This window comes from Paraburkholderia rhizosphaerae, assembly GCF_004366595.1.
In the GTDB taxonomy this organism is placed as follows: Bacteria; Pseudomonadota; Gammaproteobacteria; order Burkholderiales; family Burkholderiaceae; genus Paraburkholderia; species Paraburkholderia rhizosphaerae.
Genome location: NZ_SORE01000014.1, coordinates 115344 through 173014 on the forward strand (window position 1 = coordinate 115344; position 57671 = coordinate 173014).

Annotated in this window: 52 protein-coding genes and 2 pseudogenes (2 of these 54 cut by a window edge); 34 read left to right on the top strand and 20 right to left on the bottom strand. The window is 63.4% G+C overall.

Annotation, left to right across the window (positions count from 1 at the left end):
- Positions 1–751, bottom strand: the 5' portion of a protein-coding gene (gene lhpI / locus BX592_RS19355) for a bifunctional Delta(1)-pyrroline-2-carboxylate/Delta(1)-piperideine-2-carboxylate reductase (protein WP_134193455.1). The gene continues 188 nt to the left of window position 1, outside the view; only the first 751 of its 939 coding nucleotides appear in the window; its start codon is at positions 749–751; its stop codon lies beyond the left edge, outside the window.
- Positions 751–1758, bottom strand: a complete 1008-nt coding sequence (gene lhpH, locus BX592_RS19360; RefSeq protein WP_134193457.1) for a trans-3-hydroxy-L-proline dehydratase — start codon at positions 1756–1758, stop codon at positions 751–753. The genes lhpI and lhpH overlap by 1 nt, the downstream gene beginning before the upstream one ends.
- A gap of 201 nt (positions 1759–1959) precedes the next feature.
- Between lhpH and BX592_RS19365 the strand changes: the two genes are divergently transcribed.
- Entirely contained in the window at positions 1960–2691 is a 732-nt protein-coding gene (locus tag BX592_RS19365) for a FadR/GntR family transcriptional regulator (protein ID WP_134193459.1), read from the top strand.
- Positions 2692–2967: 276 nt separating this feature from the next.
- Complete coding sequence (locus BX592_RS19370) at positions 2968–3822, top strand: helix-turn-helix domain-containing protein (protein WP_134193461.1); 855 nt, start codon at positions 2968–2970, stop codon at positions 3820–3822.
- A gap of 7 nt (positions 3823–3829) precedes the next feature.
- On the opposite strand, the gene BX592_RS19375 is transcribed toward BX592_RS19370, so the two are convergent.
- Entirely contained in the window at positions 3830–5668 is a 1839-nt protein-coding gene (locus BX592_RS19375) for an ATP-binding response regulator (protein ID WP_243849625.1), read from the bottom strand.
- Positions 5669–5832: 164 nt separating this feature from the next.
- Complete coding sequence (locus BX592_RS19380) at positions 5833–6300, bottom strand: putative pterin-binding protein (RefSeq protein ID WP_243849626.1); 468 nt, start codon at positions 6298–6300, stop codon at positions 5833–5835.
- Positions 6301–6584: 284 nt separating this feature from the next.
- Here BX592_RS19380 and BX592_RS19385 point away from each other — a divergent pair, with 284 nt between their 5' ends.
- Positions 6585–7532, top strand: a complete 948-nt coding sequence (locus BX592_RS19385; RefSeq protein ID WP_134193465.1) for a phosphoribosyltransferase — start codon at positions 6585–6587, stop codon at positions 7530–7532.
- An 83-nt stretch (positions 7533–7615) separates the two neighbouring features.
- On the opposite strand, the gene BX592_RS19390 is transcribed toward BX592_RS19385, so the two are convergent.
- Entirely contained in the window at positions 7616–9298 is a 1683-nt protein-coding gene (locus BX592_RS19390) for an ATP-binding domain-containing protein (protein WP_134193467.1), read from the bottom strand.
- A gap of 226 nt (positions 9299–9524) precedes the next feature.
- Between BX592_RS19390 and BX592_RS19395 the strand changes: the two genes are divergently transcribed.
- From BX592_RS19395 to BX592_RS19405, 3 genes are all read left to right on the top strand, one after another.
- Positions 9525–10151 (top strand): glutathione S-transferase family protein, encoded by a 627-nt coding sequence (locus tag BX592_RS19395; protein ID WP_134193469.1) that lies wholly within the window; start codon positions 9525–9527, stop codon positions 10149–10151.
- A gap of 74 nt (positions 10152–10225) precedes the next feature.
- Positions 10226–10852 carry a glutathione S-transferase family protein gene (locus BX592_RS19400; RefSeq protein WP_134193471.1) on the top strand — a complete coding sequence of 209 codons (627 nt, stop codon included), beginning with the start codon at positions 10226–10228 and terminating at the stop codon, positions 10850–10852.
- Positions 10853–10887: 35 nt separating this feature from the next.
- Positions 10888–11427: a Fur family transcriptional regulator gene (locus tag BX592_RS19405; protein WP_134193473.1), complete on the top strand. Its 540-nt coding sequence runs from the start codon at positions 10888–10890 to the stop codon at positions 11425–11427.
- A 124-nt stretch (positions 11428–11551) separates the two neighbouring features.
- On the opposite strand, the gene BX592_RS19410 is transcribed toward BX592_RS19405, so the two are convergent.
- The gene (locus BX592_RS19410; protein WP_134193475.1) at positions 11552–11962 is read right to left on the bottom strand and encodes a response regulator; all 411 of its coding nucleotides are present in this window, start codon (positions 11960–11962) and stop codon (positions 11552–11554) included.
- 284 nt (positions 11963–12246) lie between these two features.
- A pseudogene (locus tag BX592_RS19415) lies at positions 12247–12657 on the bottom strand (IclR family transcriptional regulator domain-containing protein); the annotation flags it as partial.
- A gap of 299 nt (positions 12658–12956) precedes the next feature.
- Between BX592_RS19415 and kdgT the strand changes: the two are divergent.
- Positions 12957–14042, top strand: a complete 1086-nt coding sequence (gene kdgT / locus BX592_RS19420) for a 2-keto-3-deoxygluconate transporter (RefSeq protein WP_134193477.1) — start codon at positions 12957–12959, stop codon at positions 14040–14042.
- A gap of 1 nt (position 14043) precedes the next feature.
- On the opposite strand, the gene BX592_RS19425 is transcribed toward kdgT, so the two are convergent.
- Complete coding sequence (locus BX592_RS19425) at positions 14044–14856, bottom strand: TetR/AcrR family transcriptional regulator (protein WP_243849627.1); 813 nt, start codon at positions 14854–14856, stop codon at positions 14044–14046.
- A 126-nt stretch (positions 14857–14982) separates the two neighbouring features.
- Here BX592_RS19425 and BX592_RS19430 point away from each other — a divergent pair, with 126 nt between their 5' ends.
- Entirely contained in the window at positions 14983–16485 is a 1503-nt protein-coding gene (locus BX592_RS19430; RefSeq protein ID WP_134193481.1) for an MDR family MFS transporter, read from the top strand.
- Positions 16486–16546: 61 nt separating this feature from the next.
- On the opposite strand, the gene BX592_RS19435 is transcribed toward BX592_RS19430, so the two are convergent.
- The gene (locus tag BX592_RS19435; RefSeq protein ID WP_134193483.1) at positions 16547–16837 is read right to left on the bottom strand and encodes a hypothetical protein; all 291 of its coding nucleotides are present in this window, start codon (positions 16835–16837) and stop codon (positions 16547–16549) included.
- On the opposite strand from BX592_RS19435, the gene BX592_RS19440 reads away from it, so the two are divergent.
- From BX592_RS19440 to BX592_RS19480, 9 genes and pseudogenes are all read left to right on the top strand, one after another.
- Positions 16836–18092 carry a zinc ribbon domain-containing protein gene (locus BX592_RS19440; protein WP_134193485.1) on the top strand — a complete coding sequence of 419 codons (1257 nt, stop codon included), beginning with the start codon at positions 16836–16838 and terminating at the stop codon, positions 18090–18092. The genes BX592_RS19435 and BX592_RS19440 overlap by 2 nt on opposite strands.
- A 63-nt stretch (positions 18093–18155) precedes the next feature.
- Positions 18156–19277 carry a TAXI family TRAP transporter solute-binding subunit gene (locus BX592_RS19445; protein WP_134193487.1) on the top strand — a complete coding sequence of 374 codons (1122 nt, stop codon included), beginning with the start codon at positions 18156–18158 and terminating at the stop codon, positions 19275–19277.
- A 599-nt stretch (positions 19278–19876) separates the two neighbouring features.
- Positions 19877–21496, top strand: coding sequence for an efflux transporter outer membrane subunit (locus BX592_RS19450; RefSeq protein WP_243849628.1), 1620 nt, complete (start codon positions 19877–19879; stop codon positions 21494–21496).
- Positions 21497–21624: 128 nt separating this feature from the next.
- A complete protein-coding gene (locus BX592_RS19455) occupies positions 21625–22902 on the top strand; it encodes an efflux RND transporter periplasmic adaptor subunit (RefSeq protein ID WP_134193489.1) in 1278 nt (425 codons plus the stop codon).
- A gap of 11 nt (positions 22903–22913) precedes the next feature.
- A complete protein-coding gene (locus BX592_RS19460; protein WP_134193491.1) occupies positions 22914–26234 on the top strand; it encodes an efflux RND transporter permease subunit in 3321 nt (1106 codons plus the stop codon).
- A 13-nt stretch (positions 26235–26247) separates the two neighbouring features.
- Positions 26248–26895 carry a TetR family transcriptional regulator gene (locus BX592_RS19465; protein ID WP_134193493.1) on the top strand — a complete coding sequence of 216 codons (648 nt, stop codon included), beginning with the start codon at positions 26248–26250 and terminating at the stop codon, positions 26893–26895.
- A gap of 118 nt (positions 26896–27013) precedes the next feature.
- Positions 27014–27350 (top strand): annotated as a pseudogene (locus BX592_RS19470) (MetQ/NlpA family ABC transporter substrate-binding protein); the annotation flags it as partial.
- Positions 27351–27492: 142 nt separating this feature from the next.
- Positions 27493–28053: a GNAT family N-acetyltransferase gene (locus BX592_RS19475; protein ID WP_134193495.1), complete on the top strand. Its 561-nt coding sequence runs from the start codon at positions 27493–27495 to the stop codon at positions 28051–28053.
- A gap of 78 nt (positions 28054–28131) precedes the next feature.
- Entirely contained in the window at positions 28132–29133 is a 1002-nt protein-coding gene (locus BX592_RS19480; protein ID WP_134193497.1) for a sulfonate ABC transporter substrate-binding protein, read from the top strand.
- Between the two features lie 65 nt (positions 29134–29198).
- Here the strand turns inward: BX592_RS19480 and BX592_RS19485 are convergent, their stop codons facing one another.
- Entirely contained in the window at positions 29199–29753 is a 555-nt protein-coding gene (locus BX592_RS19485; RefSeq protein ID WP_134193499.1) for a putative glycolipid-binding domain-containing protein, read from the bottom strand.
- Between the two features lie 148 nt (positions 29754–29901).
- On the opposite strand from BX592_RS19485, the gene BX592_RS19490 reads away from it, so the two are divergent.
- The 6 genes from BX592_RS19490 (at position 29902) to BX592_RS19510 (ending at position 35359) form a co-directional block, all read left to right on the top strand.
- Positions 29902–30678, top strand: coding sequence for a class II aldolase/adducin family protein (locus tag BX592_RS19490; RefSeq protein WP_134193501.1), 777 nt, complete (start codon positions 29902–29904; stop codon positions 30676–30678).
- A 99-nt stretch (positions 30679–30777) separates the two neighbouring features.
- Positions 30778–30969 (top strand): 4-oxalocrotonate tautomerase, encoded by a 192-nt coding sequence (locus BX592_RS19495; protein ID WP_134193503.1) that lies wholly within the window; start codon positions 30778–30780, stop codon positions 30967–30969.
- Positions 30970–31261: 292 nt separating this feature from the next.
- Positions 31262–32656 (top strand): cytochrome ubiquinol oxidase subunit I, encoded by a 1395-nt coding sequence (locus tag BX592_RS19500; RefSeq protein WP_134193505.1) that lies wholly within the window; start codon positions 31262–31264, stop codon positions 32654–32656.
- A 45-nt stretch (positions 32657–32701) separates the two neighbouring features.
- Positions 32702–33706 (top strand): cytochrome d ubiquinol oxidase subunit II, encoded by a 1005-nt coding sequence (cydB, locus tag BX592_RS19505; protein ID WP_134193507.1) that lies wholly within the window; start codon positions 32702–32704, stop codon positions 33704–33706.
- Entirely contained in the window at positions 33684–33839 is a 156-nt protein-coding gene (locus tag BX592_RS33920; protein ID WP_166676405.1) for a hypothetical protein, read from the top strand. The genes cydB and BX592_RS33920 overlap by 23 nt, the downstream gene beginning before the upstream one ends.
- 803 nt (positions 33840–34642) lie before the next feature.
- Complete coding sequence (locus tag BX592_RS19510) at positions 34643–35359, top strand: response regulator transcription factor (protein ID WP_134193509.1); 717 nt, start codon at positions 34643–34645, stop codon at positions 35357–35359.
- A 64-nt stretch (positions 35360–35423) separates the two neighbouring features.
- Here the strand turns inward: BX592_RS19510 and BX592_RS19515 are convergent, their stop codons facing one another.
- Positions 35424–37289, bottom strand: coding sequence for an ATP-binding response regulator (locus BX592_RS19515; RefSeq protein WP_134193511.1), 1866 nt, complete (start codon positions 37287–37289; stop codon positions 35424–35426).
- 371 nt (positions 37290–37660) lie between these two features.
- On the opposite strand from BX592_RS19515, the gene BX592_RS19520 reads away from it, so the two are divergent.
- Entirely contained in the window at positions 37661–38455 is a 795-nt protein-coding gene (locus tag BX592_RS19520) for a hypothetical protein (protein WP_134193513.1), read from the top strand.
- 227 nt (positions 38456–38682) lie between these two features.
- Entirely contained in the window at positions 38683–42093 is a 3411-nt protein-coding gene (locus tag BX592_RS19525; RefSeq protein ID WP_134193515.1) for an alpha/beta fold hydrolase, read from the top strand.
- Between the two features lie 18 nt (positions 42094–42111).
- On the opposite strand, the gene hutC is transcribed toward BX592_RS19525, so the two are convergent.
- The 5 genes from hutC to BX592_RS19550 all read right to left on the bottom strand — a co-directional run bounded on the left by hutC (position 42112) and on the right by BX592_RS19550 (position 47108).
- Positions 42112–42795 carry a histidine utilization repressor gene (gene hutC, locus BX592_RS19530; protein ID WP_243849631.1) on the bottom strand — a complete coding sequence of 228 codons (684 nt, stop codon included), beginning with the start codon at positions 42793–42795 and terminating at the stop codon, positions 42112–42114.
- Between the two features lie 315 nt (positions 42796–43110).
- Complete coding sequence (locus BX592_RS19535) at positions 43111–43788, bottom strand: methyltransferase family protein (RefSeq protein WP_134193517.1); 678 nt, start codon at positions 43786–43788, stop codon at positions 43111–43113.
- Positions 43785–44624, bottom strand: a complete 840-nt coding sequence (locus BX592_RS19540) for an arylamine N-acetyltransferase family protein (protein ID WP_134193520.1) — start codon at positions 44622–44624, stop codon at positions 43785–43787. Before BX592_RS19540 ends, BX592_RS19535 begins: the two co-directional genes overlap by 4 nt.
- A 126-nt stretch (positions 44625–44750) precedes the next feature.
- Positions 44751–45434 (bottom strand): hypothetical protein, encoded by a 684-nt coding sequence (locus tag BX592_RS19545; RefSeq protein WP_134193522.1) that lies wholly within the window; start codon positions 45432–45434, stop codon positions 44751–44753.
- A gap of 366 nt (positions 45435–45800) precedes the next feature.
- Positions 45801–47108, bottom strand: a complete 1308-nt coding sequence (locus BX592_RS19550) for an MFS transporter (protein WP_134193571.1) — start codon at positions 47106–47108, stop codon at positions 45801–45803.
- A 181-nt stretch (positions 47109–47289) separates the two neighbouring features.
- Here BX592_RS19550 and BX592_RS19555 point away from each other — a divergent pair, with 181 nt between their 5' ends.
- From BX592_RS19555 to mdcH, 8 genes are all read left to right on the top strand, one after another.
- Positions 47290–48126 (top strand): GntR family transcriptional regulator, encoded by an 837-nt coding sequence (locus tag BX592_RS19555; RefSeq protein ID WP_134193524.1) that lies wholly within the window; start codon positions 47290–47292, stop codon positions 48124–48126.
- Positions 48083–49774, top strand: a complete 1692-nt coding sequence (gene mdcA, locus BX592_RS19560; protein WP_134193525.1) for a malonate decarboxylase subunit alpha — start codon at positions 48083–48085, stop codon at positions 49772–49774. Before BX592_RS19555 ends, mdcA begins: the two co-directional genes overlap by 44 nt.
- A gap of 106 nt (positions 49775–49880) precedes the next feature.
- Complete coding sequence (locus tag BX592_RS19565) at positions 49881–51032, top strand: triphosphoribosyl-dephospho-CoA synthase (protein WP_377681462.1); 1152 nt, start codon at positions 49881–49883, stop codon at positions 51030–51032.
- Positions 51020–51334: a malonate decarboxylase subunit delta gene (locus tag BX592_RS19570; RefSeq protein ID WP_134193527.1), complete on the top strand. Its 315-nt coding sequence runs from the start codon at positions 51020–51022 to the stop codon at positions 51332–51334. Before BX592_RS19565 ends, BX592_RS19570 begins: the two co-directional genes overlap by 13 nt.
- Complete coding sequence (locus BX592_RS19575; protein WP_134193529.1) at positions 51331–52218, top strand: biotin-independent malonate decarboxylase subunit beta; 888 nt, start codon at positions 51331–51333, stop codon at positions 52216–52218. The genes BX592_RS19570 and BX592_RS19575 overlap by 4 nt, the downstream gene beginning before the upstream one ends.
- 2 nt (positions 52219–52220) lie before the next feature.
- Complete coding sequence (gene mdcE / locus BX592_RS19580; protein ID WP_134193531.1) at positions 52221–53039, top strand: biotin-independent malonate decarboxylase subunit gamma; 819 nt, start codon at positions 52221–52223, stop codon at positions 53037–53039.
- Positions 53039–53806, top strand: coding sequence for a malonate decarboxylase holo-ACP synthase (locus tag BX592_RS19585; RefSeq protein ID WP_134193533.1), 768 nt, complete (start codon positions 53039–53041; stop codon positions 53804–53806). Before mdcE ends, BX592_RS19585 begins: the two co-directional genes overlap by 1 nt.
- Positions 53803–54741: a malonate decarboxylase subunit epsilon gene (gene mdcH / locus BX592_RS19590; protein WP_134193535.1), complete on the top strand. Its 939-nt coding sequence runs from the start codon at positions 53803–53805 to the stop codon at positions 54739–54741. Before BX592_RS19585 ends, mdcH begins: the two co-directional genes overlap by 4 nt.
- Positions 54742–54911: 170 nt before the next feature.
- On the opposite strand, the gene BX592_RS19595 is transcribed toward mdcH, so the two are convergent.
- The 4 genes from BX592_RS19595 to BX592_RS19610 form a co-directional block, all read right to left on the bottom strand.
- On the bottom strand, positions 54912–55232 hold the full coding sequence (locus tag BX592_RS19595; protein WP_134193537.1) for a type II toxin-antitoxin system PemK/MazF family toxin: 321 nt from the start codon (positions 55230–55232) through the stop codon (positions 54912–54914).
- Positions 55226–55474 (bottom strand): AbrB/MazE/SpoVT family DNA-binding domain-containing protein, encoded by a 249-nt coding sequence (locus tag BX592_RS19600; RefSeq protein ID WP_134193539.1) that lies wholly within the window; start codon positions 55472–55474, stop codon positions 55226–55228. Before BX592_RS19600 ends, BX592_RS19595 begins: the two co-directional genes overlap by 7 nt.
- 209 nt (positions 55475–55683) lie before the next feature.
- Positions 55684–56289: an alpha-ketoglutarate-dependent dioxygenase AlkB family protein gene (locus BX592_RS19605; RefSeq protein ID WP_134193541.1), complete on the bottom strand. Its 606-nt coding sequence runs from the start codon at positions 56287–56289 to the stop codon at positions 55684–55686.
- Between the two features lie 235 nt (positions 56290–56524).
- Positions 56525–56839 carry a hypothetical protein gene (locus BX592_RS19610; protein ID WP_134193543.1) on the bottom strand — a complete coding sequence of 105 codons (315 nt, stop codon included), beginning with the start codon at positions 56837–56839 and terminating at the stop codon, positions 56525–56527.
- 344 nt (positions 56840–57183) lie between these two features.
- Between BX592_RS19610 and BX592_RS19615 the strand changes: the two genes are divergently transcribed.
- On the top strand, positions 57184–57671 hold the beginning of the coding sequence (locus tag BX592_RS19615) for a metallophosphoesterase (protein WP_134193545.1). The gene runs 673 nt beyond the window's last position; 488 of the gene's 1161 nt are visible here — the first part of the coding sequence; it begins with the start codon at positions 57184–57186; the stop codon falls past the right edge of the window.

The window sequence follows — 57671 nt, forward strand, 5'->3', positions numbered from 1 at the left end:
TCAAATCCCCCGCCTCATGCTTCGCGCCTGCCGGATCATCGACGAAAACCGTACTGCCGCGCAGCGTCCGCGGCCCAAGCTCCGCCATATCCGGCCTGAACGCGCCGACACCGACGACGAGCCGCCCTTCTCGCGGCGCTTCGTCATACACCGGAGTACGGCTCGTGGTGAGCGTAATCACGAGATCGACCGAATCAGGCACAGGCTCATTGACCATCGGCTGTAATCGCCGCGCCTTTCCCACATGCGCTTCGCAAAACGCCTGCGCGCGCTCCGGCACACTCCCCCGCACGCGCACCAGCGCATCCGGATACAACTCGCCGATCGCCTCCAGGTGATTCACCGCCTGCATCCCGGTACCGATCAGCAGCACATCGCGCGGCTCAACACGGCTCAACGTGCGCACACCCAACATCGACATCGCCGCGGTACGACGTCCAGTCACCGTCGGCCCATCCAGAATAAACAGCATCTCCCCGGTATCGGGCTCAATCGCCATCACCTGCCCATGAATCGTCGGCAGGCCGCGCTCCCGATTACGCGGGCACACATTGACCAGCTTGTGAATCGCCAGATCACGCGCAGTCGCCGGCATCGACAGCAGCACGCCATCGTCGTTCAGCGGCACGACCAGCCGCTCAGGACTCGTGATGCGCCCCTCCGCATAGTCGGCAACCGCAGTCGCCAGCGCATCGACCAGCGCCGGATAAGGCGTAAGCCGCGCAGTCGCGGCAGCGTCAAAAATGTCCATCACCGCACCAGGAATCCATACGCCAACGGGTCCCGCTCATCGACAATCCAGTTTGCAAACCCGCAAATAAACGCATCGCCTTCGATCTCCGGAATCACCGCATCGAACCGATCGAGCTTCGTCTCGCGCAACACGCGCCCGCGGAAGATCGTGCCGATTACCGATTCATTGACAAGCGTCTGCCCTTCCTTCAACTGCCCGCGCAAATAGAGTTGCGCGACACGCCCCGCGGTACCCGACCCGGTCGGTGACCGATCGACCTCGCGATCCGCAAACACGCAGCAATTCGCCTGCGTCGACCCGGCGTGCCTCGGCGCGTTATCGACAATCGTCCCATAAACATGATTGATCTCGGGAATGAGCGGATGCTGCACTTTGACCGCCTCATTCACCGCACGCTTTACTTCCGCGCCGAAGCGAATCAGCCTTTCGATCTCCGATTCCCGCACCGCAAGTTCGAACGGCACCCCGGACGTATAGAAGTAAAACGCGCCGCCAAACGCGATATCGCCACGCACCTCACCGAAGCTCGGCGTGCGTACGGTCACATCCCGCTCCCAGATAAACGACGGAACGTTGACAAACCGCACGCTGCCCGCGTGCGTGCCGTCCCATTTGACAAACGCTTCGATAAACCCGCACGGCGCGTCGATGCCGACGCGCGTTTCCGGCTCGGTCCGCTCGACCCAGCCGAGTGACACCGCTGCCGTCGCAAGCGCAATCACGCCGTGACCGCAATGATCGCTATATCCCTCGTTATGAACAAAGATGATGCCGAAATCCGCGCCTTCACTGACTGCGTCGGTCAGATACCCGCCATACATGTCGGCATGCCCGCGCGGCTCGAGAATCAGTGCGCGGCGCAGATGGTCCGCATGTTCCTTGAGCCAGGCGCGCCGCTCCACGATCGTCTTCCCCGGAATTTTCGGCAACCCACTGGTGACGATCCGAAATGGCTCGCCCGCCGTGTGCACTTCAACCGTGCTGATGACGCGGTTCAGTTTCATGATCGTGCGCCGCCCTGCATCGCGCGCGGCAACTCGAACGATTGATCCTTTATGCAGACCATTGTTGTCTCCGACTCGACCTGTTCTATACTGGTGCTGAATGTAGACCAGCCTTGGTTCCATATCAACCAATTTCAAAATTTGCGTGCTCAAACTGGTCAGATTTCTGATCAGTCGTGTGTGCGTGTTGCGAATCCGGTCATGACATTGCTGCCACCAGACAACCCTTTTCGACCCAAGCAGATCTACGAGCAGGTCGCCGAGCGAATGCGTATAGACATCCGCACTGGTCAGTTCGCGCCCGAATCGCGCCTGCCGTCCGAGCGCGAACTGGCTGCGCGCTTCGGCGTCGGCCGGCCCGCGGTGCGCGAGGCGATTGGTGCGCTGCAGAACGAAGGGCTGGTGTTGACGCGGCGCAACTCCGGCACCTACGTGTGCAGCGACGCGCCGCAGCGGCTCGCGACCGCTCCCGCGACCGGCGGCGCGCCGTCTGGTGCCGACTTCAGCCCCACCTCCGCGCTCGACGTGCGCTCGGTGCTCGAACCGGCGATCGCGCGGCGTGCCGCGATGCACGCGCAGCGCGATGCGATCGCCGAGCATTACCTCGCACAGATGGACTCGATCACCGATGTCAACGATGCCGCGCAACGCGCGCTGTGGAACGACAGCGACCGGCTGTTCCACCGCCAGCTCGCAGTGATGACCGGCGACGCACTGTTCGTGAAAATCGCCGACGAAGTCGCGAAGGCAATGAACCAGCCGCTGTGGAAGCGGCTGAAGGACGACGCGATCTACGACATCGGCCGCATTCGCCTCTATGTGTCCGAGCACCGGCTGATCTACGAGGCGATCGTCAACGGAGATGGCGACGCGGCGGCGTTCTATGTCGAGCAGCACATCATGCGCGTGCGCCGGGATATTGCACCCAAATGAGTGCACCCAAATGAGCGCACCCCAATGAGCGCCAGCGAATGAGCGCCTCCCCGCGGCCGCACCGAAGTCATCGCATCAAGATGAGCACACTCGAGCCGGGCAAGCCGAGCTAAATCATGCGTATCGAAGTGAAGCGGACGCTGCGTTGCGACCGCGCAATGTGTTACGCGTCAATCCAGTAGTCATCCTGATGCATTGTGCATCCCATTCCTCGCTAGAATACGCATCAGGCGCCAATGCCAAATGAATAACTCAACGACTGAACAATCATCCAGCATGTCCACCGACGCCCAATCCCCGGATTCCCTCGCAGTCGCGGAACGCGTGCGCGAACTGATGAGCCGGCATGGCATCGCGAAGCGCCAGCAGACCAGTGAGTTGTGCCGCATTCTGGACCTGAGCTTTTCGCAAGGCCATCGCAAATTGCGCGGCAATAGCCCGTGGACGTTGTCGCAAATCCGCAAAGTCGCCGAGGTGTTCGACGAACCGGCCGCGCAGCTGTTCGGCGCGCAGACGCTCGATCCCGGCATGGTCGGCGCAACCGCCCAGGAAGCGACGTTCTCGATCGGTTCGGTCGAGCTCGCCTGCATCGCGTGGGTCGGTGCGCCGATCGAACCCGGCAGCCGCCCGGAATTCATCGCGTGGGTCAAGCACGACCAGTGGCGCGTCGTGCGCTGCGACGGCGCGCTTTACCAGAACGCGTTCGAAGTGCACAAGATCGAGATTTACCCGCGCCGCGCGGAAAGCGACAAGCCGCTGATCGCCGTCGTCGACGACGACCGTGCATCCGCCGACAACCTGCGCGATTACCTGGAGCGCAGCGGCTACGCGGCCGTCGCAATCTACGGTCTCGCGGCGTTCAACGAATCGCTGCAGGCGCAGGTGTTCGACGGTGTCGTGATCGACTGGCTGTTCGGCAATCAGACGTCCGCGCAGGCGATTCGCGCGGTGCGCGCGTCTGAAAACCCGGATGCGCCGGTTTTCGTGCTGACCGGCGAACTGCTGACCGGCAAGGCCAGCGAATCGGATATCAGCGAGATCGTGCGCACATTCGATGTCGCCTGCTATGAAAAGCCCGCGCGGATGGCCATCCTCGTTGCCGATCTGTCCAAACGGCTGCGGCGCTTATAAGCGCTCATCACGCGACTGCGGCCGCACCGCCGCTCCGCCCGGTCAGCGCACGCTGGATCGCGGCCTGCAGCACGTCGTAGCGCACCGGCTTGGTCAGATAGTCGAAGAAAAGATCGGCGGCCGCGTGCATCTGCAATCCGGGCGTGTAAGCGGTCACCGCGATCACGGGCACATGCTGCGCACGCGCATCGTGCGCGGCAAACTCATGGATGAACGCATAGCCGTCCTTGTCCGGCATCTGCAGGTCGAGCAGGATCAACTCGCACTGCCGCGTCGCAAGCCATTCGTGCGCGGCGTCCGCGCTGCCCACCACCGCGCCGCCGTAACCCATATGCTCGACCATCTCGCATAGCGACTCGCGCACCAGCTGATTGTCGTCGACGATCAGCACGCGCGGCCGCGCGCCGCGCTGCTGCGCATGCGCTGCCACGCGCGGCGCCACCGGTGGCGCGACCGGCTTCACCGGAATCGTCACCGTGAACGTCGTGCCTTCGCCGATGCGGCTGTCCACCGCAATCCGGCCGCCGAACAGATCGACGAGACCCTGGACAATCGCCAGTCCCATCCCCGCGCCATCGAAACGCCGCGTACGCCGCTCGTCGAGACGAGTGAACTCCTTGAAAATCAAAGGAATCTGCTCGGTCGGTACGCCTGGTCCGGTATCGCGGACGACGACCGCCAGCGCATCCGCATGCTGCTCGAAACGCAGCGTGACGGCGCCTCGCTCGGTATAACGGATCGCATTCGTCACCAGGTTGGTGACGATCTGCCGGATTCGATGCGGGTCCGACTCGACCAGGCCGGCGACGCCGCTCGCGCCGCTCTCGAACGCCAGACCGCGCGCATGCGCCGCCGGTTCGCTCTCATCGACCACCGACGCAAGCAACTCGCGTGGGTCGAACTGCTCATGCCGCAGTTCGAGCTTGCCCGCGCCGAGGCGTGCGTAATCGGTCAGATCCTTCATCTGGGTCTCGAGCTGCCGCGCGGCGGTCTCGAGGCGCCGGATCACCTTGCGATCCGCGTCGGAATGGACCGTGAAGCCAAGCAACTCGATCGACGACACGATTGCGTGCAGCGGTGTGCGCAACTCATGACTGATCATGCCGAGGAACGCGTCCTTCGCAAGACTTGCTTCGCGCGCCGCCTGGGTCGCCTCATGCTCGGCATCGAGCGCCGCGCGTTGCTGCTGGATCAGCTTCGTGCGGCGCCGCGCGTTCACGACCAGTTGCACGCTCGCGGCCGCGGACAGCATCAGCAGCACGACGCCGGCAACGAACAGCAAGCGCCGCTTCGCGATGAAATCCGTGCTCAGCGCCGCGCGGTCCGCCACTTCGGAAAAGCGGCGGCTCAAGGCGAGATCGTTGAGTTTTTCCCAGTGACGGCGCAATTCCAGCACGATCTTGTCCGCCAGCATCGGGTCGCGCGGCAGCGCATCGAGCGTCGGCTCGAGTGCGTCGAGCATCGCGGTCAGCTTCTGGATTTCCAGTTGCTGCTGCTCCGCAAGCGCCGCCTGAGCGGCGAGCTGGCGCGTCGAACCCGCCATCACGCGCAGCTTCGACTGCAGCAGGTGATACTGCAGCCGCAACTGCGCATAGTTGCCGTCGATACCCGTTTCGTACTGCAGCAGCTGGCTCTCGAGCCGCGCGTAAGCGATCTGCAGTTGCGCGGCGTCCCAGTAGAAGCCGTCATAGGCGGCGGCGCGCTCGGTCAAGCGCGGGTTGAGCAGCGACGAATACAGCAGGTAGCCGATCGCCGCAGTTGGCGCGGCGAGCGCGGTCAGCCAGATCAGCGCATAGACGACACGCCGCCGCCACGGATGTGGCGAGCGGCGCGTCAGCGGTTGCACGGTGGCGCACGCAGTGGTCGACGGGTCCGCGGCGGGCTGACCATCGGCCGGCTTGTCCGTGGCGGACCGCCCCGTGGCTGGGTGTCCGTCACGCGGCCGCCCCGTGGTTGCGCACCCGTCATCCGGCCGCCTCGCGGACGGCTGTCTGTCGGATGGCCGCCCCATCACTTGACGATCAGAGCCTTGATCTGCCATACGAATTTCGCATCGGCCGTCGCGCCGGTCAGTTCCGCCGGGTATGCGTCGCGCGGATAAATCAGAAAGAGCGGCCCGAAATCGCTGATCTTCAGCCGCTTGCCGTTCATGCTATACGCGACGATCACACCATAGTGCCCGGTGTCCGACAGCGGCACGGTGTACGTGTAGTCATCGTAGGTGTGCACCTCAACACGATCGCCATACGCGCCCACCTTCGTCAGAATATCCGCGAGCAATGGGCCCGTGAAGGTCGACCTCGGCGTCCACGATGTCGACGTCGTAATCGAATGCGACGGCAACGCGAGAATCTGCGCCTCCGAAAAGTGGAACACATGATGCCCGGCGTCGTTCGTCCGCTCGATCTTGCCGGAGACATCGAGCGACATCGGTGTCGCACGCGCTGTTGCCGCGCAGCATGCGAGCAGCGCAATCATAAGCCCGTAAGAGGCGGTCCTTATCGTGCGGCGCGTAGGCCGCGCTATCCCGTGTGTTTCCCGCATGGTCTGGCCTTTTCTTTTTCCATTGTTTGTTGTGGTTCGCCGCGCGCATCGGCAGTTCGAAGCACGTTTTCGGTGAACCGCATGCATAATATCGCCTCCATCCCGAAAAAGCCGGCCGATAGGCCGCCGATACGCGCATCGAACCATCAGCCCCTTTTGAACCTGCGCTCGCGCCCCTGAACCTCAACCGCGCCACTGAACGCAAACGAACGCCAGCCATGAAAAAGCCCGTTCTCCCGCTCACTTACGAACAGCTCGACCACTGGATCGAATCGCTACAGCCAGCCTTGCTGACCGAAGAGTTTTCGGCCGCGATCGGCATTCTGCGCGGTGGCGCGCCGCTCGCGTTGATGGCGTCGCACAGCATCGGCGTACCGGTCGCGTTCCTGAGCTACGACCGCCGTGCCCGGTACGTGACGTGGGATTCGTCACTGCCGCTGCCGTCGCCGGGTTCGAAAGTGCTGCTATGCGAAGACATTGCGGGCCGCGGCTTCACGCTGGTCGATTGCATCGCGTTTCTCGAGCAGCATGGCCTGGTCGTGAAGACGCTGACCGGCGCGTTCGACGAACTGAGCCGCATCCGTCCGGACTTCGCGAACGATGCGACCGGCTATTTCGCGCTGTTCCCGTGGGAGCGTCAGGCGTATACCGAGGGCTATCGCGAGGACTGGCTGCAAGTCGAAGCCGGCGATGTGAAGGCGATGGCGAAGGATCACGAATATGCGACCTACGCGATCGACCTCGACGGCATTCTGCTGCCGGACGTGCCGCTGTCCCGCTATGACGCGGACCTGTCCGCGGCGCTCAGCGAACGCGATGCGCTGCAGCCGTTCGACGTGCTGCCGGGCATCGATCTCGAACATGTGCGCGCGGTGATCACCGGGCGTCCGCAGACCGACGTCGACCGCACCCGCGCGTGGCTCGAGCGCCACGGCTTCGGCCATCTCGAACTGGTGATGCGCGTGCCCGACGCGCACGACGAAACGCCAATGGGGGCAGCGGCTCACAAGGCCGCCGCTGCGTTGCGCTGCGGTGTCACGCATTTTATCGAGAGCGATCCGGTGCAGGCGATGCGCATCGCCCAGGCGGCGCCGCTGCTGCGCGTAATCTGGTGGGATGCGGCGACGCGGACCGGCACGCTGGTGAGCGCATCAAGCTGGCGCTAGTTGAGATGTTCTGGCGCAATACCGCCGGGCGCGTACACCGCAAGTCATCCACGCCCGCTTTCGTTCAGGCAGTGCCGCTTCGTTCATTGCGCGTCGTCAGCCGGCTCCAGCGCATCCCCTAACTCCAGATGCCGCGCCGCGCGTTGCGACGCGACGACGATCAGCTTCATCGTTGCGCGCGTCGCACCGACGAACAGCTTGCGCGCGCTGCGCTCGTCGAAGGTATCGAAATCCACTTCGGTGAGAATCACGCAAGGCGCGGCCTGCCCCTTGAAACGGTAGATCGATTCGAGCAGCACGTCGCCGTCGCGGTACTCGGGGCTGCCGAACAGATCGTATTTGCCGGTGAAGCTGCGCAGCCGGTGCGGGCCCAACTGGTCAAGCGCCGCAAGCACCGAGCCTTCGCGCCCGCGAAACGACAGCACGACGATGTCCTGTTTGCGAAAACCAAGCGATAGCGCCTGCGTAATCGCACGTTTGGTCGCGTCGACGCAGCTTTGCCCGGCGTCATCTTCGTCGTAGGTCGACAGCGCGATGTCGGAGCCGTCGAATGGACTTGCCGCGGTGAGCCCCGCCGCGAGCGGCACGGACGCGCCGACGACGTCGCGCAGGTAGTCGAGAATGTCGCGCGGACTGCGGTAGTTCGTCGATTCCTTCAGCACGGTCCAGCCCGGCAACGCGACGGGTTCGCGCATATACAGGTTCTGCAACGGATCCTCCAGCCACCACCACGCGCCGCCTGGCCGCAGCACACGTTCGAGCGGCGGCACCCAGGTCTCGCGGAAATCCTGCCCTTCGTCGACGATCAACACATCGAATTGCCAGCCTGCGTCGATTGGCGTTTGCGCGAACACCGTTTCGAGTTGCTCGAACACGTCAGGCGACGCGAAATCCGGCGCGCGGCCGCTGTCGCGCGCAATCCAGTCGCACAGCTGGTGATAGTTCGCGACCTTCGCCTCGGGCGGTGCGACGCGCGCAATGTGATCGGCCAGCGGACGGTTGAAGCACACGTATAGCGGCCGTTCGCCGCGCGCGACCGCGTCTTTCATCACCTGCACGGCGAGCTGCGTCTTGCCGGAGCCGGCAGTGCCGATCACGCGCAGCCGGAACGGCGCGAACTCGAGGCGCCGCGCCCACGTCGCGAGACCGCCGGCGAGGCGCGTGACGAGCGTACCCGCCTGCCCGACGAGCGCACTCGCATCGGGCGTGAGCGACAGTTCGTCGGCGAGGAAATGATGAATTTTCGGCGCGCAGGGCAAACGCGGCTCATCGGCTGGCAGCGCGTCGCGGATAATCGCCGCGAGCCGCTCCTTGCGCGCCGCATCGACGATTCGTGACGGGTCCACCCCCGCGATCGCCGCATCTTTCACCCGATGATCAGGGCAGTACAGCAGCCCTTCGATGAAATACGCGCCCGCGCCGAATGCCGCGGTGAACCGCCGGTGCAATCCTTCGACGGTGCGTGCGAGCGCGATCGCGACATTGCGCTCGGTCTGCAGATACGCCTTCACAAGCCCCTTCGGGGTTTCGCGCAGGAAGCCAGTTTTCTGCTCGATGATCACCACGCGTCCCGATGGCCCGACAATTACGAAATTCGCTTCGCCGTAGACCGAAAAGCCGTCGTTGACGCGTGTCCAGTGCACGCCGTGATACACCGTGTAGCCGGCGGGCAGCGCCTGTTCGAGCAGCGCGAGCGTTTCGCTCTCGCGCGCCGCGGCGCCGGTGGCGGCGACATGCTTCCAGTCGTCGGGAACGATACGGGCCATGCAATGCCTCGTCGTGATGGACTTCGATGGGTGGCTGTGGGTGTGCCTGGTGCGTCTGCGGGTCCCCGCCGTTGCCGCCTCGCGAGGGACCGCTCATTGTACGCAATGCGAATCGCAGCATGCTTCGAGCTTCGGTAGGATGATTTCGCTTCGTGTATCGTTAACCGTCGAACGCCGCGCGCGCGCGTGGCTTGCCAAACTGTAATGTCAGAAGGGACTTTTGCCGGTGATCAGAATCTGGGGACGCAGTAACTCCGTCAACGTTCAGAAAGTGTTGTGGTGCTGTGACGAACTGGTGCTGCCGTACGAACGCATCGATGCAGGCCTGCAATTCGGGCGCAATAACGAGCCCGAGTATCTTGCGATGAATCCGACGGGCCGCATTCCGACGCTCGTCGATGGCGACTATGTACTGTGGGAATCGCACTCCATCGTGCGCTATCTGACGATGCAGTATGGGGAATCGAGCAGCCTCTATCCCACCGACGCGAAGGCGCGCGCCAGTATCGACCGCTGGCTCGACTGGACGCTCGCGATGCTGGTGCCCGCCGAGCGCCCCGTGTTTCTCGCGGTGGTGCGTACCCCCGCGGAACAACGCGATGCCGCGAAGCTCGCCGCCGACATCGACGCGGTCGCGGCACTGTGGAAAATGATCGACGCGCAATTGCAGGGGCGCTTTCATATCGAAGGCGAGAAGTTCACGCTCGCCGATATCGTGATCGGCTCATATGCGAAGCGCTGGTTTGGTCTCGAAGGTGTCGAACGGCCGCCGTTGCCGAATCTCGAACGCTGGTACCTGCGTCTCGCGACGCGCTCCGGTTTCCGCAAATACATTGACTTCCCGCTCACCTGATTGCTGAGCGCCGCGACTGTGCGCGTCACCGGCGCGCACAGTCGCGGCGCAGCATCACTTTGCACGCTAAACCGATGACCATCACGCTTTACGCCTGGGCCACACCGAACGGACGCAAGATCAGCGTCGCGCTCGAAGAAATGGGACTTCCGTACACCGTCAAGCCGATCAACATCGGCAATAACGAGCAGTTCCAGGCCGAATTCCTGAGCATCAGCCCGAACAACAAGATCCCGGCGATCGTCGACCCGCAGGGACCCGATGGTCAGCCGATCAGCGTGTTCGAATCGGGTGCGATTCTGCTTTATCTCGGCGAGAAAACCGGCAAATTCCTGCCGAAAAGCCTGCGCGACCGCGTGCCAGTGCTCGAATGGCTGATGTGGCAGATGGGCGGCTTCGGGCCGATGCCCGGCCAGGTTCATCACTTTGCCGCACTGGAATCCGAAAGCGACCGTCAATACGGGCTCAAGCGCTTTTCCGCGGAAACGAGGCGGCTTTACGGGGTGCTCGACGAACGTCTCGGCAAAACGGAATACGTTGCGGGAGACCTTTCCATTGCCGATTTCGCGATTCTGGGCTGGGCGTGGCGCCACGAACGCCATAAGGTCGATCTCGCCGACTACCCGAATGTGCAGCGCTGGTATCAGATGATGTTCGCGCGACCGGCGGTGCAGCGCGGCTTCGACGTGAAGCTCGACTGAATCCACGCACGCGCGGGCCATTTATAATTCAGCGCATGAAAAATGCAAAGGCCTCCGCGGCCGCCGAAAAACCGACATCTGGCCGCGCCCACGCGGCGCACGCCGGACATCACCATCCCGCCTCGTCTGAGGCGGCGCTCGCGCTTGCGGACGAATACTGTCGCGAGCGCGGCGAAAAGTTGACGCCGCTGCGCCGCAAGGTGCTCGAGCTGCTGCTAACCTCGGGCCGCGCGACCAAAGCGTATTCGCTGCTCGACGAGATGCGCCAGATTCACCCCGGTTCGGCGCCGCCGACCGTCTATCGCGCGTTGGACTTCCTGTTAGCCGCCGGCCTCGTGCACCGGATCGAATCGATCAATGCATTCACGGTTTGCCACGACCTGACGCAATGCCAGCACGGCATGCTGGTGGTGTGCCAGCAATGCGGCAGCGTGGCCGAATTGCATCAGCCGAAACTGCGCGAAGCGCTGATGGCGCAAGTCGCCCATGCGGGCTACCGGCTCGCCGGTGAAGAAATCGAACTGAAGGGACTATGCGCGGACTGCCAGGCAGCGCAGGCGGCTGCCAGCAATTGACGCGGTTCACCGGCGCCAAAAACGGGGCGCTAGCCAATCGACACCGGCAACGCGCAGCCGCATGTCAATCGACTAAACGGCACGCCGTCCGCTGCAAACGGCGCGAAATACCGGCGCCGTGGCATTAACCCGCCGCGCGCGCGCCGATGGCGTCGTGCAGTATCGTCACCAGTGTTTCGGGACGCGCCGGTTTCGTCATGAAGTGCTGGAACCCCTCGCCGATGCTGCGCAGCCGATAGGCTTCGTCGGTATGGCCGGTAATCGCGATCGCCACCGCCGGTGCGTGGTCGCCCCGAATCTCGTGATCGCGCAACCGCTGGATCAGATAGAAACCATCCATTGCGGGTAAGTCGATGTCGCACACGACCGCGTCGGGCATCACACGCACCGCCGCTTCGACTCCCTCCTCCGCATCCGACACCGCCACCACATGTGCGCCTTCGGATTCCAGCAAACTCTTGAGCGACTCGCGATTTTGCGGGTCATCTTCTACTAGCACGATCGTCGCCTGATCGAGCCTTAATACACCGTTCATTTTTACGTTGTTACCCAAAAAGCTGTTTGTGCAGCTGTTTATGCATTCTGACGTGGTTGTCAGGCACCTGCACCGCGCCAGCGCCGACAGCGAATGACTGTACGACTTTCACTTTCTTGCACTTTTACATGACGTTCTTGCACAGACCTCGGGCGCGCTGCTCGCCGTTTGATCTATTCCAAATCTACGTCCATTGACCCAACTGCGTCCGACGAGTTGCAAGGAAGTGTACGCTGCTGCGCAGTGCGCCGCAGCGACGCGGGCGATGCCACCATAACCGAACATTAAGGCGCGCGCATGACCGGACAGACCCTGCACAATGCTCGATGCGGTGCGCGATGATTGTCGAGATGGCGCAGTTGTGCCGAAATCGCACGCCCAGCCTCTTTCAGCAACGCGACGTAATGCGCTTTCGTATCCGCGCCGCAACGCATGCCTGGAAACGATATCGAAAGCCCTGCGATTACGTGCCCGAATCGGTCGAACACCGGTACCGCGATGCATTGCAGCCCTTCCTCCTGCTCTTCGTTGTCCTCGTCAAAACCTGGCTCCTTCACATGCGGCAGGATGCTCAGCACGGCGTCGGCCGACGCCAGCGTTTTCGGCGTCGACTTACGGAATACCACCTGTGAGAGCATGTTGCGTGCCTCGCGGGGCTCCATCCACGCGAGCAGCACCTTGCCGATCGCCGTGCTAGCGGGTTGCGACGGCCGCGCATTAGAACATGAAAAAGTCGGTTTTCGGAACATCGATCCAAAATTGTTCGCCCACCTTAACTGATGCTAAAACGCGTGTCCGTGCCCATGCAATACAGGTATGCAATAAACATACATGATCCCAGGTGTAAACGATGAGGGGAAATCATCGTATTTTTAGAACGCTGTTTCACGTCGGTGCTAAATTGCAGTCCAGCAACGTTCGGGCGCACGACGCCTGGCATTGCGACTTATAACAACCGCTCGGGCACGACCCGTCCGTGGAGGAGCACTCCGGCATGAAGATCAAGCAGGCAATCGACCGTATCCCAGGCGGACTGATGCTGGTCCCACTGCTGCTCGGCGCATGTGTGCACACGTTCGCCCCGCATGCGGGCAAGTCCCTCGGCTCGTTTTCGAACGCGCTGATTACCGGCACGCTGCCGATTCTCGCAGTCTGGTTTTTCTGCATGGGCGCGAGCATCAGTCTGAAGGCAACGCCGATCGTGCTGCGCAAAAGCGGCGTGCTGGTGGTCACCAAAGTGGTGACCGCGGCGCTCGCTGGCGTGATTGCGTCGCACTTCCTGCCGCCGGGCGGCATCACATCAGGATTTTTCACCGGACTCTCGGCGCTCACCGTGATCTGCGTGATGAACGAAACAAACGGCGGCCTCTATATGGCGCTGATGCAGCAGTACGGAACGAAGGAAGAGGCTGGCGCGTTCTGCCTGATGTCGCTCGAATCCGGACCGTTCATGACGATGGTGACGCTCGGTATTGCGGGCCTCGCGAGCTTCCCGTATGAGACGCTGTTCGGTGCGCTGCTGCCGTTTCTGATCGGCTTCCTGCTTGGCAATCTCGACCCGGAATTGCGCCGCTTCTTCGGTTCGGCCGTGCCGGTGATGGTGCCGTTTTTCGCGTTCGCGCTCGGCAATAACCTTGATTTCGCCGTGATTCTGAACACCGGACTGCTCGGCATTCTGGTCGGCATCTGCGTGATGATTGTGACGGGCACGACGCTGGTGCTCGCCGATATCTTCCTTGCAAAAGGCAATGGCACAGCGGGTATTGGCGCATCGTCGACAGCCGGCGCGGCGGTCGCGGTGCCGCAGATCATCGCGGGTATCGAGCCTCGCTATGCAGCGGTTGCACCCGCTGCGACTGCGCTGGTTGCGACGTCGGTGGTCGTGACCGCGCTGCTGACGCCGATCGTCACGTCATTGTGGGCGCGCCGCTGGGGCGTGCTATCCGCGAAGTACCGCGATGCGGCGCTCGCTTCGCTCGACGCGCTCGCGCAGCCGCATGGACTCGACACGTCACTCGAGCGTCGGCCGCTCGAAGTGAGTGATCCGGCGCAAGCAATATGGCGGCCGCGCCGCGGTTGAATCAGCGAGGACCAACGCCGTTTGTCAGCAACGCCAGTGCATGGCGCGCGATATCGGCCGCCGTTAGCCGGTTGCGCGCGGGATCGTTGCGCCACGCGTTCGATGCGGCGAGCGGCAGAATTGTCAGCCCCAGTATCGAAACGAACAGCAGCGACGGCTCGAGATCGGGATTGAGACGCCCCTCTTTTTGCCACTTCGCAATACGGGAGAACGTGGTTTTCTGATGCGTGTCGCCGAAGCGCTCATTCATGCGCTTTTTCAGCAACCCGCCTTCGCTGATCACTTCGCGCACCCATAACGACGGAAACCACGGATATTCACCGGCTATCGCGACCAGCCTGTGCGCGAGTTCGGTAATGGCCGCGACCGGGTCGTCGACGTTGTCGCGAAACGCGCCGCCTAACGCATCGCGCAGCGGCGCAAAACGTTCGTCGATCAGCACGTCGATCAGTTGATCACGGGTCTTGAAGTAGTAATGGACCATCGCCGGCGTGTAGCCCGCTTCACGCGCAATCGCGCCGAGCGTCGTATCGACAATGCCCTGCCGCGCGAATAGCGCGATCGCCACGTCGAGCAGCCGCGCACGCTGCCCGGGTGCACGCGCGGCGCCCGACGGGCGGCCGGGCCGGCGCGCCGGCGCAGATTCGCCGGCCGCTTCGTATGCGGATTGCGACGCACCTTCCCGCGCCGCCGCGCGCACCGTCGAACCGCGACCCGCGCGCTTCTGCGCGCGGGCTTGCACGACCGAACTGCCCGCCGCTACCGCTTCCGGCTGCGCTGCTTTTGCCGACGCCCTTGCCGATACCTTTGCCACGGCTTTTCCCATAACGTTCGTATTTGACGAATGACTGTTTGTGGAATATATTAATCTCCGTGTTAATTAATTTCAAGTCAGTCGGCCACAACGGCTGGCTTGCCCAGCAGAAACATGGAACTGAACATGGACGCCAATCCTCCCGCTCCCGCCGAGCTCGCCGGGGAGCGTCCGCCAATCCGCCTGCTGTTTCCAGCGCTGCTGCTCGTCATGCTGCTCGCCGCACTCGACCAGACCATCGTGTCGACCGCGCTGCCGACCATCGTCGGCGATCTCGGCGGGCTCTCCAGCCTGTCGTGGGTCGTCACCGCCTACCTGCTGACGTCGACTATCGTCGTACCGCTGTATGGCAAGTTCGGCGATCTGTTCGGCCGCAAAATCGTGCTGCAAACCGCGATCGTGCTGTTCCTGATCGGCTCCGCGCTGTGCGGCATTGCGCAGAACATGACGCAGCTCGTGTTGCTGCGCGCGCTCCAGGGCCTGGGCGGTGGCGGCTTGCTCGTCATCACGATGGCTGCCATCGGCGACGTCATTGCACCGGCCGAACGCGGCCGTTATCAGGGCCTGTTCGGCGGCGTATTCGGTCTTGCCACCGTCATCGGACCGCTGCTCGGCGGCTTTCTGGTCGACCATCTGTCGTGGCGCTGGATTTTCTATATCAACGTACCGCTCGGCATTCTCGCGTTCGCGGTAATCGGCGCGGTGTTCAAGCCGCGCGTCGTGCACGTGAAGCACACGATCGACTACATGGGCGCCGCGTTCCTCGCGGGCGCGCTCACCTGCATCATTCTGTTCACCAGCGAAGGCGGCGGCCTGCTGCCGTGGTCGTCCGCGCAGTTGTGGATGACGCTCGTGCTCGGCGCGGTCTGCGTGGCGGGCTTCATTTATGAAGAGCGTCACGCGCCCGAGCCGATCCTGCCGCTCGAACTGTTCCGTCAGCGCACGTTCCTGCTCAGCAGCGCAATCGGTTTTATCGTCGGCGTATCGCTGTTCGGTTCCGTGACGTTTCTGCCGATGTACCTGCAGGTCGTGAAGAACTCGACGCCTTCGCAGGCCGGCATGCAGATGCTGCCGATCATGGGCGGCGTACTCGTGATGTCGATCATCAGTGGCCGGCTGATCAGCCGCATCGGCAAGTACCGGATCTTTCCGATCATCGGCACGCTGTGCGTCGGCGTCGGCATGGCGCTGCTGTCCACGCTGCAATTGTCGACGCCGATCCACAAGATGTATGTGTACATGGGCCTCGTCGGCTGCGGCCTTGGCATGGTGATGCAGGTGCTGATACTCGCGGTGCAGAACTCAGTCGAGTTCAGGCACCTCGGTGTCGCGACCTCGGGTGCAACCCTGTTCCGCTCGATTGGCGGTTCAGTCGGCGTCGCGGGTTTCGGCGCGATCTTCGCGAACGGCCTCGCTTCAAGATTGCAAACTTCGCTGCCGGCCGGCGCCGAGTTGCCGCATTCGCTCGGACCCGTTGCGATTCACCAACTACCCGACGCATTGCGCACTGTGTATCTTCAGGCGTTTGCGGGCGCGCTCCATACTGTCTATCTGACCGCCGCGAGTGTCGTGCTGCTCGCCTTCGCGCTGACGTGGCTGATGCAGGACCGCCCGCTACGCAAGTATTGATGCAGCTTCACGCGAGACGACTGGCGCGATCGTCACGCGCGCGCCAGTCGTTTAGCTTTTCTTATGAATTGAAAAAAGCCGCGCGCGCGAACGCGCGTTCACCGTAAAAATTCCCGGCCGCCGATCGTTCTGTGTGGGCGATGTGAAAACGTATCTGTGCGGTAGGTAACAACGGCGATTGACGCGCTGTTGGAAAAAACCCATATTTTCCTTCAGCGGCCTCGACCAGGTCTGGCCTGACCGCTTCTTCTGCGCATGTAGATCGTGAGTTCCGCGAGTCCTCGCCGATCGCTTCAACGACGATCCTGAGCATGCCGAAATGGCATCTGCCATAACGGTGGGTCGACAGCATGTCCGCTCAGATTACTCGTGACCAGAGTTTCCCCACACCGTGCCGGCGTTGCGGGGGGGTGCTCTATCAACACGTCGATTTCTGTCCGTATTGTGGAACTGATCGACCACTGGACACGGCCGGGCGCCCGCGCGCGGAGACCTCGCTGACCGCCGTTCATCCAACCCTTCGCGCGCCGCCGCAACCTGCTGCGACGGCGCTGCCTGCCGGCGAACCGGCCGCCGATCTGGCGGACTCCGACCTGCCCCCGGTAATGCCCGACGACCGGCATATTTCGCCGCTCGAGGTGCCGTCGCCGCTGTGGAAAACCACGGGCCGCTGGATCTTCACGAAGGGCCTTTTGCTCGTCTGGTTCGTTCTCGCGCTCGGTTATGCTGCCTATCTGCTGCTTGGCGATAACCGCAAACAGGAACCGGCGGCCGACGAACAGACCGCCAATTCGTCGGCCGGTTCGATCTCGCCGTACGCGTCGCAGCAACAGACCAACGTGACGCCGCCGGCCACCGATACGCATACGCAATCCGCCACGCCCAAACCGCGCGTGATGCCGCAATACAAGGATCTGCCCGACACGCTGCGTGCCGCGCGCGCCAGCTTGCAGGACAACAATCTGTCGGACGCCAGGGCCGCGGCCAACGCCGCGCTCGCGCGAGACCCCGATAACGGAGACGCACGCGCACTTCAGCGCGACATCGCCGCGCGCGAACAACGGCGCGACAACGCGCTGCAGAGCGCGGACCAGTGCGCGAGCCAGCGCGCATGGGCGTGCGTACAGAAGCAGGCGTCCGATGCGCTCGCGATCGACGCAAGCAGTCTGCATGCGCAGTCGCTGCTCGAGCGCGCAATTCTGTCGACCGGCTGGACGCCGCTGACCGCGCCTGCCGCACCGGCAACCGGCGCGCTCACTGCGCCCGCCTCCCCGGCAACGGGCGGTCCGCGCACGGTTAACGGATCGCCGCTGCCGCGCAGTGCGCGCACCATGCATCTACCTTCATCGCGCGATTGGGGCATGACGGCGCCGTCCGTGCCGAACGACTCCACTGCGTCCACGCCGCCGCCCCTCCCGAGCATCGCGAGTGCGCCGCGCGCGGTGGTTACACCGGACATCAGCAGCAGCGTCGGCGCCACCGCGCCCGCCAGCTCGACGGACGCAGCCAGCGCAGCAAGCACCGACAACGGCCTGGATGCGCAGCAACGCGCGATTCTGGAATCGGGATGGAAGCACGCCGCCCCGCCGCCGGATGCCCCGCATTAAATGTTCGGATACCAAACCATGTAGCAGGCCGCCGCATATCGACACTCAAAACGGAGGGAGACCATGCTGAAAAAGACTCTAATAGGACTGACCGGACTGTGCGCACTGCTGTTCGCAATATGCGCCGCGGCGGCAGGCGGGACAGGCGGGAATCCCGCTCACTACAAGATCGTGACCGGACCCGAGCGCGGCACGTACATTCAGATCGGCAACGACCTGTCGAAATGGGTCGCGCCACCGGCCGGCATCGACCTCGAGGTGATTCCTTCGAAAGGCTCGGCGGAAAACGTACAGCGGATGCGCTTCGAGCCGGGCGTGAAGCTCGCGCTCGTGCAATCGGATGTCTATCAGGCGTATGTCGACATGGCCAACTCAGGCAACCAGGACGCCGGCACGACGATTCGCCCGCTGCGGCTCATCATGCCGCTCTACGACGAGGAGATCTACTTCGTCGTGCGCAACGACTCGCCGATGAAAACGATCAACGAGATCAAGGACAAGGTAATCAGTGTTGGTCTGATCGGCAGCGGCACCGCACAATCGGCGACGACCCTCTACCGGTTGATGTTCAACCAGCCGATTCCCGAGCAGAACACGCAGCACCTGAGCAACGAAGACGCACTGGCCGCCTTGATCGTGAAGAAGATCGACGTCGCGATCATCGTTGCCGGACAACCGGCGAAGCTCTTCACCGACATGAACCCAGACCTGCTTCAGCAGATCCGCTTCCTGCGCGTCGATCCGAACGCGCCCGAAACGGCGCGCGCGAAGCAGACCTACTTTCCCGCGACGATACGCGTGTCGAGCTACCCGAACTGGCTGAAGGAAGACGTGCCGACGTGGACCGTCAAGGCGTTTCTTGTCACCTATGACTACAACCTGCGCGATACGGTCGGCAATCTGAATCGCTTTGCGGATTCGCTATGCGACAACTTCGACAACCTTCAGGAACACGGTCATCCGAAATGGAAGCAGGTGAAGCTCGAGTTACCGAGCCTCGGCAAGGGTTGGCAATACTATCCGCCGGTCGAGAAGCATCTGAAGGCCTGCCTTGCGCGCCGCGCCGCGATGCAGGCAGCCGCGGGATCAGGATCGGGGACGCCGGAACGCGCCGCCGCTTCGCAAAAACTGAATCGGCGGCCTTGCTCGGAACAGGAGCGGCTGCTACTTCTTTGCGGAAAATAATCAATTTGAAAGTTGGGCGCTGGAGAACGGTAAGTATCCGGCGCTAACCTGCGCTTAGGCACCAGCGCTATTGATGCATCCAATGTGCGACATATTAAAGTCCACAAGTGCGCTGATCCGTCGTCAAGATTCCTTCTTTACGCGCAATGAGTTATTTCGTTTGCGCGGTCAACTCTTCTGTTCATCGATTGTCTGCAATCAGCCCGCGCAACAGTCCCCAGGCGTTATGTAAGCGACATTGCTGCGCACTCGAGCCGGATTGCCTTGTTTCGGACGTTTCCACGACTTTTCGACCATCCGTGATTCGCATCCAAAGACTCGACTACGCAACGTTCGTCGTGCAAATTTATAAATTCGTGCTAAACAAACCCACCTCCGTTCCGCATTTTTTCATTAAGCTTTCTTTTGCCGCTTGCATCATGTCCGTTGCGGCTGTCATACGAAACACGTCGTAAACAAAACCCACAGTCATAACTTCACTCATACCGTCTAGAATCGCCGGATGCGTGAAGAGCCTTCGCTATCCAGGAAAGCTGAGCTTTCCTTTTTCCCGTTCGTCGCATTTCACTAGCCAATCGATTCCTTGACAGGAAGCATGCGTGAAAATTGTTTCGCTGTTTGTCCCGCCATTCGCACGGTCCACACGGTCAGTTGAGTCGCCGACCGGCTTGCCGCACGTGCTGTTGCCGTCACGTCGCCTGCTGCAACACGGCATCGCGCTTGCCGCCGTGCTGTGCCTTGCCGCCTGCGCGCTGGGCCCGGACTACCGCCAGCCGGAAGTCCAGGTCCCAGAGAGCTTCAAGGAAGGCACCGACTGGCAGCGCGCGCAGGCCAACCCGCAAGCGTCGCTCGCGAGCGACTGGTGGCGCATGTATAACGACGACAAGCTCACCTCGTTGATCGAACAGTCGCAAAAGGCCAACCAGTCGATCGCCGCTGCCGAAGCCGCTTATCGGGTCGCGCTTGCGATCGTGCAGGTGAACCGCGCGCAACTGTTTCCGGTCATCGGCGCCGACCTGTCCGCCACGCGCAGCGGCACACCGTCGGGCGGAACGTCGCGCTCAGCCACCGGTTCGATCACGCCCGGCGTGTCGAATGACTTCATCGCGAGTGCATCGGCCACGTGGGAACTCGACCTGTGGGGCGCGATTCGCCGCCAGGTTGAATCGGCGCGCGGCACCGCGCAGGCCACCGATGCACAGTTGGCCGGCCAGCGCCTGTCGATTGCGGCCAGTGTCGCGATCGACTATTTCGAATTGCGTCAGGCTGACATCGACATCCAGTTGCTCGAGCAACAAAAGGACATCAACAGCCGCATCCTCTATATGACGCAGGAGGCGTACCGGCAAGGCATGGCATCGAACGATCAGGTGCTCGCCGCGCAGGACAACCTCGAAGTGACGATCGCCGATCTGCAGACCACGCATATCGTGCGCGAACAGGACGAGCACGCGATCGCCGTGCTGGTCGGCGAACCGCCGGCGAACTTCTCGATCGCACCCGATCCGTCGTATGCATTCGTGCTGCCGGAAATCCCGCTCGGCCTGCCGTCGCAACTGCTGCAGCGCCGCTACGACGTGGTCGCCGCGGAACGCACGGCGGCTTCGGCGAACGCGTTGATCGGCGTCGCCGAAGCGGCGTTCTTCCCGACTGTGACGCTGTCGGCGACCGGCGGCTTCCAGCACAACACGTTTGCCAATCTGTTCTCGCTGCCCAACCGTTTCTGGACGCTCGGCCCCGATCTCGCCCAGACGATTTTCGACGGCGGCGCGCGTACCGCCGCGGTCCGCGAAGCCCGCGCGACCTATGACCAGGATGTCGCGAACTATCGGAACACGGTGCTCACCGCGTTCCAGAGCGTCGAAGACAGCCTGTCGTCAGTCAATCACCTGCGTCAGCAGACGCAATCGTTCACGGATATTCTCCAACGCAACCAGCAGCTGTTCGCCAGTTCGAACGCACAGTTCGATGCGGGCGCGGCCAGCCAGCAGGACGTGCTGACCCAACAGCTGACACTGCTGCTCGCCGAGCAGAACCTGAGCGATACACAGGCCCTGCTTACGCAAAGCAGCGTCGCGCTGATCAGGAACCTCGGCGGCGGCTGGGATTTCAAGGACATGCAGAGCACCGGTGCGAACAGCACGACGTCACCCGCGCCGGCCAAGCCGGCGTCGGACCAGCAGCAGACGTCGACGGCAGAAACACCGCCGCCACGTTGAACCGCCACCGCATGCATGGTTGAACCCCCGCTACTCGCGGCTGCGCAAAGGCCTCTCTATCGAATGGGCGCCCGAACGCAAGCCGCGAGCTGTCGTTAATACCGCCGTCACGCAAGAATGGAGTCTTCATGAAGTCATTCCCGCTACGCGGGCCTTTGCTGTGCCTTATCCTCGTGGGCCTCGCCGCTTGCAGCAAACACAAGCCGGCCGCGCCGCCGCCGCCGCGTGTGTCGGTGGTCACGGTGCAAAAACAGGACGTGCCGCTCACGAGGGATCTGGTCGGCAGGCTATCGCCGTACTTCAGCGCGAACGTGACCGCCCGCGTGTCCGGGCTGCTGCTCAAACGCGCATATAAGGAAGGATCGCAGGTGCGCGAAGGGCAGCTGTTGTTCCAGATCGACCCGACCTTCTACAAGGCGCAGCTCGACAATAATCTCGCGCTGCTCGCGCAGGACCAGGCGACCTACGTGAACAACCACATCACAGCGGTGCGTAATCGCAAGCTGTTGCCGGTTGGCTCGGTGTCGCAACAAACGGTCGACAACTCGGACGCCCTCGAGCGCAGCTCCGCCGCGAAGGTGAAAGCCGATCAGGCGCTGGTCGAGAGTTCGCGCATCAACCTCGATTACACCCGCGTGACATCGCCGATTTCCGGCATCGCCAGTCAGCAGCTCGTCACCGCGGGCGCGGTGGTGGGCAGCAGCAACAGCGACACCGGCGCGGCCGGCACGCTGCTCACGACGGTCCAGCAGATCGACCCGTCGTACGTGAACTTCACGATCAGCGCCGCCGATCTCGTCACGTTGCGTCAGGCCGCGGCCGCCGGCTCGGTCGCGCTCTCGAAGCAGGGCAAGACCACAGTCGAAATCACGCTGCCCGACGGCAGCCGCTACGACCAGGCCGGCACGCTCGACTTCACCGACGTGACGGTCAACGCGACCACCGGCTCGGTCAATCTGCGCGCGCTCGTGCCGAATGCACAGCACATGCTGCTGCCCGGCATGTACGTGAACGTGACGATCAATCTCGGCCAGCAGAACAACGTGTTCCTCGTGCCGCAGCAGGCGCTGTTGCGCGATACGGTTGGCTCGTACATGTACGTCGCCGGCGCGGACAACAAGATCGTGCGCAAGGACATCGAAGCCGCCTATGAGTACAGGAACAGCTGGATCGTCACAAGCGGGCTCGCCGAAGGCGATCGGGTGCTGGTAGACCATTTGCAAAGCGTTCACGAAGCGCAACCAGTGGAGCCGGTCGCATGGCAGCCGCCGGCGCCCGTGCCGGCCTCGGGTCCCGCGGCAGCCGCCGCACCAGCACCCGCCCCCGCGGCACCGGCCGCGGCTACCTCGGGCGCCGCGGCGGCGTCCGCACCCGAAACTGCAAGCGCGGCTAGCCGCTCGCAATAGGAGTTTCCGGCATGCCGAGTTTTTTTATCAACCGCCCGGTCTTCGCATGGGTTGTCGCAATTCTGATTTCGCTGTTCGGTTATCTCGCGATGCGCTCGATGGGGATCGACTCGTATCCGGACATCGCGCCGCCCCAGGTGACGGTCACGTCGACGTACCCGGGCGCGAGTGCGCAGACGATGGAAACCACCGTCACGCAGGTGATCGAACAGCAGCTGACCGGCATCGATAACCTGCTGTACTTCAGCTCGAAGTCGAGTTCGAACGGCCAGTCGGTCATTACGATGACCTTCGCGACCGGCACGAACCCGGACATCGCGCAGGTGCAGGTGCAGAACAAGGTGACGCTCGCGCAGCCGCTGCTGCCCACGCCGGTCGTGCAGCAAGGCGTGGTGGTCGCGAAGTCGAGCCCGGATATTCTGCTGTTCCTCGCGCTGCGCTCGACCAATCCGTCGATCGATGCCGGACGCCTGTCCGATATTCTCGCGTCGGACATCCAGCCGACCATCGGCCGGCTGAACGGCGTCGGCAATACGACGCTGCTCGGTTCCGAATATGCGATGCGGGTCTGGATCGATCCGGACAAGCTGCAATCGTTCGGCCTGTCGACCAGCCAGGTGGAAAGCGCGATCAGCGCGCAGAACGCGCAGTTTGCCGCCGGCTCGCTCGGCGCGGACCCGGCCGTGCCCGGCCAGGTGTTCACCGCGACCATCTCCGGCGACCAGCTGTTCTCATCGCGCAGGCAGTTCGAGGACATCATCCTCGCGTCGAACAGCAACGGCACAGTCGTGCGTCTGAAGGACGTCGCGAGAATCACGTTCGGCGCGCAGACTTACGGCACAGCGCCGGTCTGGGACGGCAAGCCGGCTGCTGGCCTCGCGGTATTCCTGCTGCCGGGAGCGAACGCGCTGCAAGTCGCGAACTCGGTGAAGGCGACCATGACGTCGCTCGCGAAGGACTTGCCGAACGGCGTGAGCTGGGCGATCCCGTACGACACGACGCCGTTTATTACCGCGTCGATCGCGGACGTCGTGCATACGCTCGCCGAGGCGATCATCCTGGTGTTCCTCGTGATGCTGCTGTTCCTGCAGAACTTCCGCGCGACGATCATTCCAACCCTCGTGATTCCGGTCGCGCTGCTCGGCACGTTTATCGGCCTGTCGGCGCTGCACTACACGCTCAATCAGCTGACGCTGTTCGGGATGGTGCTTGCGATCGGCATTGTGGTTGACGATGCGATCGTCGTGATCGAGAACGTCGAGCGCATCATGACCGAGGACAAGTCCGAGCCGAAGCGGGCCACGATCAAGGCGATGAAACAGATCACCGGCGCGATCGTCGCGATCACGGTGGTGCTGTCCGCGGTGTTCGTGCCGTCCGCGCTGCAACCGGGCGCTACCGGCATCATCTACGCGCAGTTCGCGCTGACCATCGCGGTGTCGATGATCTTCTCGGCTTTCCTCGCGATGTCGTTCACGCCGTCGTTGTGCGCGGCGATCCTGAAGCAAGGCAGCCATGTCAGCAAGAACTGGTTTTTCCGCTCGTTCGACCGCGGCTTCGAATGGATGACGCGCCACTACGTGACGCACGTCGGGCACTCCGCCCGCCGCGCGCCGCGCTGGATGATCCTGTTCGTGCTGGTCACCGTGCTGACCGGCTTCCTGTACACCAAGCTGCCAACCGGCTTTGTGCCGGATGAAGATCAGGGCTTTATCCTCGCGCTGATCAACTTGCCGCCGGGCGCGACAATCCAGCGCACCAACAGCGTGATGACCGAAGTGCGCGAAACGCTGCTGAAGAGTCCGGTCGGCAAGGACATTTCGAGCATCTTCCAGCCGGAAGGCTTCAGCTTTGTCGGCACCAGCGAAAACGTCGGCATGGCGTTTATCAAGCTGACCGACTGGAACAAGCGCTCGAAAACCGCGATGCAGCTGATTCCGCAGGTGAACCAGATTCTGCACAGCATCCCGGACGCGCAGATCTTCGCGACCAACCTGCCGACGATCCGCGGCCTGAGCCAGTTCGGCGGTATCGACATGTATTTGCAGGCGCGTGAAGGACAGTCGCGCGACCAGCTCGATGCTGCAACCGCGACGCTGCTCGCGAACGCGGCGAAGAGTCCGGTGCTGTTCGGTATCCGGCCGAATTCGCTGCCGACCGCACCGCAGCTGAATATCGCCGTCGACCGCGTTCAGGCGCAGGCGATGGGTCTGTCGCTCAGCGATGTCTATGCGACGATCCAGATGCAGCTGGCGCCGTTCTTTGTGAACCAGTTCACGTATGGCGGCCGCGTGAAGCGTGTGTATGTGCAGGCTGATGCGAAGTACCGGATGAGCCTCGACGCATTCAATCATCTGTACACGCCGACCAAGGCGACCAACGCGAACAGCAACGGCATCACGACCTCGACGACTTCGGGCAGCGGCGGCAGTGCAGCCGGCGGCGTGGGGAGCACGACGTCGAGCAGTACGAATACGGCTGAGAACAGCAGCGGCTATCTGACGCAAGTCGATCCGTCCGCGGCGAATACGACCATCGCGCCGTACAACATGGTGCCGCTGTCGAGCGTCGTGAAGGCCAAATGGGGCATCGGTCCGCTGGTGTTGCCGCGCTATAACGGTTACTCGGCAATCGAGATCGTCGGCGCGTCGGCGGAAGGTTACTCGACCGGCCAGGCCATCGACACGCTGCAGAACATCGTCGACACCAAGCTGCCGAACGGCTTCTCGGCGGACTGGACGGGCCAGTCGTATCAGGAACTGCTCGCCGGCAGTTCGGCCACGGTGCTGCTCGGACTGTCGGTGCTGGTGGTGTTCCTGTGTCTCGCGGCGCTGTACGAAAGCTGGACGATTCCGGTCGCGGTGCTGCTGGTCGTGCCGCTCGGGATGCTCGGCATGCTCGCGTTCTGCCTGTGGTTTGGCGTGCCGAACGACATCTACTTCAAGATCGGTCTGGTTACGGTCGTGGGTCTCGCCGCAAAGAACGCCATTCTTATTGTCGAGTTTGCGGTCGAAGGGCAAGCACGCGGGATGACGCTATACGACGCGGTGCTCGAAGCCGGCCGCTTGCGTCTGCGACCGATTCTGATGACGTCGATGGCGTTCATTCTCGGCGTGGCGCCGCTGGTGCTGTCGACCGGCGCGGGCGCGGCGTCCCGTCACGAGATCGGTATCGGGGTGATCGGCGGGATGCTGTTCGCGACATTCTTCGGGTTGATGCTGATCCCGGTGTTCTATGTGACGGTACGGATGCTGCTCGGCGACAAACTCGACGAACCGTCGAAGAAACTCAAGCATCACGACCCGAGCGACCCGGACGAGGCCAAAGTCTAGCCGCGATCAGAAGATGAGAAGGACTCGCGAAGACGCGCTGAAAACGCGCGATCGGATTCTCGATGCCGCGGAAGTGACGTTCTTCCAGCACGGCTTCGCACACACGTCGCTGGCACAGATCGCGGAACTCGCGGGGCTCACGCGCGGCGCGATCTATGGACACTTCAAGAACAAATGTGAAGTGTTCAATGCGATGGCGGAGCGTGTGAAACTGCCGATGGAGATGCTGGTCACCGCGACGTTCGATCCTCGTGAAGCGGATCCGCTTGGGCGGATCCGCGATCTTTTCATGTTCTGCCTCGCGAAGGCCGCGATTGAACCGCATAGCCGGCGCGTGTTCGAGGTGCTGTTCACGAAATGCGAGTACACGGAGGAAATGGCCCCCGTGCACGAGCGGCAGCGCAACGCGGCGCGCGATGGCCGTGCGCGGATGGAACTGGGGTTGCGCAATGCGATCGACAAAGGACAGTTGCCGCGTGAACTCGATACCGCGCGCGCGGCCGGCGTGCTGCTGATGTTCCTCGGCGGCGTGCTGCGCGACTGGCTGCTCGACTATGGCTCGGTCGAACTGCCGCGCGATGCGAAGTTTCTGGCCGACGCGTGCATCGGCATGCTGCGTAATTCGCCGGCTCTGCGCCAACAGGCAACGCCCGCTGCTTGAGGCCGACGCCAGCGCCGCGCCTGTGATGCGATTGCAGACAGGCGCCGCATCGCGATACCGATATACCCGCGCGCAGAAATAGCAAACGAAACAAAAATATTTCGCTGCGTGCTGAGGGGTCGGACTGCTGCCGACTGCACGCGATATCGCGAACAATCCGAAGCATATCCATATCAAGGAACTGGATGCCGGCATTGTCGGACGCACGATTGACGATGTCGACGCGGCAGTGGTGAATACCGACTGGGCGATCAACAGACGGCATCCGCATTCCAGATGAGCGAATTGCGCAGGAGAACGTGAGCGGTAACCCGTATCGCAACTTTATCGAGGTCAACGAAAAGGACGTGAACGCGCAATGGGTGCATGCGCTGGTCGAGAGTTAGCAGCAGCCGAACGTCGCGGCGGAGATCAGCAGCGTGTATCACGGTGCGACGCTGCCCGCGTGGAACGGTCCACTCAGTGATAACGGAACGGCGTTGACGCGGCCGGATCGCACTCATCGTGCAAGGGGCTTTCGCGGCGCGCAATTCTGGCGCGCTTCAACTTGTACGACTGATCGGGCATAGTGAGGACTTCGAGAGCAACTCTCAGCGAATGTCCATGAGCCAGCCTGCCACCAACGCTTCCCGCCCTACTCTTTCCGCGGCCATCCGCGACGCAACCGACGCGGACTTCCCCGCGATCCAGGCGATCTACGCGCACCATGTGCTGACCGGCGTGTCTTCGTTTGAGGAAACACCGCCCTCCATCGACGATATGCGGTCCCGCCACGCGACGATCCTCGCGCTGGGGCTACCGTTCCTGGTCGCTGAGGCCGAAGGTCGAGTCATCGGCTTTTGCTACGCGAATCTTTACCGGCCTCGCGTCGCGTACCGTCATACGCTCGAGGATTCGATCTATATCGATGATGCGTTTCGCGGTCGCGGTATCGGCAGCACGCTGCTAAAAGCGCTGATTGCGCGCTGCGAACGCGGACCATGGCGGCAGATGATCGCGGTGATCGCGGATGGCGGCACCGGTGGCTCGATGGCGTTACATCAGCGTGCGGGATTCGAACTCGTCGGCACGCTGCAACGCGTGGGGTTCAAGCATGGGCGGTGGCTTGATACGACGTTGATGCAGCGAGGGTTGGGCAAAGACGCAAAGACTTCATAACGAAATCTCTATCCGTTCGTTTGCCACGCCCATCGTCCATGCGACGATCGCGTCACCGTAGCAATCGAGAGATTCCGGATGACCTCCCGCATCACACTCCGCCTTCTGCGCGCACTGCCAGCCGTCGCACTCATCGCCTGCGCAGCACTGACGTCGAACCCATCAACCGCGCAAAATGCCAACAAGGTTTTGCGCATCGGCTACCAGAAGTCCGGACTGCTCGCGATCATCAAGGCGCAACGCAGTCTCGACCAGAAGCTCGCACCGCTCGGCTATACGGTGAAATGGTTCGAATTCCCCGCCGGCCCGCAACTTCTCGAAGCGCTCAACGCGAATAGCATCGACTTCGGCGCAACCGGAGCGCCGCCCGCCGTGTTCGCCCAAGCGGCAGGTGTACGTTTCGTCTATGTCGGCACGGAGCCCGCGGGCGTCACGAACGAAGCGGTCATCGTCAAATCCGATGCGCCGCTGCATACCGTCGCCGACCTGAAGGGCAAGCGCGTCGCGCTGCAAAAAGGTTCCAGCTCGAACTACCTGTTGCTCGCATTGCTGCAGAAAGCCGGCCTGCGCTACACCGATATCCAGCCCGTCTACCTGCCGCCCGCCGATGCGCGAGCCGCATTCGAAAACGGCACCGTCGATGCATGGGCGATCTGGGACCCGTATTACGCGGCGGCTCAACACGCGTTACAGGCGCGCACGCTCGCCGACTACACGTCGCTGGAAGCCGGCCACAACTTCTACGAAGCAACCCGTGACTTCGCGCAACAGCACCCCGACATTGTCGGCATCGTGCTCGGCCAGTTGCGCAGTACCGGCATATGGGTCAATGCACACCCGTCGGAAACCGTCGATCTGGTGACGTCACAGGTAGGACTCGACCGCGCGGTCGTGGACGAGTGGGTCCGCCGCGTGCCGTACGGCACGCAGCCGATCACCGACGACATCGTGCGCTCACAGCAGCGCGTCGCCGATGCGTTCTACGGCGCCCATCTGATTCCGCAGCAGATCGCCGTAAAAAACAATGTCTGGCGAAATCCCGAAGCCGCGGCAAAGCTTGCCGCCACCGCAGCGAGATAGCCTCAAGCACCCTCTCGCGAAGTCACACGGCATCACGCGCACACCGCCGGTGCGGCGCGAGTCATTCAAGCGCCCGCCGGCAAGCGCGTGAACAAAGTCGGATAGTCGATCACAAGCCCATCCGCGTCGATCTTCAGGTTCGCCATGAAATCGCGAAAGATGCCTTCGTAGCGATATTCGACATCCGGCTCGATACACGTGTAAGCCTGCTCGACGCGCGTAACCTGCAAATCGGGTGTCGAAATATAGGCCACCGCGATCGGCCGCCGCTCGCCGCGCGCGAGCTTCAAACGCCGGATCGGCAGCGTATTCGTATACGGCGTCGCCGCGATGTCGATATCGATGCAGCCTTCGAGTGCGGACAGAATCATTCCATGGCCGTCGCGCCAGTGGCCTTCACCGTCTCCATGCAGTTCGAGTTCGCCGCCTCCCACCACCTTCAGGTACGCATGCGTGACGCGCCACTGTGGATCGCATCGGATGCTGTAGTAGCAGCCGTAGCTTTTTCCGTATCGCTGCCCGACCAGCGCACTTTCGACATGAAATCCATCCGCGCGCGCATCGAACGCGAGATGCTCGATGCCCTCTCCTTCCAGCGAAGCCCAGCGCACTTCACGCATGATTACGTCTCCCTGACCGGCGTTAGAGGAGCGTTCATCCTAACGCGAACACGCAATCGCCGGTACGCGTTCGCAATCTGCGCCGCGGGTGCATTACCCGCTATCATCGTCGTGCTTGTTTGCCACGCATGTATCCGAGGAGACGTCTATGTCGTTCGCCCATAATCCCGCGAGCCGTGTCGCCGCATCCGGCCCGATGTCGGACGCCGAACAGCGCACGCGCATCGACCTCGCCGCCGCCTACCGGCTCGCCGCCCTCAACGGTTGGGACGATCTGGTCTACACGCATATCTCGGCGAGTGTCCCCGGCGAGCCCGGTCATTTTCTGATCAACCCGTTCGGCTTCGGCTTCGATGAAGTCTGCGCATCGAACCTCGTGAAGATCGACATCGATGGCAATATCGTCGGCACGAGCGAGCATCGCGTCAATGCAACGGGCTTTGCGCTGCATGCGTCCGTGCACGCGGCACGCGCGGATGCGTTCTGCGTGATGCATCTGCACAATACCGCGGGCATTGCGGTGTCGATGCAGCCCGCGGGCCTGTTGCCTGCTTCGCAACATGCGCTGCGCTTTCACGGCCATCTCGCGTATCACGACTACGAAGGCGTCACGTTTTCGCCCGCCGACGGCGAACGACTCGTCGCCGACCTCGGCGATAAGCCCGCGATGCTGCTGCGCAATCACGGCACGTTGACTGCCGGCCGCACGGTCGCCGAAGCGTATGTGCTGATGGCCACGCTGATCAAGGCATGCGAGATCCAGTTGCAAGCGCAAGCCGGCGCGGCGCACCTCGTGCTGCCGTCGGCAGCAGTCGCCGAGCGGGCAGCCGAACAGCTCTACGACAACGGCGCGGTCGAAGGCGGACTTGAATGGCCCGCGTTACTGCGCAAGCTCGATCGCATCGACCGCTCGTACCGCGACTGATTCCCGACCGATGATCCGTTTCATCGCGCCACGCCGCGTGTTCGGGCACGGCGCCGGCTGCGACTTTTCAATCTTTCTTCCACCAAGGAGCCGTTTGTTATGCCTACCTTCCGTATTGAGCTATTCGAAGGACGCACCGTCGAGCAGAAACGCGAATTTGTCGAAGCGATCACCAAGGCGACCTGCGACACGCTCAAGGTCGAACCGTCATCGGTCGACATCATCCTGGTCGACGTCGCGCGCGAGAACTGGGCGACCGGCGGGCGCCTGTGGTCCGACCCGCCGGCCTGAGCAGAAGCCGTTCCCGTCCTCTTTTTCGTCGATGCTGCGGCGCGGTGGATTGACGCACGCCGCATCGACCGCCGGTTCACCGCCCATCTCGCTTCGGCGCGCATTTTTCAATATTAATCAATGCGCTAGCCTTCCATCCACGCGTGCGGCAACGCGTCTCGCTGTGTAATTTCGACGCACGTCGCAGCGCAGCACGATCCGCCGTGCTCCCTTACGCTCCCGTCATCTGCCAGGCGCAGTGCGCGTCGACAAGAGTCGCCGTGCGTGGTTCGTATCCCCGGTATCAAGATAAATGCACACCGCCCTCTCCGCGTTCGATCTGGCCCGGTTCCAGTTCGCGTTCACCATTTCGTTTCACATCGTCTTTCCCGCGCTGTCGATCGGGCTTGCCAGCTTTATCGCGGTGCTCGAATGGCGCTGGCTCAAAACCGGCAAGGGCTACTACAAAGATCTGTACCTGTTCTGGTCGAAGATCTTCGCGGTCGCCTTCGGCATGGGCGTCGTATCCGGCGTCGTGATGAGCTACGAATTCGGCACCAACTGGTCCGGCTTTTCCGCGTTCGCCGGTCCCGTCACCGGTCCGTTGCTGATGTACGAGGTGATGACCGCGTTCTTTCTCGAAGCCGGCTTCCTCGGCATCATGCTGTTCGGCTGGCAGCGCGTCAGTCCGCGCGCGCACTTCGCCGCGACGCTGATGGTCGCGATCGGCACGCTGATCTCGACGTTCTGGATTCTCGCGTCCAATAGCTGGATGCAAACGCCGCAAGGCATCGAGATCGTCGGCAACCATGTGGTGCCGGTCGACTGGTTCAAGATCATCTTCAATCCGTCGTTTCCGTACCGGCTCGCGCATATGGCGCTGGCCGCGTTTATCGTCACCGCACTGGTCGTATCGGCCGTCGGCGCATGGCATCTGCTCAAAGGCCGGCGCGACCCGGCGGTGAAGAAAATGTTCTCGATGGCGCTGTGGATGCTGCTGGTCCTCGCGCCGATCCAGGCGTTCGTCGGCGACCAGCATGGCCTGAACACGCGCGAATACCAGCCCGCGAAAATCGCCGCGATCGAAGGTCTGTGGAATACCGAAACAGGCGGCACGCCGCTGAACCTGTTCGGCATTCCCGACATGAAGGCCGAAACCACCCGCTACGCGGTGTCGATTCCGCATCTGGGCAGCCTGATCCTCACGCATAGCTGGGACGGCAAGATTCAAGGCCTGAAGGATTTCCCGCCGCAAGACCGGCCGGATTCGACCGTCGTGTTCTGGAGCTTCCGCGTGATGGTGGGCCTCGGCATGCTGATGATCGCGTTCGCGGTGACCTCGTGGCTGATGCGCCGCCGCGGCCGGTTGTATGACGCGAAATGGTTCCAGCGCTTCGCACTGGCGATGGGGCCGACCGGTTTCATTTCGCTGCTGGCCGGCTGGATCACGACCGAAGTGGGCCGTCAGCCATGGGTGGTCTACGGGATGAAACGCACGGTCGATGCGGTGTCGCCGCTAACCGCGCAGCAGGTCAGCCTGTCGCTGATGACGTTCGTCGTCATCTACTTCCTCGTGTTCGGCACCGGCGTCTACTACCTGCTGAAGCTGATGCGCAATGGCCCCGAATTGCCCGGCCACACGCCGGACGGCGTGCCCCACGACCCGCGCGGCCGCCCCGCCCACCACCATGCGCTGCCAACCGCCTGATGCGGCTCGACACCCCGAATCTGATCGATCTTCACGAGGAACAAGATGGACGTCACCGTAGTATGGGCCGCGATCATCGCGCTCGGCCTTTTCATGTATGTCGTGCTGGACGGCTTCGATCTGGGCATCGGCATCGTGTTTCCGTTTTTTCCCGATGAAAAGGAACGCGACCTGATGATCAACACCGTCGCGCCGGTATGGGACGGCAACGAAACCTGGCTCGTGCTCGGCGGCGCGGGCCTGTTCGCGGTATTCCCGATCGTCTATTCGACGGTGCTGTCCGCGCTGTATCTGCCGCTGATCTTTATGCTCGGCTGCCTGATTTTTCGCGGCGTGTCGTTTGAGATCCGCGCGAAAGCGAACCGCACGAAATATCTGTGGGATCTCGCGTTTATCGGTGGCTCGAGCGGCGCCGCGTTCTTTCAGGGCATCGCACTCGGCGCGTATCTGCAGGGCATTCCGGTCGCCGCGGACGGCAGTTTCGCCGGCGGCGCGTTCGACTGGCTCACGCCGTTTTCGCTGCTGACTGGCCTCGGGCTCGTCGCGACCTATGCATTGCTCGGCTGCTGCTGGCTGATCGCGAAGACCGACGGCGATCTGCAGCGGCGTCTGCATCGCGTGGTATGGCCGCTGACGCTCGTGCTGCTCCTGTTTATCGCAGTGGTCAGCCTGTGGACGCCGCTGCAGGACCCGAATATCGCGCAGCGCTGGTTCGCTTCCGGGTTGTTCGAGCGGCTATTGCCGGTGCCGTTCCTCGTCGCGCTGTGCGCGTTCTTCATGTACCGCGCGGTGCGCGACCGGCATCACCACACCCCGTTCATGCTCGCGCTCGGGCTGGTGCTGCTCGGCTATCTCGGACTGCTGGTCAGCGTGTGGCCGTATGCGATTCCGTCGAGCCTCACGCTCTGGCAAGCGGCCGCGCCGCGCTCGAGCCAGATGTTCACACTGGCGGGCGCGGCGGTGATCATCCCGATCATCATCGCGTACACGACATTGGGCTACTGGGTATTCCGCGGCAAGGTGCGTCATGGCGAAGTCCACTACCATTGACGCGCGGCCGCGCCGTATTCAGGGCTGGCTGTGGTTCGTCGCACTGTGGTGCGTCGGCGCCGGCAGCGCGATCGCGGTCGGTTTCGCGTTCAAGCTGCTGATGAACGCGACGCTGTTCGCAGTCAGCCGGTAACGCGCTCGCGATCTCCGCATCACTGCGCCACCCGCGGTGCGCGCATGCGCGGCACGATGCAACCGCTCGCGGATAAGCCTTTCGGCTATCACCTCGCGCCGTTTGCGCGCCTTCAAAAACTTTTCAGCGCGCTCGTCTACGTAGCAGGCCACGGCGCGTAGACGCCGCGCCACACGACGCCGCAGCGCCCCCGCTGCCGCGACGGCCCGGCACAGGGCCGCACGGCCCGGTCGCGAAGCGGTTGCGCGGGAGACCACGTCCGGCTGCCAGCAGGATTGCATTCGCTGCACGGGACGCCAACAATAAGCAACCAGAGCGTGCCACCGGACGCGGACACAGAGCCACGCCGACAGGCCGCCGGACATGAACCGTGCTGCCGGCCGGTCGTTCCGGCCGCAACATGGGCGCAAAAGGAAACCCGCGCGGCATCGCGGGCGGCAACACTGGCAACACGGCAACACGGCAGCAACGGGTAGCGGGTGCGGGTAGCGGGGAACAACAAGCGGCAGGACAGGCGATATAACAAACGATTCAACAGGCGCAAAGCAGTACGCATCACACAAAATGCAATACGTAGACGCTGCAACGATCCGTCCACAGCGGATCTCGGGGAATGCAGCGGGCCGCGGCGCGCAACCTGTGCAATGGGAGCGCGCGCCGCGGCCCGACGAACGGATGGCGACACATCGTCTGCAACGATGTTCGCCGTTCGCTTCGGCCCCAGCAGGTCATCGCGACGCGCACGCCGCGCCGCGGTGCAGCGGCAGCATCACGAACCGGCAGGGCCAACTCGCGGAGACATCATGAAGTTTCTTGTGGCCGACGACCATGAACTGATCCGCCAGGGCGTCAAAGGACTGTTGCGCGGGCTCGATCCGGCAGCGCAGTTCGATGAAGCCGACAGCTGGGAAACCCTCGCCGCGCTTGCACGGCCCGACGCGAATCACGATCTCGCGATCGTCGATCTGCATATGCCCGGCATGACCGGCGCGGCATCGCTCGAAAGCCTGCTGAACGCGAACCCGGCGCTGCCCGTGGTCGTGTTGTCCGCCGAAGAATCGCCCGACGAAATGCGCAAGGTGCTCGCGGCGGGCGCGCTCGGCTTCGTGCCTAAGCGGCAGCCGGCCAGCGTGATGCTCAAGGCAATCGAGCTGGTGCTGTCGGGCGGCGCGTATGTGCCGATGGAAGCGCTGAGCCTGCTCGGCGCGCGCGAAGCGGTCGCCGCCGAGGCAAGCAGCGCCGGCGCGCCGGCCAGCGCGGAGCCCGAGCCGATTGCGCGCGTCGAGGCGTTGCAGCCGCATCAGCGGCATCTTCTCGAGAACCTGTCGCCGCGCCAGCAGGAAATCATGCGGCTGGTCCATCGCGGCTGGACCAACAAGATGATCGCGCGCGATCTCGGCGTCGCCGAAGGGACCGTAAAGGTGCATCTTTCGGTCATCTTTCGCGCGCTGGGGGTGCATAACCGCGCGACCGCGATCGCTGTGATCAACGGGTGGCTCGAGACGGGAAAGGTGCTGTAGCGCGTTCGCGCCGCGTCCGTTTCGGGGACGCTTGCGTCGTCGCGCGTGGTTGCCCCGGCTGGATTTAGCCGACACCTTGCGCGTGCTGGCCACCGATCGCCACCTGCGTCACAGGCGCCACCTGCGGCTGCGGCTCCCGCTCTGCCGGCGTCGATTCGAGCACCGGCGACCGATCCGGTTGCTGCCACAACATCTCGAGCGTGCGGCGCAGCCGCGCCGCCGTCACCGGCTTGTGCAGCACCGGAATGCCCTGCGACGCGAGCGACTGCAATTCGGCTGACGCCATATCGCCGGTAATCAGCAGTGTCACCACCTGTTCCCGGCCGCGGCGGCGCAACGCGTCGCGCACCGCGGCAAGCGCTTGCGCGCCGGTGCGGTGGTTCGCGAGCTGGTAGTCGCACAGCACCGCGTCCGGCGCGAATCCTTCGTCGAGCGCACGGAGCGCCTGATCCTCGTCGTGGACACCACGCACAATGCAGCCCCAGCGGCCGAGCAGGCTCGACAGTCCCTCGAGAATCGCCGGTTCGTCGTCGATGCACAACACATGGCGGCCAGCCGTGGACAGCCCGCCGCTCGCGGTCTCGTTGAGTCCCGCGACGATCCGCGCTGGGTCGCCCGCGTCGACGGCAAAGCGGAACACCGAGCCGCGCCCCGGCACCGAGCGCAAAAGGAGTTCCGCGCCGAGCAGGTCGACGAGCCGCTTGACGGTCGGCAAGCCCAGGCCGTGCCCCTGTCGCGCGTCGCGTTGCGGGTTCGCGACCTGGTAGAACTCTTCGAAGATGCGCTCCTGCTCTTCCGGCGCGATGCCGATACCGGAATCGCGCACCTCGATATAGCCTCCTGCCAGCCGGCCCGAGCGCCGGAAACCCATCCAGATCGCGCCGCTTTCCGTATAACGCACCGCATTCGACAACAGATTGCTAAGAATTCGCTCGAGCAACACCGGGTCGCCGTGCACGACCGCCGCGGTTGGCGCAATGCGCAGCGCGAGCCCTTTCGCGGCGGCCTGCGGCCAGTATTGATTGCCGACACGGTCGAACAGTTCGGACAACCGGAAGTGCAGCTTGATCACCTGCGTGACGCCGCTCTCGAGCCGCGCGAGGTCGAGCACCTGGTTAAACAGCTGGTTCAGCGCTTCGACGTTGTTGACGATGTGATCGGCGGTCTTCGTGTGCTGCGCATGGGTCGCCGCCGGGTCGTTCAACGACGCGGCGAGCAGGCCGATCGCATGCAGCGGCTGACGCAAATCGTGGCTTGCAGCCGCAAAAAAACGCGTCTTCGCGAGGCTGGCCTCTTCCGCAACGAGCTTTTGCATCGCCAGCGATTCGGCCAGTGTCTGCTGGTCGACGCGCGCCTGCACGACGCGCTGAAACAGCTTGCGATAGCTGAGCGCATACACGTTGATCGCGCAGAAGAAGAACGCGAGGACGATCGCGAGAATCGTCCGATCGAATGTATGCACGCCGAAATGCAGCACGATCGCGGGCAGCAGCAGAAACGCGATCGACGTCGTGAAATTGGCCACGTCAAAGCCGTTCGACATGAACACGCCCGCGGCAAGCGTGACGATCAGCACCGTATGCAGCAGCGGCAGGTTGGCATGCGGACTTTGAAACGCGAACCAGATCGCGAGCCCCGGCGCCGCGTAAAGCAGCGCATTGCGCAGCGCATGCAGATAGATCCACGCACGCGGCTGCAGCGCATCGGGCCACCGGCGGTGACACATCCACAGCACGAGCCCCGCGCAGTTCGCGAGCGCATAAAAAATAAAGCAGGCCGCGAAACGCTGCGGGTACGGCATATCGGCCCAATACAGTGCGAGCAGCATCGCGATCGAAAACCAGTGCGTGAAGAACGCGATCGGGTCTTGCGCGTAAAGCACACGCACGAGGTCTTCGTCGATGGCACGCTGGATCGGGTCGGCCCGCATCGTGCGGTCTCCTGTTCGGCTTAAGCAGCGTCGCTCGCGGGAGGTGAGGGGCTGCGTGGCTCGTCGTATGAAAGGTCTGGCGCCTGCGCAGAGTCTACCGCCGCCATATTCAATTTGTGCGTCAGCGGGCAATTTCCATGATGCGTCGCACAAACGCGCCCGCCGTGGTTTACCCATCGGTTTACCCTTCAGCTATCACTTAATCCATATAGGCGACGCACGGCGAAAAAACCATACTGCATGCCAGTTCCAGCGCGGCATGCGGTCTTCCGAAGCACGCGAAGACCGGTTTCACTGCCTTGTCACGAGGCCCCCCCGGCGGATACCCGCCCCTCACCGCGCTCCTTGCCCTTCACACGACGGAGGCTTTCATGGGCGCGGTACCGAGTCATGAATTCGCACGCACACTCGACGATGCGATCCTTCCCGATCTGTGGCGTCGCCGCACGCAGTTGTCGGACGACGAAATGGTGTCGATGTACGACCTCGTGAAGCGCGCGTTGCGCAGCTACCACCCGCTCGAATTGCACGCGCTCGGCGACGACAAGGAAGAGCTCGTGCATCAGTTCATCTATACGAAGGTGCTTCGTCTCGCGCCCGGCCATATGGAGTCACATGCCTGCCCCGAGAGCGCACCGTCCAACAGCTACGCGATCTGCGCGTACTTCCGGCGCTATCTGATCGACTGCCTGCGCAGCGCAAGCCATCAGCGCAACGTGTCGATGGAATGCGAAGGCATGACGCAGGAAATCGACCTGCGCGCGCATGCGCTCGATGACCCCGTCGAAAGCGTGCTGCTGCAATATGGTCTCGACGAACAACGCGTGCGCGAAGCCGCCCGTGCGTTTATCGCGAGCCTCGACGAACCGGAGCGCATCGTGCTCGCCGGCACGCTCGGCTGGTGCTCCGAATGCAAAGGCGGACTGTCGGCGGTCGCCGCGCGCCATCGCGTGCCGTCCTATCACTATCGCGCCGTGAAGCTTGGCGTCACGATGAAGAAAACGGCCGACGCCGCCGATTTTTCCAATACGAAGATCGGCCGCTGGCTCACCGACGTGCTCGGCATTGACATCGACATCGACAACCGCGCCGCGATGCTCGTCGCGTTGAATCTGCTCTCGGTTGAATCGAGCCGCGAAGGCGAAGCGTTTGAAGCGGCCGCGTAAGAAGCGGCGGCGATCCCGCCGCGACCCGCGGCCTGATGCTGCGCGATCACATTCGTGTCGCGCACTGCGGCCTGCGACACACGCACGACCGGATCTCGGCGTCGCGTGAATTTCTTTGCTTTTTCGTCAGCGCAGTCCAGGATGATTAGGCTGCGACCGGACTGCGAGCGCCAGCCGTCCTCACCATCAGGGTCCCCCCGCCCTGCCCATTCGAACAAGGTGGTCGTATGAACCGCTTATCCAGCGCCCTCGAGGCGATGAAGCCGCACTACGAGGTGGTCGTCGTCGGGTCCGGTTACGGTGGCGCGATCGCGGCGAGCCGCATGGCACGTGCAAAACGCGACGTGTGTGTGCTCGAGCGCGGCCGGGAATTCATGGCCGGCGAATATCCGAGGACACCAGTCGAAGGACTCACGCAGGTGCAGTACAACACCGGCATCGGACAGGAAGGCTCGCCGCTCGCGCTGCTCGAAGTGCATGTGAATCCGGATGTGAACGTCGTGGTTGGCTGCGGGCTGGGCGGCACGTCGCTGATCAATGCAAACGTCGCGTTGCATCCGGACGACCGGCTGTGGGACGACCCGCACTGGCCGGTCGCGATCCGCGCGGACAAGTCGGGCCGCGACCGCGGCTATGCGCTCGCCACCGCGATGCTGCAGCCGTCGAAGCTGCCCGATAATTTTTACGCCGATATCACGCACGATTCGAAGCCACTGCCGAAACTCGCCGCGCTCGAGTTATCCGCGCAAAAGCTCGGCATGCAAGATCGCTTCTATCGGCCGCCGATCACCGTCACGTTCAAGGACGGCAAGAATGCCGCGGGCGTCGATCAGCATCGTTGCGTCGGCTGCGGCGACTGCAACTCCGGCTGCAACTTCGACGCGAAGAATTCGACTCATATGAACTACCTGCCCGATGCGGTCGCGAACGGTGCACAGATTTTCACGGGCGTTGCCGTGCATTCGGTCGTACGCGACCAAGCGCAGCAGAAATGGCTGGTTCGCTATCAGCCGGTCGCGCTCAACCGCGACCTGTACAGCGCGCCCGACATGTCGATTACCGCGGATATCGTGATCCTGTCGGCGGGCACGCTCGGTTCCACCGCGATTCTGTTGCGCTCGAACGAAGCAGGTCTGCCGGTATCGACGCAGCTCGGCCACCGTTTCACCGGCAACGGTGACGTGCTCGCGTTCGCGTTCAACACGGACCACGACATCAATGGCGTCGGCTGGGGCGCGCAGTGGCGCAGCGACCTTCCGCCAGTCGGCCCGACCATCACCGGCATCATCGATCATCGCAATACACCGGACGTGCGCGACGGCTTCGTGATCGAGGAAGGCTCGCTCGCCGCGCCGATCGGCCGGTTTCTCGCCGGCGTGCTAGGCGCTGCCGCACCGGTCGAAGGCGTCTCGATGCCGGACCCGCAACGCGAAGCGCCGCTCGCCGATGAAGCGCGCGTCGCCGAAAGCATGCTGCGCGGCCCGCATTACGGCGCGATGCGCAATACGCAAACCTTCCTCGTGATGTCGCACGACGACGAAAGCGGCCGCATCACGGTCGACGAAGGCGGCCGGCCGCGCGTCGCGTGGCCCAACGCCGGCAAACAGCCGATTTACGACATCGTCGAGCACACGCTCGAAGCCGCGACCAGCGCGATCGGCGGCGAGTACGTGCGCAATCCGATCTCGGCGGATGTGTTCCGCAACCGCACAGTCACCGTGCATCCGCTCGGCGGCTGCGCGATGGCCGATGACGCGGAACATGGCGTGGTCGACGAGGCCGGGCGGGTGTTTTCCGGCATCACCGGTAACGCGGTACATGCGGGCCTCTATGTGATGGACGGCGCCGTGATACCGATCTCGCTCGGCGTCAATCCGTTGCTGACGATTTCCGCGCTCGCCGAACGCAACTGCGCGCAGCTCGCGAAAACGCACGGCTGGGAGATCGACTATGCCGCGACCGGCAACGCGGCACCGCCGCCGCCACCGAAAATCGGTCTGCGCTTCACCGAAACGATGAAAGGCAGCTACGTGCCGGGTGGCGCGACCGCGGACCAGGGCGTGCCAATGAGCTTCACGTTGACCGTCGAGTCGAACGACCTGGAAGACATGCTGGCGAATCCGCAGCACACGGCCAGCATGATCGGCACGCTGACCTGCGCGGCGCTATCGCCTGAACCGCTACAGATATCGAACGGCCGCTTCAATCTGTTTGTCGTCGACCCGGCGCATGTCGAGCGCCGCAACATGAACTACCGGATGACGCTGAACGCCACCGACGGCAAAACGTTCTTTCTGTTCGGGCAGAAGATCATCACGCGTTCGTCGCTGCTCGATCTGTGGGAGCAGACCAATACGCTGTATGCGGAAGTGCGCGCGTCCGAAGCCCCGAATGCAGCGTTGCTCGGCAACGCAACGTTGATCATCACGCCGGAAAACTTCCTGAAGCAGCAGCGCACGATCGAAGTGACGAATACGCCCGATCTGGAAACACGGCTGAAATGGACGAAGAAGTTCGGCGAGTTTTTCGCCGGCGTGCTGTTCACCGAATACGGCGGCGTCGCCGCGCCGCTGCAGTTCGCCGACCCGGACATCACACCGCGCGTGCGCCGTGCGTTGCGCGCGCCCGCGCCGCAGGTCACCTACTTCAATACGCCGAAGCCGGACGACAAGACCTTGCGTCTGACGCGCTATCACGGCGGCACGAAGGGCCCGGTACTGCTGGTGCACGGTTCCGGCGTGTCGAGCCGTATTTTTTCGACGGATCTGATCGATACGAATCTCGTCGAGTTCTTGTGCGCGGCAGGTTACGACGTATGGCTGATCGATCTGCGCGTGAGCATCGAATTGCCGAGCGCGACCGAACCGACGACCGCCGATGCGATTGCGCGCATCGACATTCCAGCAGCCGTCGAGAAGGTGCGCGTGCTGACCGGCGCGAAAGACATCCAGGTGGTCGCGCATTGCCTGGGCGCCGTCGCGACGACGATGGCGCTGCTGTCGGGTCTGCAGGGCGTGCGCTCGGTCGTGCTGTCGCAGGTGTCCGCGCATCTGGTGCCCGGACTGCTGCAACGGGTCAAGGCCGGACTGCATACGCCGCAGATTCTGAAGTTCCTCGGCGTCGACGATCTGACCGCGTACACACGGCACGAAAGATGGCCGAACAACCTGCTCGACGATGCGCTGCGCTTCTTCCCGACCGAACATGACGAAGAATGCAACAGCGCGGTCTGCCATCGCGCGACGTTTCTGTATGGGCTCGTCTACGAACATGCGCAGTTGAATGAGCCGCTGCATGCGAACCTGCACGAGCTATTCGGCGTTCACGATGTCGAACTGTTCATTCAGCTCGCGCGGATCGTCCGTGAAGGACATATCGTCGATGCGCAGGGCGACGATGTCTACCTACGCGATCTCGATGGCATGAAGCTGCCGATCGCGTTTATTCACGGCGCGGAAAACCGCTGCTATTTACCGGTCAGCACTGAGATGACCTATGACATGCTGGTCGAGCGGTTCGGTCCCGGCAACTACGAACGGCATCTGATCGACGGTTACGGGCACATCGACTGCATTTTCGGCAAGAACGCGTCCATCGATGTGTACCCGACTATCGCGACGCATTTGAATGCGCATTGATCGCATGCACGCGCGGAATCAAAGCACGCCTGCAAGATGAAACCGCGACGCCGGATGCCAAAGCTGCACCGATGTCGCGACCACGGCGCCGACCCACGTGCGGCGCCATACCATCAGGCATGGCTCGCCCATCTCCATCCGCAGATGGCGGCGTACGTGCGGATCGGGTTTTTGCGCGTGAATCTGAAACTCGGCGCGCTGGATCGGTGCGACGCGCACCATGTAATGGTTCGGCGTTTCAAGCGTGAAGTCCTGCTCCAGATACCCCGGGAACACGTCCGGGTTCACAAACCGGTCTTCGTACTGGATCGGCTCGCCGTCTTCGCAATGCACGATGCGCGAGTGGAACACGGGGCCCGCGGTCAGTCCAAGCGCGTCGAGCGCGGATGCAGCGAGGCTTTCCTCGAGCATCAGCACCTGGGCCGAGTGGCAATGGCCGCGCGCCGCGATTTCATCGGCGATATTGCGGACTTCCAGCACCGTCGATTCGTACCGTTGTGGCGCGACGTAAGTGCCGGCGCCCTGCACTCGCGTCAGCACACATTCGTGAGTCAGTTCGCGCAATGCGCGTGACACCGTCATTCGCGCGACGCCGAATTCCTTTACCAGTTGCGTCTCGGAAGGAATCGGCGCGCCGGGCTTCCATGCACCTTCGGCAATACGCGCCACCACGTAGCGCTTGATCTGTTCGTATGCCGGCATCGCCTTCGCGAGCAGCGGGTTCTCATGCGCCGCGCGCGCGCAGACTGCTTCAGCCTGACCGTTCGTATTCATTGCGTCGTCGACCTCGTGGGTGATATGCGTCTGCAAGTCGTCAATCCGGCGGGTAAGCCGGACGGCCGACAGCGCGGCCGCGACGGTCGATCGGTACGCGCCGCCGGTCGGCAGCGAGTTCTGATCGCGCATTTGGGGAGGCATTATCCACGAAATCGGGCGGTGTCAATTTTCATGCGGCGCGATACCACGCCTGCGCGATACATCCACGACCCGATGCCGCATCGCATGCCGGCGAGCGCGTTACCAGACGTGCGGCACGAACCGGTAGCGGACTCGCGCTGCATAGTTCGCATAGCCATCGAGGCCCGTCATCAGCGTGCGTTCCTCGAGCACCGCCCGATAGCCGAGTCCGGCGATCAGCAACGGCACGCAGGCGAGCCCCCACCACGAGCCGAGCATCAACGGCAAACCCACCAGGAACAGAATCGCCGCAGAGTACATCGGATGGCGCACATACGCGTACGGCCCGGTATCGCTGACTGTGTGGCCGCGTTCGGCCTGGATCTTGATCACCGGTGCCGCATAGCTGTTTGCACGGAACACCGCGCACGTCGCGACGATGCAGATAACAATCGCAAGCGCACCGCCTGCGTTTAGCCAGAGCGGCATCGCGTCGCGATGCAGGCGTGCGCCGTCGATGCCCATCAGCACGAGCCACGCGAGCCAGCTCACACCCGCGCTGGCCATGAAAATCTTGTCCCAGCGGGTTTGCGCGGGCTGCACGAACAGACTCAGACGCTCGGCCAGCAACGCCGGATCGCGGCGCGCAAGCCATACGCCGGCGCCGATACCCAGCACGCCGACTTCCAGTAGAAACAGCCAGGCCGCCGGCCATGCGAGGGTGCCGGCCGCGGCAAACAGAAGGCCGCCCATGATCGCGAGCCAGACGATCGTTTGAATAACGAGCCGCGCGATCATTCTGTGAGCCCTGTCGGTGCGCGTCCTTCGACGCGCCTGAACACGGCTTCGACATCGATATCGCCGACGTCGATTCCGAATGCATCGCGCAGGCACGCATCGAGCTCGCGGGCGCTGCCGATGCGCCGCTCGGTCGCGTGGCCGTCTTTCGACCGCTCGGTCAGTCTGTCGTTGAATAGCGTGAGCCGGCCGTCGCGCACGACCCGGCACACGACCAGGTTGCCCGTAAAGAACGATTCCGGATGAGTCGACGTGTACCAGTTCGCCACTTCATAGTCGATCCATTCGGCGCGCTGCTGCTCGAAACGGTACAGCTTCGTCCAGGTATCGCCCGCCTTCACTTCGACATCGAATGCCTGGTTTGCAGCGTCGGCGATGCGAAACGGCTCGAGCGTGGTTGGCTGTACGGTACCGGCGATCAGCCGCAGCGGCGCGGTCAGCGTGATCGCGCCAAAACCGGCGTCGGCAATCCAGGACTCGCCGTCGACATCGATACGCAGCACCGTATGCGAGCGCGCGGTCACCGTATTCGGATCGCGGCGCCATAACACGCGCGCGAGCAGCGGCGTCACCGTGAAGCCGAATCGCATCAGCGCGTGGCTCAGCAGGATGTTCAGCTCGAAGCAGTAGCCGCCGCGGCGGCAATCGATCAGTTTGTCGGCGAGTTCCGGCAGCGCCAGCGACACGCGGCGCCCGGTCAACGGATTCAGGTTTTCAAATGGAATCGAGAGCGGGTGCAGACGTTGCAGGTCGCGCAATACCTCGAGCGTCGCCGTGCGCGGACCGTGATAGCCGATGCGCGCGCAATAGCGGTCGAGATCGAATGAGCTGGACATCGAACCCTCCTTGCGGTGCATGACGATGCCACGACCGTGCGGCGCTCGGCAAGCGGCATATCACGCACGTTAGGCATCGTCGCGCTACGCACGCGCCCGAACTGCTCGCCGCGCCACGCTGCGACGTCAGAGGCCCTTGAGCGCCGACGTTGCGATCGATGGCACGCTAATGCCGTGGCTCGACGCGAACTGCACCGCTTGCGACAGCGTCGACGCGAGCGACTGCAACTGCCCGGGCGCGGACTGCGCGATATACGACGCGGCCTGCGCGGTCTGCGGGTTGAGGCCGGACTGCAATAGCGACGACGGATTCATCTGGCCGACGCTGCCCAGGCTCGATTGCAGGCTCGAATACTGACTCACACCTTTGCCGAGCGATTCGAGGCCGCTCGAGAAAGCCGCCTTGTCGAGCGGTCCCGACGATGCCGAGCCGCTGCGGCTCGCGAATGCCTGCGTGAGCGTCTGCGAAAGCGACTGCTGCGTGTTGCCGACCTGCGTCAACTGGCTGACCGACGGCGTGCCGCCGCCCAGCAGTCCAGCAGCCTGTTGCGCCTCGCCCGCGGCACTCGACAGACCCATCGCCGACGCAAGGCTCGATTGGCCCGCCAACACCTGCTGGTTCGCGCCGACGTAGTTCTGCAGCAACTGCGAGACGCCGCTCGCGGACGCGCCGCCGGTTGCCGCATCGCCGGATGAATTGCCGCCGCCGATACCAAACTGCTTGAGGTTGAGTTGCGCAAACGATGGATGGCTTGCCAGCGCGGTTGCGCCGGCGAAAAGCACAGCGGAAAGAATGATGCGTCGATTCATGCTGGTCCTCCTGATCGATCGGGTTGCTGCGCACAGTGATTGAAGCGTGCGCGTCGACAACAAGCTGCAATGCGCGTTCGAAGAGGCGCTGACGCGAAACGCGCACGATTCATTCTGCGCGAAGAAGCCGCGATCGGAAACGCCTTGCTGACGATGTGCGCATGCGTTGTGGGAATGCATAACGCGGCTTGGCGCGGGTTTGGAACGGGAATCGCGAATCGGGAATCGGTTGGTGCTGCGTACGAACGCGTGCCGCGGGTTGCCACACGCGTTCGCAGCAAGATGCTGGCCTACTGCTTTTCGTCACGCCGCATGAAGCGGCGCAAGCGCAACTACCTGTGATTGCTTCGTTACTGCGTGCCCCATTTACTGCGGCAGCACTTCGCCTTTCGTCTCCGGTGCAAACGGAATGATGAAAAGACCGACCACGAATGCAACAGCGGTCAATGCGACAGGAATACCCAGCGTATGCATGTTGAGCACTGCGGCACCGAGCAGGAAGTTCACGCCGGCCCCGACAAAGCGGCCGAACGACGTGCAGAACGCGAACGCAGTGGCCCGCACACGTGTCTCGAACTGCTCAGGCAACCACAGGCTGAACAGCGCGAAGTTGCCGCCGAAGAAGCCGAGCACGAACAGAATCGCGATGAACGGCGCGAGCCCGTTCGGCAGGTAGAACGCCCAGCCGAAGCTCAACGCGATCGTGACCGCCATGCCGGCGAAATAAACAGCGAGCGTCATCTTGCGGCCGATGCGCTCCGCCATCGGCGGCAGTGCGAGACAGCCGAGAATCGTACCGATCGACAGCAGTCCGGTCGCCAGCGAGGCCATCTTCGTCGCGTCCGCCTTGCCCATGCCGGCGTGCGTCGCGAGCTGTATCACCGCCGACGGTTCGTACACCGCGCCCGCCCACAAACCGATAATCGCAATCGTGAGCAACGCGCAGGCCACCCACGTGCGGCGCCGGTACGTCGGCCCGAAAATTTCGCGCATCGGCTTCGTGCGCACCGCCTTCGCGTCGGCTTTCTGCCACTTGTCGGATTCCTTCACGCGCGTGAGGATCAGGATCGCGATCACGACCGGCACCGCACCGGTCAGGAACATCGCGCGCCAGCCGAAATGCACGCCGATCGTAAAGTTGAGCGCAGCGGCGAGGAAGAAGCCTGCGTAGTAACCGGTTTGCAGATAACCGGCGCCCATCTTGCGGCGGTCCTCCGGCCACGCCTCGGCGACGTAGGTGCCCGCCAGCGCCCATTCGCCGCCGATGCCGACGCCTGCGATAAAGCGATAGATCGCCAGTTCCCACACGTTGTGCGCGGTCGCCGACAGTCCGGTAAAGATCGCGAACGTGAAGATCGTCGCGGCTAGCACCTTCGTGCGGCCGAAGCGGTCCGCGAGCGGCCCCCAGATAAACGACAGACCCCAGCCGACCAGAAACAGCGCAAACAGGATCGAGCCCGCGAGACCCACGTTTGCAGGGGTCGCCTCATAGCCCGAACGAGGCAACAATTCGGTTAGCGCCGGCGTCAAAACCAGTGCGTAGATGAACGAGTCCATCCCGTCGAGCGTCCAGCCGGCCCACGCGCCCCAGAAGCCCGCGATCTGCGAACGGTTGAGCGGTGTTTTAGCCGGACGCGCGACGCGCGCTCGGGTGGCGTCGGTTATTGAATCCATCATGCATGCTCCTCCAGTACTGCGGTTGTAAAGCGCAAGCTGAAATGATGCAGCACGCGCGCTAAGCCCCTTTGGTCTTCTTCGCCAGGATTTAGGAAACGCACGCTGGCCTTATGGGACAAGGCGTTTGCGGGTTTTTCCGGCTAGAAAACGCGAATTTTTATATATAATATATTCCATCATGCACAGCACAACCGATGGTTTTCCCCTGGACGACGCACCCGCTGCGCCGTTCCTGCCTGCCGTCAGCACGCCTCGGTCGAGTGCGTCGCGGATGGTCGCCGACGCGCTGCGTGCGGCGATCGTCGACGGGACGCTCGCACCCGGCACGCCGCTGCGGCAGGACGCGATTGCGCGTCACTTTTCGGTGAGCGCGATTCCAGTCCGCGAGGCGTTGCGACAACTGGAAAGCGAAGGCTGGGCAAAGGTCGAAGTGCATAAGGGCGCGACCGTCGCGCCGCTATCGGCTGACGAAGCGCGCGAAATATATGAAATCCGCTCGGCGCTCGAAAGCCTCGCGCTTGGTCTTGCGATTCCGCGGCACACCGCGGCGTCGCTGCGCGAAGTGGCGAGGCTGTGCAAAGCCGCGGCGGGAGAACCCGATCCATCGCTTTATGTCGCGCGCAACGAAGCCTTTCATATGAACCTTTATGCGCCGGCGGCGCGGCCGCAGCTTTGCGAGATGATCGCGAACCTGCATCGCCGCGGCGAACGATATCTACGGCTCAAATTCGGCTTCCCCGAGTACAAAGGCGAATCGGATCACGAGCACGAAGTGCTGCTCGATGCGGTGCTGCGTCGTGACGTAGCCGCTGCCCAAGCGCTTGTCGCGGCTCACCTGATAGGAACCGGGGAATTGATTTATCGTTTTCTGACTGAACACGCGCAAACGGTGGCCGAACCGGTCTCGTCCCGCAAGCCGCGCGCGAAACGCGCGCGCCCTTCAACCCGACTCCCCGGGAGTACCCCCGACGATGAACCAGCGCCTCGAACCCAATCGTCTGACACCGACGGCTAGTGCGAACGCGGCGCCCGCCCGTTCATGGACCACCCGTCGTGACGAAAAAGCCCGCCGGCTCGCGCGGGTCACTCCATGGTTCAAGGATGGCGTATTGCCCGCGTCGCGCATCGTCGACGCGTTGCAGGCGCTGATCCGTCCTGGCGACCGCGTCGCGCTCGAAGGCGACAACCAGAAACAGGCGGATTTCCTGTCGCGCTCGTTCGCGAAGGTCGATCCCGCCGACGTGCACGACGTGCATCTGCTGATCTCCAGCATCAGCCGGCCCGAGCATCTGACGCTTTTCGAAAAGGGCATCGCGCACAAGGTCGATTTCGCGTACGCGGGGCCGCAGAGCTTGCGCGTCGCGCAGTTGCTTGAAGACGGCCAGCTGGAAGTCGGCTCGATCCATACTTATGTCGAGCTGTATGCGCGGATGTTCGTCGATCTGACGCCGCAGGTCGCGCTGCTGTGCGCCGCGCAGGCGGATCGGCACGGCAATCTGTACACCGGCGCGAATACCGAAGACACACCGACCATCGCCGAAGCCGCCGCGTTCCGGCATGGCATCGTGATCGTGCAGGTCAATGAAATTGTCGACCAGCTGCCGCGCGTCGACATTCCTGCTTCGTGGGTGGACGTCGTCGTCGAAGCGGACCAGCCGTTCGCGGTGGAGCCGCTTTTCACGCGCGACCCGCGCCATATCGGCGATCTGCAAGTGCTGACCGCGATGATGGTGATTCGTGGCATCTACGAGCAGTACGGCGTGACGTCGCTGAACCACGGCATCGGTTTCGACACCGCCGCAATCGAGCTGCTGCTGCCGACGTATGGCGAGTCGCTTGGGTTGCGCGGCAAGGTTTGCCGCAACTGGACGCTCAACCCGCACCCGACGCTGATTCCGGCGATCGAATCCGGCTGGGTCGATAGCGTGCACTGCTTCGGCAGCGAAGTCGGCATGGAAAAGTACATCGAAGCGCGGCCCGATGTGTTCTTCACCGGTAGCGACGGCACGCTGCGCTCGAACCGCGTGCTATGCCAGCTCGCCGGCCAGTATGGCGTCGACCTGTTTATCGGCTCGACACTGCAGCTCGATGCCGACGCGAATTCGTCGACTGTCACGCATGGGCGCCTCGCCGGCTTCGGCGGCGCGCCGAACATGGGTCACGATCCGCGTGGCCGGCGCCATGCGAGTGAAGCGTGGTTGAAGCTGCTCAAAGGCGATGGTCCTGTTGCACGCGGCCAGAAGCTCGTCGTGCAAACAGCTGAGACCTATAAAAAAGGCGGCGAGCCGACCTTCGTCGAAGAACTCGACGCGATTGCGGTCGGCAAGAAGAGCGGCATGCCGGTCGCCCCGGTGATGATCTACGGCGACGACGTCAGTCACGTGGTCACCGAAGAAGGGATTGCGTATCTGCATAAGGCTGAAGGGATCGACGAACGGCGCGCGGCGCTCGCCGCGGTCGCCGGCGTCACGCCGATCGGCCTGCGCGCGAAACCCGAGAAAACGGCCGAATTGCGCCGACGTGGGATCGTTTCGTATCCGGAAGATCTCGGCATCCGCCGCGGCGATGCGAAGCGCTCGCTACTCGCCGCGCGCAGCATCGACGATCTGGTCACGTGGTCGGGCGGCTTGTACGCGCCGCCGGCACGCTTCAGAAGCTGGTGATGCGATGGTTAGCGCAGCGGTTTCCAGTCAGTGCGCGAAACGCCGTCACACTGCGGCCGATGACGGCGCGACGGCGCAATGCGTCGACATCGATGATGAACGACAGGTGACGTCCGTTACCGTTTGGGCGATGGCGTCCACGCGTCGGGGCCTCGATGCAACGGCTAGCCTGCCTGGCGCTTGCCGCGTCGAACGGGCAGCCCCGCAGCCGCTGTCGGACGCGCAACTGGCACGGTTCGCCGTCGATGCGTTGATCGACGAAGCGGAACTGACGCCCAAGCCCGCGCTCGTCGATGGGCGCGGCAGCGGCGCCCATCGCGACCTCGATCTGCCGACCATGCGGCGCTCCGCGCGCGCGCTCGAATCGACCTTTGAAGCGCTCGCGCGCGCGGCGCGGCAACGCACGCCCTCCGCCGCATTGCGCGCCGAACTCGCGGAGATCGGCCGAGAGGGAGAACAGGCGATGATGCGCGCGACCGGTGGTAGCAATGCGCATCGCGGCGCGATCTGGATCGTCGGATTGATGATTGCCGGAGCGGCGATCAGCGGTGTGGCGCGCGGGACGGCTGGGACCTCGGGTGCGTCGGCTTCGTTAGGTGCGGCTTCGTTTGGCGCGTCGGCTTCGTCGGGCGCGTCGGGTTCCCTCGCTACCGCCTCCGCTTGCGCTGTCGCTTCGCTTCCTTCTGCCTTCATCGATTCGGCGCCTCCGGTTGAGCACGCCGACTCCGCTGCCCGGACCCGGCATCGAGCCTACGCCGACGCCGCGACGGTCTGTTCGCTCGGCGCGCAGATCGCGTGCTTTCCCGATCGCTTCGCCGCGCCCGTTGATAGCCACGGCGAGCGCGCGCGTCAGCGTTATCAGGTCGGCGGCGCGCGGCGCGAAGCGCAAGACGGCTTCCCTCATGCGCTCGACATCGGGCTGCCGGCGCTCGCGCACGCGCGCGAACGCGGCATCGGCGAAAACGCGGCGCGCGTCGACGCGCTGCTTGCAATCATGGCGTCACTCGACGACACGTGCCTGCTGCATCGCGCCGGCCTCCCCGGATTGCAGGCCGGCCAGCGAGGCGCGCGCCGTGTGCTCGCGGCAGGCGGTAGCTCGACCGCTGCCGGGCGCGCCGCGCTGTCGGCGCTCGATCGCGCGCTCGTCGCGCTGAATGCGTCTCCGGGTGGCGCGGCCGATCTGCTCGCCGCGACACTCTTTCTCGACAAACTGTCACGTCAAGACTTCACCGGGAGTACCGCATCATGGAACACCTGACGTTCGAGTATCCGGCGCAACGCGCCTTCACGAATCGCGCGCATGTCGGCGTGGTCGGCTCCGGCGACCTCGAGGTGCTGCTGTCGCCGGCGGCATCGATGACGGCGACGGTCGATGTGCGCACCAGCGTCGACGGCTATAGCCATATCTGGAAAAGCGTGCTCGACCGCTTCTTCCAGCGCTACGACGGCGCCGCGCATATCGAGATCAACGATTTCGGCGCGACACCGGGTGTCGTTGCGTTGCGGCTCGCCGAAGCCATCGAGGCAATCGACATCCGTACACCGGGAGATCGCGCATGAGCACAGTCGCCGTTCAAGCTGCGCCCGTTCTCGCGGACAGCTTTATCGAATTGCCCGCGCGCGAACGCGCGCGCACGCTACTCGACCCCGGCACGTTTCGCGAGCTGCTCGGCCCGTTCGACCGGATCGAGTCACCGTGGCTGCCGCTGCAAGGCATCGTCTGCCAGGCGGACGACGGCGTCGTCATTGCACGCGGCACGATCGACGGCGAGCCCGCGGTGATCGCCGCGATTGAGCCGGCGTTTCAAGGTGGCAGCATCGGCGAGGTGTCGGGCAGCAAGATCGCGGCCGCACTCGAGCTCGCGTTGCGCGATTGCGAGAACGGCCGTCCGGTGCGCCCGGTCGTGCTGTTCGAAACCGGCGGCGTGCGGCTGCAGGAAGCGAACCTCGGGCTCGCGGTGATCGCCGAGATGCAGGCGGCCATCGTCGCGCTGCGCCGGCACGTGCCGGTGGTCGGCGTGATTACCGGTATGGTCGGCTGCTTCGGCGGGATGTCGCTGACCGCGTCGCTGTGCACGCATCTGATCATCACGAAGCAGGGGCGGCTCGGCATGAACGGACCTGAAGTGATCGAACAGGAGGCCGGCATCGAAGAACTCGACTCGAGCGACCGCCGCCGCATCTGGCAACTGATCGGCGGTGAGCAACGCGCGGCGACCGGACTCGCGGACCACCTCGTCGAAGACGACTTGCAGGCGGTGCGCGCGGCTGTCGTACAGGCGTTTGCGCGCGGGCTGCCCGCCGCGCACCGCAGCGAGCAGGTCGATACCTATCTCGAGCGGCTCGCCGCGATCGACCCGCAAAGCATCACCCCCGAAACGATGCGCGCGGTGTTTCATGCCGACGCGCCAGCCAATGCGCCGAGTTCGGCGCGCAAGGAGTGACTGTGGCGCAGACTCAACTGACACGCGGTGCGCAATGGTTTCGCGCATTCGCCGGCGAGCCGGCTACGAAAGCGCCGGTCTGGAGCGCCGATGCAGCGCTGGGCAATGAAACTGCGCGCTTTATCGCGGTCGTGCCCGACCCCGACGGCCGCTTTCCGCGCGCCACCGACAATGTGGTTGGCCTCGAACAGGGATGGCTGCTTGCGCGCGCGGTGCGCGATGCGATGACTCAGGATCACGCTGCCGCGAACAAGCGCCCGATCATCGCGATCGTCGATGTGAAAAGCCAGGCGTATGGCTATCGCGAAGAGATGCTGGGCGTCCATCTCGCGTGCGCGGCTGCCGTCGATGCGTACGCGGCGGCGCGCGACGCCGGGCATCCGGTCGTCGCGCTGATCGTCGGGCCGGCGATGTCGGGCGCGTTTCTCGCCCATGGTTACCAGGCGAACCGGATTCTCGCGCTCGATGCGCCCGGCACGCTGGTCCATGCGATGGGCAAGGACGCCGCCGCGCGTGTGACGCGCCGCACCGTCGAAGAGCTCGACGCGCTCGGCGAAACGATCGTGCCGATGTCGTACTCGATGGCGTCGTTCGCGAAGCTCGGCCTGCTCGATTCGCTGATCGACGGCATCGATGCCGATGCGCCGCGCAGCACGGACGTCGATCGCGTGCGTGGCTTGCTCGCCGACGCGGCACGCGACGCGCGCGCGGACAAGTCGCGTGGGCTGTCGCACCGGCTCGAGTCGGAGGCCGCGCATAAGACCCGCGCCGCGTCGATCGATGTGCGCCGGCGGCTCGCGCAGCAGTGGGATGCCGCGTGATGCGAATATGCGCACTACCGCCGTTTGAGTTGTCGGCCGCCTTGGACGCGGGCGGCGGGCAGCATGAGCGTGATGCGTGCTGGCGGGCGCATGATGTGGTGCGGCTGCGTCGCTTAACGGTGCTCGACGGCGAACCCGTGTGGGTCCGCGATGCGTTTCTGTCCGCGCCGTTCGCGGTCGTGCGGCGCGCGCAGGCCGCTAGCGGGTTTGTCGCGGTGGGCATGCGCGGTTCCAACAGGGCGCAGCGTTACGGCACGTGGGTAGAAGACGCGGGCATCGAGTTCTCGGTGGCGCCGGAAGCGCTCGTGGCGCGCGAACCCTTGCCCGGACGGGAGCAACTTCCAGTGTTCGCCGCACTGGCCGCGCTGCGTCGAGCGTCTGGGTGCATTGCCCAATTCGTCTGGGGACCGGCGGGGAGCGTCGGCTTCGAACTGGCGACGGGCACGCCCACGGCTACCGGATCGAGCGATCTGGATCTGCTGATCCGCACGCCTGACAGGCTGAATCACACGGCGGCGGCACGCTTGCTCGCCGAACTGTTGGCGTATGCGCAGCGCGCGGGAGTTCGCGTGGATGCGCAACTGGAAACACCCGCCGGCGGTGTCGCATTGGCCGAACTTGCCGCCGGTAAGCCGCACGTGATGGCGCGCGCGGACGCTGGCCCTTCGCTCGTCGCCGATCCGTGGGCCGCGGCGAATGAAAATACAAAAGGCGGTGCGCACAGCGCTACGGCGCGCCCCGATGCCGCCGTGGCTGGAGCACGATGACGCTCGCCCTTCTTTTCCCCGGCCAGGGTGCGCAAACCGATGGATTCCTGCATCGCCTTCCCGACCATCCGGCGACTGCAGCGACACTTGGCGAAGCTTCCGACGTGCTCGGCTTCGATGTGTTGACGCTCGACACGCATGCCGCACTGGAATCGACGGTCGCTGTGCAGATCGGTATGGTCGTCGCGGGAGTCGCGCTCACACGTGCGCTGGCCGCGGAACAGCTGACGCCTCAGGTCAGCGCCGGGCTTTCGGTCGGAGCCTACCCGGCCGCCGTCAGTTGCGGTGCGCTAGGGTTCGCCGACGCAGTCCGCCTGGTGCGCAAGCGGGCCGAACTGATGGAAGCCGCGTACCCTTCCGGCTATGGACTCGCCGCCATCGCCGGACTGACCGAGCACCAGGTCGAAACACTCGCTGCACAGAGCGCGCCCGACGGTCGCCGACGGGTGTTCGTCGGTAATGTCAATGCGCCGCGGCAGATCGTCGTGGCGGGCGCGACCGATGCGCTTGATGCGTTTATCCAGACTGCGCTTGCCGCTGGCGCACGCAAGGCAATCCGGTTGGCGGTCAGCGTGCCTTCGCATTGCGAACTACTCGCTTCGGCAACCGATGAGCTCGGGGTCTATGCGCGCGATATTCCGTTTTACGCACCGCAGAGCGTCTACGTTGGCAACCGCGGCGGCCGGCCGCTCCATAGCGCCGATGCGATTCGTGACGACCTGGTGACCAATATGCGTCACACCGTCCGGTGGTTCGATGCATTGTCGGTGATGGTCGAAATGGGCGCGCGGGTTTTGCTGGAGGCCCCGCCCGGCCAGATATTGACCGACATCGCACACGAGCACTTTCCTGACACAGTTGCGCTTCCGGCTAGCGCGTTGGCCTTCGACCGATTGGTTGCGACCGTCAGGCGTCGCATCGATGCGGGTGGTTGACCGCGCGGTGTAGGCCGACTTTCGGTGGACTCGGATGCTGCAGTGGGCGCACTTTTGACAGGTCATGGGTGCACGTTAGACACACCGGCGCACACGACACTAGACACGCCCTGGTCGCACTTCGGTGAGATGCCGCGGCGCTTCTCACGCTTGACGCGCATCACAGGGCGCTAATCGACGAAGATTTCCTGCAGCGTCGACAACGCCGACGCGAGCGCCTGCCCCGAAATAGACCCCACCCGTTTGACCAAACGCTCCTTATCGACCGTGCGAATCTGATCGAGCAGAATCAGCCCGCGTTTGCGTGCGAACGTCAGCCCGACGCGGAATGGCGCGGCACGGCCGCCGGTGGTCATCGGTGCGACGATGACTGTGTTCAGATATTCATTCAACTCAGGGGGAGACACGACCACGCACGGCCGAGTTTTCTGAATCTCGCTGCCAACGGTCGGATCCAGCGCAACTAGCCAGACCTCGCCGCGCTCTACCATACGAACCCCGCGTCATCCACGTTCGGAAACTCGCCCATCACGAGACGATCGTCGCCCGCTGCCGCAATGGACCGGCTTGCTTCCGCCCAGCCCTCACGTGCCTTTTTCTGCGGACGGCGCAGCACCAGAGTGTTCCCTTCGATTTGCATATCCACTTCGTCCTCCAGTCCCAGCTGGGCCAAAATCGGTTTCGGAATCAGCACGCCGTGCGAGTTGCCCATCTTGCGGATAGTGGTCTTCATGGCGTGATCTCAGGTTGAAAATGCTAAGGGCGTCGAAGGAAAAAGTAAACACAAAGTTATTACAGCATAGCATGGCCGAATGGGATAGGGCGAATCTCATTGCGTCGCATAAATCATCTAGAGAACCAGGCTACCCGTCCCCGAACCTGGCCGACGAGGTCCGGCGTGTTTATGCGCATAAATTTTATAATTTTTATTTGCGGTATCGGTTATCGGGGAATCGATGTTGCTCGTCGAAAAACGTACCTGAACGTCAGGTTGATCCGTTCGCCGTCGACACGCGGCTCCTTAGGCACGCGATGCCGCCACTCCGCCTGAGTGTTGCCGCGCATCACGAGTAGACTGCCGCTGCTTAGTGCGAACGACTGCACCGCACCGGTACGGTTGTGGCGCATATCGAACGTGCGCGTTGCGCCAAGGCTCACCGATGCAATCACGGGTTCATCGCCCAGTTCGGGTTCGCGGTCGGCATGCCAGCCCATACTGTCCGCGCCGCTTCGATAGCGATTCAGCAGCACGCTATTGAAACGCGCACCGCTGGTCGCTTCCGCCGCGGCCTTGAGCTCGGCAACCGCCGAAGTCCATTGGTCAGGCACGTTGCGGATACCTGAATAGACGTAGACGGCGTCGGGCTCGCCCTGCCACGCGGTGAGACGCGGCAGCGGCACACGGCCCGCCGGCGTACCCATCGTGTCCTGCCGCCACGTCACTTCATCGATAACGCGAGTCAGCATCGATGCCGCGCTTGCTCGCGACAGCCAATCGGGAAACCACGCGACATCCGGCGTGGGCAAATCGTCGAACAAATCGTGCATGACAGGAAAGCTGCAGACGCAGCACTGACAACCATGGCGACAGTATCCAGTATGAACCCGCGCGCGGGTCAAAGCGCCGGATGCTGCCGGGACACGGTGCATGGATAGTTCAGACGGTCATCGTCCGTGCCTGGCGGGATCGAATGCGCTTTGCAGTCACGGGGGCTGCATAACGAGACAAAATACGCTGCGCGGTATTCAAGGAAAACTGCTCGGCTTCACGATGACACGAGCGTCACGCCGTTAGCAGCGCGACATAGAAGACAATCGCGCCAAGCACGGCGCCGACAAAACAGAAGCCTTCCTGCGCGTCGTCGCCATTCGATCGAAGCCAGGCAGCAACCACCCCGCACAGTCCCGCAACGCCGAGCGCGACGAAAACCATCACCACGTAAAACAGCGCGGTTTTGCCAAGTTGCGAGAACTCGATGCTCCGGACGCCCCAATAAACGCCGACCGCAATCAGCGACAACATCACGAGCGGGAGCATCACGCGACTACCCTCGCGCCCGATATGGTGTGTGCGGTGCGACAACTTGATCGTTTTCATCATCGGCTCCCATCGTCGTCGAGGTCGACGATAGATGGACCGTCTTAGGCGTGCGACCGTCTGCGGGATCCGTACGCTGCGACATCCGGTCCACTTCCAGAATAGTTCGGATAATCGGACCGTTCAATAGTCGTTTAATAGGAGACTTGCCGTGTCTTCCCACGCTTCAACCAGTATGCACAACGCCTTCGAATACCGCCACGTGTGAGAAGCGGCGCCGCACCGGCCCTGTTCGACGCTTCGTGAAATCTGCCGGTAGAATGATTGGCCGACGACCGTGCATACTCGATGCACATCGCCATGCCCGTCGTTTCCGGCTTCGCCGCGTCTCCGCTACTTCTCATATGCGCCTATCTTCTTTCTTCGTTCGCCTTGTCTCGATCGGGGTTTTATTTCACCTCTACGTAGGCTTCCGGATCATTCCCGATCTGCCGATCGGGTCGACTGGGCGGTCGCTGTGTGTGCTGTGGCTCGTGTTGTCGTGTCTGCTGATTCCGCCCGGCATGATGGCGCGTCGCTTCAAGCAGCAATCGGTCGGTGACCGGTTTGCGTGGATCGGCCTGATGGCGATGGGCTTCTTTTCATCGCTGCTGGTGCTGACGTTTGCGCGCGACGTTATGCTCGCCTCGCTGTTGACGATTGATGCGCTGTGGCCTCACACAGTGTCGATTGCACAATGGCGGCCCAATAGCGCGGCCGCAGTCCCGATTCTTGCGGTGATTTCCACGGGCATCGGTTTTATTAACGCGCGGCGCCGCGCGCGGGTCGTCACCATCGAAGTGCCGATTGACGATTTGCCGCGTGCGCTCGAAGGTTTCACGATCGTGCAGAT

Coding starts and splice junctions, on each gene's coding strand:
- lhpH (WP_134193457.1), bottom strand. CDS start 1,758: ATGAAACTGAACCGCGTCATCAGCACGGTTGAAGTGCACACGGCGGGC.
- BX592_RS19365 (WP_134193459.1), top strand. CDS start 1,960: ATGACATTGCTGCCACCAGACAACCCTTTTCGACCCAAGCAGATCTAC.
- BX592_RS19370 (WP_134193461.1), top strand. CDS start 2,968: ATGTCCACCGACGCCCAATCCCCGGATTCCCTCGCAGTCGCGGAACGC.
- BX592_RS19380 (WP_243849626.1), bottom strand. CDS start 6,300: ATGATTGCGCTGCTCGCATGCTGCGCGGCAACAGCGCGTGCGACACCG.
- BX592_RS19385 (WP_134193465.1), top strand. CDS start 6,585: ATGAAAAAGCCCGTTCTCCCGCTCACTTACGAACAGCTCGACCACTGG.
- BX592_RS19390 (WP_134193467.1), bottom strand. CDS start 9,298: ATGGCCCGTATCGTTCCCGACGACTGGAAGCATGTCGCCGCCACCGGC.
- BX592_RS19400 (WP_134193471.1), top strand. CDS start 10,226: ATGACCATCACGCTTTACGCCTGGGCCACACCGAACGGACGCAAGATC.
- BX592_RS19405 (WP_134193473.1), top strand. CDS start 10,888: ATGAAAAATGCAAAGGCCTCCGCGGCCGCCGAAAAACCGACATCTGGC.
- BX592_RS19410 (WP_134193475.1), bottom strand. CDS start 11,962: ATGAACGGTGTATTAAGGCTCGATCAGGCGACGATCGTGCTAGTAGAA.
- kdgT (WP_134193477.1), top strand. CDS start 12,957: ATGAAGATCAAGCAGGCAATCGACCGTATCCCAGGCGGACTGATGCTG.
- BX592_RS19430 (WP_134193481.1), top strand. CDS start 14,983: ATGGACGCCAATCCTCCCGCTCCCGCCGAGCTCGCCGGGGAGCGTCCG.
- BX592_RS19440 (WP_134193485.1), top strand. CDS start 16,836: ATGTCCGCTCAGATTACTCGTGACCAGAGTTTCCCCACACCGTGCCGG.
- BX592_RS19435 (WP_134193483.1), bottom strand. CDS start 16,837: ATGCTGTCGACCCACCGTTATGGCAGATGCCATTTCGGCATGCTCAGG.
- BX592_RS19445 (WP_134193487.1), top strand. CDS start 18,156: ATGCTGAAAAAGACTCTAATAGGACTGACCGGACTGTGCGCACTGCTG.
- BX592_RS19455 (WP_134193489.1), top strand. CDS start 21,625: ATGAAGTCATTCCCGCTACGCGGGCCTTTGCTGTGCCTTATCCTCGTG.
- BX592_RS19460 (WP_134193491.1), top strand. CDS start 22,914: ATGCCGAGTTTTTTTATCAACCGCCCGGTCTTCGCATGGGTTGTCGCA.
- BX592_RS19465 (WP_134193493.1), top strand. CDS start 26,248: ATGAGAAGGACTCGCGAAGACGCGCTGAAAACGCGCGATCGGATTCTC.
- BX592_RS19475 (WP_134193495.1), top strand. CDS start 27,493: ATGTCCATGAGCCAGCCTGCCACCAACGCTTCCCGCCCTACTCTTTCC.
- BX592_RS19480 (WP_134193497.1), top strand. CDS start 28,132: ATGACCTCCCGCATCACACTCCGCCTTCTGCGCGCACTGCCAGCCGTC.
- BX592_RS19485 (WP_134193499.1), bottom strand. CDS start 29,753: ATGCGTGAAGTGCGCTGGGCTTCGCTGGAAGGAGAGGGCATCGAGCAT.
- BX592_RS19490 (WP_134193501.1), top strand. CDS start 29,902: ATGTCGTTCGCCCATAATCCCGCGAGCCGTGTCGCCGCATCCGGCCCG.
- BX592_RS19495 (WP_134193503.1), top strand. CDS start 30,778: ATGCCTACCTTCCGTATTGAGCTATTCGAAGGACGCACCGTCGAGCAG.
- BX592_RS19500 (WP_134193505.1), top strand. CDS start 31,262: ATGCACACCGCCCTCTCCGCGTTCGATCTGGCCCGGTTCCAGTTCGCG.
- cydB (WP_134193507.1), top strand. CDS start 32,702: ATGGACGTCACCGTAGTATGGGCCGCGATCATCGCGCTCGGCCTTTTC.
- BX592_RS33920 (WP_166676405.1), top strand. CDS start 33,684: ATGGCGAAGTCCACTACCATTGACGCGCGGCCGCGCCGTATTCAGGGC.
- BX592_RS19510 (WP_134193509.1), top strand. CDS start 34,643: ATGAAGTTTCTTGTGGCCGACGACCATGAACTGATCCGCCAGGGCGTC.
- BX592_RS19515 (WP_134193511.1), bottom strand. CDS start 37,289: ATGCGGGCCGACCCGATCCAGCGTGCCATCGACGAAGACCTCGTGCGT.
- BX592_RS19520 (WP_134193513.1), top strand. CDS start 37,661: ATGGGCGCGGTACCGAGTCATGAATTCGCACGCACACTCGACGATGCG.
- BX592_RS19525 (WP_134193515.1), top strand. CDS start 38,683: ATGAACCGCTTATCCAGCGCCCTCGAGGCGATGAAGCCGCACTACGAG.
- hutC (WP_243849631.1), bottom strand. CDS start 42,795: ATGCCGGCATACGAACAGATCAAGCGCTACGTGGTGGCGCGTATTGCC.
- BX592_RS19535 (WP_134193517.1), bottom strand. CDS start 43,788: ATGATCGCGCGGCTCGTTATTCAAACGATCGTCTGGCTCGCGATCATG.
- BX592_RS19540 (WP_134193520.1), bottom strand. CDS start 44,624: ATGTCCAGCTCATTCGATCTCGACCGCTATTGCGCGCGCATCGGCTAT.
- BX592_RS19545 (WP_134193522.1), bottom strand. CDS start 45,434: ATGAATCGACGCATCATTCTTTCCGCTGTGCTTTTCGCCGGCGCAACC.
- BX592_RS19550 (WP_134193571.1), bottom strand. CDS start 47,108: ATGGATTCAATAACCGACGCCACCCGAGCGCGCGTCGCGCGTCCGGCT.
- BX592_RS19555 (WP_134193524.1), top strand. CDS start 47,290: ATGCACAGCACAACCGATGGTTTTCCCCTGGACGACGCACCCGCTGCG.
- mdcA (WP_134193525.1), top strand. CDS start 48,083: ATGAACCAGCGCCTCGAACCCAATCGTCTGACACCGACGGCTAGTGCG.
- BX592_RS19570 (WP_134193527.1), top strand. CDS start 51,020: ATGGAACACCTGACGTTCGAGTATCCGGCGCAACGCGCCTTCACGAAT.
- BX592_RS19575 (WP_134193529.1), top strand. CDS start 51,331: ATGAGCACAGTCGCCGTTCAAGCTGCGCCCGTTCTCGCGGACAGCTTT.
- BX592_RS19585 (WP_134193533.1), top strand. CDS start 53,039: ATGCGAATATGCGCACTACCGCCGTTTGAGTTGTCGGCCGCCTTGGAC.
- mdcH (WP_134193535.1), top strand. CDS start 53,803: ATGACGCTCGCCCTTCTTTTCCCCGGCCAGGGTGCGCAAACCGATGGA.
- BX592_RS19595 (WP_134193537.1), bottom strand. CDS start 55,232: ATGGTAGAGCGCGGCGAGGTCTGGCTAGTTGCGCTGGATCCGACCGTT.
- BX592_RS19600 (WP_134193539.1), bottom strand. CDS start 55,474: ATGAAGACCACTATCCGCAAGATGGGCAACTCGCACGGCGTGCTGATT.
- BX592_RS19605 (WP_134193541.1), bottom strand. CDS start 56,289: ATGCACGATTTGTTCGACGATTTGCCCACGCCGGATGTCGCGTGGTTT.
- BX592_RS19610 (WP_134193543.1), bottom strand. CDS start 56,839: ATGAAAACGATCAAGTTGTCGCACCGCACACACCATATCGGGCGCGAG.